This window comes from Streptomyces sp. NPDC012508 (genome assembly GCF_042902595.1).
GTDB lineage: Bacteria > Actinomycetota > Actinomycetes > Streptomycetales > Streptomycetaceae > Streptomyces.
Window position 1 is genome coordinate 574,856 of sequence record NZ_JBIBEO010000005.1, and the last position, 49,962, is coordinate 624,817.

Annotated in this window: 40 protein-coding genes, 3 tRNA genes and 1 pseudogene (1 of these 44 running past the window's edge); 25 read left to right on the top strand and 19 right to left on the bottom strand. The window is 72.2% G+C overall.

The annotated features are described in order from the left end of the window. Positions 1 to 538 carry the 5' end (the start) of an NAD(P)/FAD-dependent oxidoreductase gene (locus ACFY8U_RS20050; RefSeq protein ID WP_389571846.1) on the bottom strand. Its footprint begins 752 nt before the window's first position, so the window shows 538 of its 1,290 coding nt (coding positions 1-538); it begins with the start codon at positions 536 to 538; the stop codon falls past the left edge of the window. Positions 539 to 750: 212 nt separating this feature from the next. Between ACFY8U_RS20050 and ACFY8U_RS20055 the strand changes: the two genes are divergently transcribed. Genes ACFY8U_RS20055 through ACFY8U_RS20065 form a run of 3 tightly spaced genes read left to right on the top strand, consistent with a single transcriptional unit; the run spans position 751 to position 3,236 of the window. Next, positions 751 to 2,184, top strand: coding sequence for a ferric reductase-like transmembrane domain-containing protein (locus tag ACFY8U_RS20055; protein WP_389571849.1), 1,434 nt, complete (start codon positions 751 to 753; stop codon positions 2,182 to 2,184). Further along, positions 2,177 to 2,419 (top strand): hypothetical protein, encoded by a 243-nt coding sequence (locus tag ACFY8U_RS20060; protein ID WP_361762457.1) that lies wholly within the window; start codon positions 2,177 to 2,179, stop codon positions 2,417 to 2,419. The genes ACFY8U_RS20055 and ACFY8U_RS20060 overlap by 8 nt, the downstream gene beginning before the upstream one ends. 37 nt (positions 2,420 to 2,456) lie before the next feature. Beyond that, entirely contained in the window at positions 2,457 to 3,236 is a 780-nt protein-coding gene (locus tag ACFY8U_RS20065; RefSeq protein WP_389571852.1) for a TSUP family transporter, read from the top strand. 28 nt (positions 3,237 to 3,264) lie between these two features. Here the strand turns inward: ACFY8U_RS20065 and ACFY8U_RS20070 are convergent, their stop codons facing one another. The 5 genes from ACFY8U_RS20070 to ACFY8U_RS20090 all read right to left on the bottom strand — a co-directional run bounded on the left by ACFY8U_RS20070 (position 3,265) and on the right by ACFY8U_RS20090 (position 7,997). Next, positions 3,265 to 3,882: a class F sortase gene (locus ACFY8U_RS20070; RefSeq protein ID WP_361593966.1), complete on the bottom strand. Its 618-nt coding sequence runs from the start codon at positions 3,880 to 3,882 to the stop codon at positions 3,265 to 3,267. Positions 3,883 to 4,038: 156 nt separating this feature from the next. Further along, positions 4,039 to 4,542, bottom strand: a complete 504-nt coding sequence (locus ACFY8U_RS20075) for a hypothetical protein (RefSeq protein WP_361434925.1) — start codon at positions 4,540 to 4,542, stop codon at positions 4,039 to 4,041. A 414-nt stretch (positions 4,543 to 4,956) separates the two neighbouring features. Then, positions 4,957 to 5,355, bottom strand: a complete 399-nt coding sequence (locus ACFY8U_RS20080) for a hypothetical protein (RefSeq protein ID WP_389571855.1) — start codon at positions 5,353 to 5,355, stop codon at positions 4,957 to 4,959. Beyond that, the gene (locus ACFY8U_RS20085; protein ID WP_389571858.1) at positions 5,352 to 7,088 is read right to left on the bottom strand and encodes a right-handed parallel beta-helix repeat-containing protein; all 1,737 of its coding nucleotides are present in this window, start codon (positions 7,086 to 7,088) and stop codon (positions 5,352 to 5,354) included. Before ACFY8U_RS20085 ends, ACFY8U_RS20080 begins: the two co-directional genes overlap by 4 nt. Before the next feature lie 150 nt (positions 7,089 to 7,238). Continuing rightward, complete coding sequence (locus ACFY8U_RS20090; protein WP_389571862.1) at positions 7,239 to 7,997, bottom strand: aminotransferase class IV; 759 nt, start codon at positions 7,995 to 7,997, stop codon at positions 7,239 to 7,241. 78 nt (positions 7,998 to 8,075) lie between these two features. Here ACFY8U_RS20090 and ACFY8U_RS20095 point away from each other — a divergent pair, with 78 nt between their 5' ends. From ACFY8U_RS20095 to ACFY8U_RS20115, 5 genes are read left to right on the top strand one after another with little or no spacing between them, the layout of a single operon-like run. Continuing rightward, a complete protein-coding gene (locus ACFY8U_RS20095) occupies positions 8,076 to 8,675 on the top strand; it encodes an NADPH-dependent FMN reductase (protein WP_389571865.1) in 600 nt (199 codons plus the stop codon). 15 nt (positions 8,676 to 8,690) lie between these two features. Further along, entirely contained in the window at positions 8,691 to 10,424 is a 1,734-nt protein-coding gene (locus ACFY8U_RS20100) for an ABC transporter ATP-binding protein (RefSeq protein ID WP_389571868.1), read from the top strand. Then, positions 10,421 to 12,256, top strand: coding sequence for an ABC transporter ATP-binding protein (locus ACFY8U_RS20105; RefSeq protein ID WP_389571871.1), 1,836 nt, complete (start codon positions 10,421 to 10,423; stop codon positions 12,254 to 12,256). The genes ACFY8U_RS20100 and ACFY8U_RS20105 overlap by 4 nt, the downstream gene beginning before the upstream one ends. 13 nt (positions 12,257 to 12,269) lie before the next feature. Next, entirely contained in the window at positions 12,270 to 12,602 is a 333-nt protein-coding gene (gene cutA, locus ACFY8U_RS20110) for a divalent-cation tolerance protein CutA (RefSeq protein ID WP_389571873.1), read from the top strand. Beyond that, the gene (locus tag ACFY8U_RS20115; protein WP_389571876.1) at positions 12,599 to 12,994 is read left to right on the top strand and encodes a gamma-glutamylcyclotransferase family protein; all 396 of its coding nucleotides are present in this window, start codon (positions 12,599 to 12,601) and stop codon (positions 12,992 to 12,994) included. The genes cutA and ACFY8U_RS20115 overlap by 4 nt, the downstream gene beginning before the upstream one ends. Here the strand turns inward: ACFY8U_RS20115 and ACFY8U_RS20120 are convergent. The 3 genes from ACFY8U_RS20120 to ACFY8U_RS20130 form a co-directional block, all read right to left on the bottom strand. Continuing rightward, positions 12,948 to 15,047: a molybdopterin oxidoreductase family protein gene (locus ACFY8U_RS20120; protein WP_389571879.1), complete on the bottom strand. Its 2,100-nt coding sequence runs from the start codon at positions 15,045 to 15,047 to the stop codon at positions 12,948 to 12,950. The genes ACFY8U_RS20115 and ACFY8U_RS20120 overlap by 47 nt on opposite strands. Before the next feature lie 96 nt (positions 15,048 to 15,143). After that, positions 15,144 to 15,887, bottom strand: a complete 744-nt coding sequence (locus ACFY8U_RS20125; RefSeq protein ID WP_389571881.1) for a vancomycin high temperature exclusion protein — start codon at positions 15,885 to 15,887, stop codon at positions 15,144 to 15,146. Between the two features lie 31 nt (positions 15,888 to 15,918). After that, a complete protein-coding gene (locus ACFY8U_RS20130) occupies positions 15,919 to 16,650 on the bottom strand; it encodes an aquaporin (RefSeq protein ID WP_389571884.1) in 732 nt (243 codons plus the stop codon). A gap of 66 nt (positions 16,651 to 16,716) precedes the next feature. Here ACFY8U_RS20130 and ACFY8U_RS20135 point away from each other — a divergent pair, with 66 nt between their 5' ends. From ACFY8U_RS20135 to ACFY8U_RS20160, 6 genes are all read left to right on the top strand, one after another. Beyond that, a complete protein-coding gene (locus ACFY8U_RS20135) occupies positions 16,717 to 17,415 on the top strand; it encodes a hypothetical protein (protein WP_389571887.1) in 699 nt (232 codons plus the stop codon). A gap of 89 nt (positions 17,416 to 17,504) precedes the next feature. Then, positions 17,505 to 18,356 (top strand): sirohydrochlorin chelatase, encoded by an 852-nt coding sequence (locus tag ACFY8U_RS20140; RefSeq protein ID WP_389571890.1) that lies wholly within the window; start codon positions 17,505 to 17,507, stop codon positions 18,354 to 18,356. 154 nt (positions 18,357 to 18,510) lie between these two features. Next, positions 18,511 to 19,824, top strand: coding sequence for a deoxyguanosinetriphosphate triphosphohydrolase (locus ACFY8U_RS20145; RefSeq protein ID WP_389571893.1), 1,314 nt, complete (start codon positions 18,511 to 18,513; stop codon positions 19,822 to 19,824). Positions 19,825 to 19,946: 122 nt separating this feature from the next. After that, positions 19,947 to 21,206, top strand: a complete 1,260-nt coding sequence (locus tag ACFY8U_RS20150; RefSeq protein WP_389571895.1) for an NAD(P)/FAD-dependent oxidoreductase — start codon at positions 19,947 to 19,949, stop codon at positions 21,204 to 21,206. Positions 21,207 to 21,273: 67 nt separating this feature from the next. After that, positions 21,274 to 23,163, top strand: coding sequence for a DNA primase (gene dnaG, locus ACFY8U_RS20155; RefSeq protein WP_389571897.1), 1,890 nt, complete (start codon positions 21,274 to 21,276; stop codon positions 23,161 to 23,163). 84 nt (positions 23,164 to 23,247) lie between these two features. Further along, positions 23,248 to 24,396 carry an RNA polymerase sigma factor gene (locus ACFY8U_RS20160; RefSeq protein WP_389572107.1) on the top strand — a complete coding sequence of 383 codons (1,149 nt, stop codon included), beginning with the start codon at positions 23,248 to 23,250 and terminating at the stop codon, positions 24,394 to 24,396. Positions 24,397 to 24,453: 57 nt separating this feature from the next. Here the strand turns inward: ACFY8U_RS20160 and ACFY8U_RS20165 are convergent, their stop codons facing one another. From ACFY8U_RS20165 to ACFY8U_RS20180, 4 genes are all read right to left on the bottom strand, one after another. Continuing rightward, a complete protein-coding gene (locus ACFY8U_RS20165) occupies positions 24,454 to 26,382 on the bottom strand; it encodes an ABC transporter ATP-binding protein (RefSeq protein ID WP_389571900.1) in 1,929 nt (642 codons plus the stop codon). Next, positions 26,382 to 28,115 (bottom strand): ABC transporter ATP-binding protein, encoded by a 1,734-nt coding sequence (locus ACFY8U_RS20170; protein WP_389571903.1) that lies wholly within the window; start codon positions 28,113 to 28,115, stop codon positions 26,382 to 26,384. Before ACFY8U_RS20170 ends, ACFY8U_RS20165 begins: the two co-directional genes overlap by 1 nt. 90 nt (positions 28,116 to 28,205) lie before the next feature. Then, entirely contained in the window at positions 28,206 to 29,645 is a 1,440-nt protein-coding gene (locus tag ACFY8U_RS20175) for an FGGY family carbohydrate kinase (protein WP_361593926.1), read from the bottom strand. A 158-nt stretch (positions 29,646 to 29,803) separates the two neighbouring features. Then, entirely contained in the window at positions 29,804 to 30,106 is a 303-nt protein-coding gene (locus ACFY8U_RS20180) for a YtxH domain-containing protein (RefSeq protein ID WP_361434906.1), read from the bottom strand. Between the two features lie 168 nt (positions 30,107 to 30,274). Here ACFY8U_RS20180 and ACFY8U_RS20185 point away from each other — a divergent pair. The 3 genes from ACFY8U_RS20185 (at position 30,275) to ACFY8U_RS20195 (ending at position 30,678) form a co-directional block, all read left to right on the top strand. Further along, positions 30,275 to 30,347, top strand: a tRNA-Asn gene (locus ACFY8U_RS20185). A gap of 5 nt (positions 30,348 to 30,352) precedes the next feature. Further along, positions 30,353 to 30,425 (top strand) — tRNA-Asn (locus ACFY8U_RS20190). 176 nt (positions 30,426 to 30,601) lie between these two features. Then, positions 30,602 to 30,678 (top strand) — tRNA-Ile (locus ACFY8U_RS20195). A 300-nt stretch (positions 30,679 to 30,978) separates the two neighbouring features. Here ACFY8U_RS20195 and ACFY8U_RS20200 read toward each other — a convergent pair. Further along, positions 30,979 to 31,989: a hypothetical protein gene (locus tag ACFY8U_RS20200; protein WP_389571906.1), complete on the bottom strand. Its 1,011-nt coding sequence runs from the start codon at positions 31,987 to 31,989 to the stop codon at positions 30,979 to 30,981. Positions 31,990 to 32,079: 90 nt separating this feature from the next. Then, positions 32,080 to 32,544: pseudogene (locus ACFY8U_RS20205) on the bottom strand (IS5 family transposase); the annotation flags it as partial. A gap of 673 nt (positions 32,545 to 33,217) precedes the next feature. Between ACFY8U_RS20205 and ACFY8U_RS20210 the strand changes: the two are divergent. The 3 genes from ACFY8U_RS20210 to ACFY8U_RS20220 all read left to right on the top strand — a co-directional run bounded on the left by ACFY8U_RS20210 (position 33,218) and on the right by ACFY8U_RS20220 (position 36,621). After that, positions 33,218 to 34,540: an ice-binding family protein gene (locus tag ACFY8U_RS20210; RefSeq protein ID WP_389571909.1), complete on the top strand. Its 1,323-nt coding sequence runs from the start codon at positions 33,218 to 33,220 to the stop codon at positions 34,538 to 34,540. 1,164 nt (positions 34,541 to 35,704) lie between these two features. After that, the gene (locus ACFY8U_RS20215) at positions 35,705 to 36,118 is read left to right on the top strand and encodes a hypothetical protein (RefSeq protein WP_389571912.1); all 414 of its coding nucleotides are present in this window, start codon (positions 35,705 to 35,707) and stop codon (positions 36,116 to 36,118) included. A 125-nt stretch (positions 36,119 to 36,243) separates the two neighbouring features. After that, positions 36,244 to 36,621 (top strand): ATP-binding cassette domain-containing protein, encoded by a 378-nt coding sequence (locus ACFY8U_RS20220; protein WP_389571915.1) that lies wholly within the window; start codon positions 36,244 to 36,246, stop codon positions 36,619 to 36,621. Between the two features lie 91 nt (positions 36,622 to 36,712). On the opposite strand, the gene ACFY8U_RS20225 is transcribed toward ACFY8U_RS20220, so the two are convergent. Continuing rightward, entirely contained in the window at positions 36,713 to 37,129 is a 417-nt protein-coding gene (locus tag ACFY8U_RS20225) for an organic hydroperoxide resistance protein (protein ID WP_389571917.1), read from the bottom strand. Positions 37,130 to 37,235: 106 nt separating this feature from the next. Between ACFY8U_RS20225 and ACFY8U_RS20230 the strand changes: the two genes are divergently transcribed. Continuing rightward, on the top strand, positions 37,236 to 37,718 hold the full coding sequence (locus ACFY8U_RS20230) for a MarR family transcriptional regulator (protein WP_361593916.1): 483 nt from the start codon (positions 37,236 to 37,238) through the stop codon (positions 37,716 to 37,718). A gap of 45 nt (positions 37,719 to 37,763) precedes the next feature. Here ACFY8U_RS20230 and ACFY8U_RS20235 read toward each other — a convergent pair whose 3' ends face one another. The 3 genes from ACFY8U_RS20235 to ACFY8U_RS20245 form a co-directional block, all read right to left on the bottom strand. Then, positions 37,764 to 39,161: an MFS transporter gene (locus tag ACFY8U_RS20235; RefSeq protein WP_389572110.1), complete on the bottom strand. Its 1,398-nt coding sequence runs from the start codon at positions 39,159 to 39,161 to the stop codon at positions 37,764 to 37,766. Positions 39,162 to 39,286: 125 nt separating this feature from the next. Continuing rightward, a complete protein-coding gene (locus ACFY8U_RS20240) occupies positions 39,287 to 39,892 on the bottom strand; it encodes an NAD(P)H oxidoreductase (RefSeq protein WP_389571920.1) in 606 nt (201 codons plus the stop codon). Between the two features lie 38 nt (positions 39,893 to 39,930). Continuing rightward, positions 39,931 to 40,686 (bottom strand): SDR family oxidoreductase, encoded by a 756-nt coding sequence (locus tag ACFY8U_RS20245; protein ID WP_389571922.1) that lies wholly within the window; start codon positions 40,684 to 40,686, stop codon positions 39,931 to 39,933. A 169-nt stretch (positions 40,687 to 40,855) separates the two neighbouring features. Here ACFY8U_RS20245 and ACFY8U_RS20250 point away from each other — a divergent pair, with 169 nt between their 5' ends. The 4 genes from ACFY8U_RS20250 to ACFY8U_RS20265 all read left to right on the top strand — a co-directional run bounded on the left by ACFY8U_RS20250 (position 40,856) and on the right by ACFY8U_RS20265 (position 49,828). Beyond that, the gene (locus ACFY8U_RS20250) at positions 40,856 to 44,200 is read left to right on the top strand and encodes a BTAD domain-containing putative transcriptional regulator (RefSeq protein WP_389571925.1); all 3,345 of its coding nucleotides are present in this window, start codon (positions 40,856 to 40,858) and stop codon (positions 44,198 to 44,200) included. Positions 44,201 to 44,335: 135 nt separating this feature from the next. Then, entirely contained in the window at positions 44,336 to 44,782 is a 447-nt protein-coding gene (locus ACFY8U_RS20255; protein WP_389571928.1) for a GNAT family N-acetyltransferase, read from the top strand. Then, positions 44,746 to 46,035, top strand: a complete 1,290-nt coding sequence (locus ACFY8U_RS20260) for an MFS transporter (protein ID WP_389572113.1) — start codon at positions 44,746 to 44,748, stop codon at positions 46,033 to 46,035. Before ACFY8U_RS20255 ends, ACFY8U_RS20260 begins: the two co-directional genes overlap by 37 nt. Before the next feature lie 124 nt (positions 46,036 to 46,159). After that, a complete protein-coding gene (locus ACFY8U_RS20265) occupies positions 46,160 to 49,828 on the top strand; it encodes a S8 family serine peptidase (RefSeq protein ID WP_389571931.1) in 3,669 nt (1,222 codons plus the stop codon). Positions 49,829 to 49,962: the final 134 nt, after the last annotated feature.

Consider the following 49,962-nt stretch of genomic DNA (forward strand, 5'->3'; position numbering starts at 1 on the left):
CCGAGGCTGAGGCGTCGAGCTGGCGCTCCATGAGCCGCTCGCCCTGCTGGGTCAGCACGACCTCCGCGCCGAGCGCGGCCAGCGCGCGGGCCGCCGAGACCCCGAGCAGACCGCCGCCGATGACGACCGCGCGGACCCCGGGGCGGACGACGGCCCGTAGCTCCAGGCAGTCGTCGAGCGTGCGGAACGGGTGGACGCCCGACGGCAGCAGCGAGCCGCGCAGTCCGCGCAGCGGCGGAAGCACCGGGTTGGAGCCGGTCGCCAGGACCAGCCGGTCGTAGCCGACCTCGGTGCCGTCGTCGCACTCCACGGTCCGGGCGGCCCGGTCGATCCGCACCGCCCGCACCCCGCGCCGCACCGGCTCCAGAGGAGCGGGCAGCGCGATCACCTCCGGCGCGTACCGCCCGGCGAGGACGTCCGCGAGCAGCACCCTGTTGTAGGGCGCGTGCGGCTCTTCGCCGAGGAGGGTGACGGGCAGACGCTGGGCGAGCCGGACGCCCGCCGTTCCGCCTCCGACCACCACGATCCGTGTACTCATGTACCGAAGAGTGCGGGGCGGGTGTTACCCGTCGGCATCCCGACTGTTTCCCGCACGGAACGCTGATCTCAGCTGCCGGGGTATCGCACTGTGAGGCGCGCGGCGGTGAGGCTTAACCGGTGGTCAGGGCGTCCTCAAGGGGGCCTTAAGGATCGCGGGGGAGGGGCTGACCTGGGGTTCTCGTATACCGCCTGACCCTAGTCTGCGGTGCTGTGACCACCGAGGTTCAGGAACCGACCCATCCGGCGCTCGCCGCGTATCTGGAGCAGCGCGAGGGGCGCGTGCGGTCCGGGCCGGTGCCCCGGCGCCTCCCGCCCGTCCCGCGCGCCCCCGTGCCGCTGCGCGTCGCCCCCGGGCGGCTGCGGGACGGCATCGTCGCCGGGGCCGGGGGTGTCGCGCTCCTGTGGGGGGTCCAGGCGGAGCCCTCCGCACGGCTCGACGCGTTCTTCGCCGGTGGCGCCCACCTCACCGGCCTGCTCGCCGGCTACGGCGTGCTCGTCATGCTCTTCCTGATGGCCCGTGTCCCCGCCGTCGAGCACGGGGTCGGTGCCGACCGGCTCGCCCGGTGGCACGCCCTCGGCGGACGGTACGTCCTCGGACTCGTCGGCGCCCACGCGCTCCTCGCGCTCTGCGGGTACGCCGTGCACACCCGTACCGACCTCGTCACCGCCGCCGTCGGCCTGCTCTCGTACCCCGCGCTCGCCGCCGCCACCGCCGGCACCGCGCTCTTCGTCGCCGTCGGGGTGACCTCCGCCCGGGCCGCCCGGCGGCGGCTGCGCCACGAGACCTGGCGCGCGGTCCATCTGCTCAGCCACCTCGCCGCCGCCCTCGGCTTCGTCCACCAGCTCGCGGGCCCCGACCTCACCGGAAGCGTGCTCGCGCTCTGGGGCTGGTCGATGGCCCACGCCACCGTGGCCGTCCTCCTCGTCTGGTACCGGATCGTCGTCCCCGTCCGGCAGGCCCTCCGCCACACCCTTCGCGTGACCGAGGTCCGCGACGAGAGCGCGGACGTCGTCTCGGTGACCATCCGCGGCACCGGCCTGGAGCGGCTGTGCGCCGAACCCGGCCAGTTCTTCCGCTGGCGGTTCCTGTCCCGGCGGCTCTGGCGCACCGCGCTGCCGTTCTCCCTCTCCGCGCCCGTCCGCGACGACACCCTGCGGATCACCGTCAAGGCCCTCGGCGACCACACCCGCCGGATCCGCCGGCTGCGCCCCGGCACCCGCGTCCTGGCCACCGGACCGTTCGGCGCGCTCACCGCCCACCGCCGCACCCGCCGCAAGGTGCTGCTGCTCGCCGGGGGCGTGGGCATCACCCCGATGCGGGCGCTGTTCGAGACCCTGCCCGGCGGGCCCGGCGACGTGACGCTGCTCTACCGGGCGTCCGACGCGGAAGGGCTCGTCCTGCGCGAGGAGCTCGAACGGATCGCCCACGCACGCCAGGCCGCGCTCCACTACCTCCTCGGCCCCTCCGACGCCTCCTACGACCCGCTCGCCCCGCAGGCCCTGCTGGGCCTCGTGCCCGACCTCGCCGCCCACGACGTCTATCTGTGCGGCCCGCCCGCGATGGCCCGTGCGGCCACCGACGCACTCGTCCGGGCCGGGGTCCCCGCCCGCCGCATCCACACCGAGGACTTCAGCCATGACTAAGCACCGCGCCCCGCGCCCCCGCGTCACCGCCCGCCTCACCGGCCACTCCGCTGCCCGCGCCCAGGCCGTCCACCCCACCGACCGGGCCAGACGGCAGGTCGCGGCCGGGCTCCTCGCCGTCGGCGCCCTCGCCGCGACCTTCCTCACGGTCGCCGTCGAACCGGCCGCGCCGCCCGCGCCCGACCGGTCTCCGATCGGCACAACCTCAGACGTAGCTCAACTCTCCAGGGATTGATGGACGGCACACCCATCTCCTCCCTAGGCTCGCGATCATGCCTGACATATCCCTCACGACGATCGTCCTGCTCTGCGTCGCCGCACTCGTGGCCGGCTGGATCGACGCCGTGGTCGGCGGGGGAGGGCTCCTGCTGCTGCCCGCCCTGCTGCTCGGGCTTCCGCACGCCTCGCCGGGGCAGGTCCTCGGCACCAACAAGGCCGTGGCGATCGTCGGCACGACCGGGGCCGCCGTCGCCTACGTACGCAGGGCCCCGGTGCAGGTGAAGACGGCCGTACGGATCGGGCTGGCGGCCCTCGCGGGGTCGATGGCAGGCGCCTTCTTCGCGGCCGGGATCAGCAGCGACGTGCTGCGACCCGTGATCATGGTCGTGCTCGTGGGCGTGGCCGCGTTCGTGATGCTGCGGCCGTCCTTCGGGACGCAGACGGAGGCCAAGGGGCCCGTCGGCCGGGCCCGGGTCGTCACCGCGATCGTGCTCGTCGGCGGCGGGATCGGCTTCTACGACGGGCTGTTCGGGCCGGGGACCGGCACCTTCCTGGTCCTCGCCCTCACCGCCGTGCTCCATCTCGACATGGTGACCGCCTCCGCCACCGCCAAGATCGTCAATGTGTGCACCAACGCGGGCGCGCTCGCGATGTTCGCCTACCAGGGCACCGTGCTCTGGCAGCTGGCGGCGGTCATGGCCGTCTTCAACCTGGCCGGCGGGATGATCGGAGCGCGGATGGCGCTGAGCAAGGGCGCCGAGTTCGTCCGCCGGGTGCTGCTCGTCGTCGTCTTCTCGCTGGTCGCGAAGCTCGCCTTCGACCAGTGGTCCTGAGCGGCGTCCGCGCACGTCGAAGGCGAGCTCAGCGCACGCCGATGAGGTGGCCGAAGGCGACCACGTTGCCCTGGTAGCCGTTCTTCTTGGTGAAGCCGCCGCCGCAGGTGATCACGCGCAGCTCGGCCCGGTCTGCCTCGCCGTAGACCTTGGCGTCGGGGAACTCCTCGTTCTCGTACACCTCGACCGCGTCGATCGTGAAGACGGCGGTCCGGCCGTCCTGGCGGTCCACCTCGATCCTGTTGCCCTTCTTGAGCGCGCCGAGGGCGTAGAAGACGGCGGGGCCCCGCGCGTTGTCGACATGGCCGGCGACGATCGCGGTGCCCTTGGCGCCGGGCGCGGTGCCGCCCTCGTACCAGCCGGCCAGGTTGCCGTTCTCCGCCGGCGGTACGTCGAGAGCGCCGTCGGCGGCGAGGCCGAGCCCCATCATGGGCGTGTCCACGTCGATCTCGGGGATGCGGAGCCGGACGGGCGCGGAGGGCGGCAGCGGGTCGGCGGCGGCGGTGGTGTGCGCGTTCGGGCCGGCGGCGAAGGCCTGGGCGGCGGACGGGACCGGCGGCGTGACGTTCTCCGAGCCGTTCTGGACGAGCCAGATGCCGACGCACACGGCGACGGCTATGCCCCAGCCCTTGCTCCTGTTGCTCACGTTCTGCCCTCTCGGGGTGTGCGGGGAAGGGGTCCCGGGCGGGGGAGCGGTCCCGGTCGGTACACGGGTCCGGGCGGCACACGGGTCCCCGGGTGTGGCCCTGCCCCCGCCGGGCCTCATGCGGGCGCGCGGCGGGGGCAGGACGTGCGGTACGTCTCAGCCGTCCTGCGCGCCGCTCGCCCGGCGGCGCAGGAGCCACGTACCGCCGACGGCAGCCGCGGCCAGCACCGCCGCGCCCGCCGCGATCTGGGTGGTGTCGGGGCCGACGCTGCCCCCGACACCGGTACTCACATGGCCGCTCGGGGCCTTGTGCCTGACTTCGAGCTCGCCGCGGGCCGTCCTGCCGTTGTCGCAGGCGACGCTGATCCAGTACGTACCGGCCTTGGCGTGGTGCGGGACCTTGAACTGACCGACCACGACCTCCTTGTGCGTGCTCGGGTTCAGCTGGAAGTCGCCCGCGCCGAGGGACTGTGCGTCGCCGACGCCGTGGCCGTGCTTTCCGCAGGCGAGCGTGTTGACGGTGACGGTGGTGCCCGGGGTCGCGGAGGACGGGTAGACCTCGAGGGCCTCGGAGTCCCCGGCGTACGCGGGGGCGCCGAGGGCACCGACGGCGGCGACCGTCAACGCGGTACCGGTGAGCAGGCGGGCAGTGGTGCGCATGGGGTCCTCCGGGGCGCGCGAGCGGTCATGCCGGGGAGGCCTCCCGGGAGGGACTTCCCGGGACCTACCTCCTAGGACCGAGATAAGAGCCGCGGCGCGCCGCGCGCCTGCTGAGGGAGGGTCAGAATTACGCCGTCCGGTGCGGTGCGCCGCCTTGCCTGAGCGGTGTTTACGCAGGTCAGGGTGGGTTACGGGGAGTCAGCTGACGATCCGTGTCGAACGGGTGACACGGGCGGGCACGCGCCGGGCTGCGCGCCTGCCGAGCCGCCCCCTGCAAGCGGCCCCGAGCCGCGCGTGCAGAGCCGCGCCTCGCCCCTCCCGCCGGGGCGGCGCCAAGCCTCGCCCTCCGCCGGGCAGCGCCGCGCCTCGCCCTCCGCCGGGCAGCGCCGCGCGCCTCGCCCCTCCTCGTGACCGTCAGACGATCAGCCCTTCGATCGCCGACAGCGCCCATTCCTGCGCGCCCACCGTCGTGCCGGCCGCGACTCCGGTCGCGACGGGCGCCAGCGCTCCCCTGAGGGTGGCGAGCACCCGGCGTACCTTGCCCGGCTCGGGTTCCGGCTGGGTGATCACGTCCAGGACGTCTCCCGCGGCGGCCTCCGCGTCCTCGCGGTCCTGCTCGCCGAGGCCGGCCTCGGGCAGCTGCCGCAGCAGCTCGGTCACGCGCGCGGCGAGCTCCTCGTAGCCCGGGGCGACCGCGCTGTTGACCTGCTGGTTCTGGGTGACCGTCTCGCTGTTCCAGGCGAGCTGGTTGTTGTGGGCCGGCCCGATGAACACCGGGCCGTCGTAGCGGTTCACGTGCTGCGGATCACTCATGTGCCAGGACCGTCCTCTGTCGTGTGCCGCTGGATGACGTGGTTGACGTTGTCGTTGTTCCACAGGATGTGGCTGTTGATGACCGGCTTGTTGAAGACCGGTCCGTTGAAGATGTTGACGATCGTCGGCGGCACCTCGACCGGCTCCTCGTTCCGTACGACCGGCAGTGACGTGCTCAGTGAGACCAGGTCGACCCGGCCGTTGTGCCGCACGGCCGTATCCCCCGGCCCGCTCACGGAGCAGTCCACGAGCCGGCCGCCGCACTCGTCGTCGAAGGCCGCGCCCACGGCCGCGCAGTCCGTGAACGCGCCGCGCGTGACGTCCAGGTAGGCGGAGTCCTTGCCGTATACGCCCAGGGCTCCCGAGCCGGTGACGGCCAGGTCCGTCGCGAAGAGCCGCGCGCTGCCGAAGACGACGGCCCCGCCGCTCGTCACCGCCCGGACACCGCTGTCCGACACACGCAGCGAGGCCTCCTCGCCGACGCCGAACCCCAGCACTCCGCGTTCCGCCCTGATGCCCTTGAGGGAGACCCGGGCCTGGCCGCCGACGGCCACCGCCGCCAGGGCGAAGTCGTGGAACTCCGAGTCGGCGACCTCGGCCGTGGTGCCTCCGTTGCCCCGCACCTCCAGACCGGACGGGCAGCGGTCCACCCGGACGCGCTCGAACACGGCCGTCGAGTCGTCGTCGAAGACGCGCAGCGCCGAGCCCGTCAGATCCTCGATCCCGATGCCGGTGAAGCGGCCCCTGGCGCCTCCGGTGACGGCGATACCGACGTTGCCCCCCGACACGCGGCAGCCGTGCACCTCCGGCGCGCCGCCTTTCGTCGAGAACACCGCCACATTGCCCGCGCCGACCACCTGACAGTCCTCGAACCTGCCCCGGCCCGAGGTCTGGACGTTGATGCCGGTGTCGCGGCACGCGGTGAGCACACAGCCGCGCACCACCGGGTCCGCGCCGCTCGCCGCACCGATCCCGTGCCGTGCGTCGGTGACGCGGGTGCGGTCCACGGAGCCCCGGGACTGCTCGATGAACATGATCCCCTCCGCGTGGACGGCGGTGATCGTGCAGTCGGCCACGGTGAGTTCGGCCCGGGTGTCCGCCATCAGGGCCGCGTTACCGGTGCCGGTCAGCTCGCACCCGGTGACCACGCCGTACGCGTTGCAGACCCGCACCCCGTGGATCCGGCTGCCCTCGATCCGGCTGCCGTGGACGGAGACCCGGGCCCCCTCGATCACGGCGACGGCGTTGTCGGCGGCGTCGGTGAACCGGCACCGCTCGACCAGCCCGGAGGACCCGCTGAAGAGGGTGCGGCCGTGCCGGACCGTGCTGTCCCGCAGGGTGACGGAGGTGTGCGGCCGTGCGTGCACGGCGACGCCGCCCCGTACGCGGACCTCCGTGTGGTCGAGGGTGAGCGTTCCCCACTGGCAGGCGACGGCGTCGGCCTCCGTGTCGTTGCCGGTCAGGACGAGGCCCTCGACGTGCACCGCTCCGGAGCTCTCGAGCACGGTCCCGTGCGGCCGGCTCACCACGACGGAACCCGCCCCTTCGAGCGCGATCAGCCGGACCTCGCCCCGGACGAGCAGCATCTCGTCGTAGTGGCCGGGGGCGATCTCGATCTGCGCGGCCCGGCCCCGGGCGGCCGCGGCGCGGAGGGCGGAGGTGATGTCGGGATAGCCGCGACGGCCGCCCCGCGGCGAGACGACGTACCTCGCGACCATCTCCCGAACCCCCATGTCACCCACCTGCACCATCGATGCTACCCGGCGCCCGGCGCCGAACAACCGCTGAAGCGGGCCGTGTTCAGCACGAACGGCCCATCGCAACGGCCGTTCCGCCCGGGCCGTTCCGCCCGGGCCGTTCCGCAGGGCTCTCCCCTCAAGCCGCTACAGCCGCTCCCACGCCACCGACTCGTACGCCTCGTGCACCCGCCCCATCAGCTCCTCGTCCACCGCGAACCCGAGCGCGTCGATCCCGCCCACCGGCGAGATGCCGCGCGAGTTCGTGACGAACGCCGCCCGCATCCCGGGGAGATCGGCCATCGTCACCCGGCGCCGCACCGAGCCCAGGCGCTGTTCGAGCAGTGCCATCGTGACGCCCGTGAGGCAGGGCGCCGACGGCCAGATCACCGATGTGCCGTCCCAGAAGGCGATGTTGGTGACCGCGCCCTCCGCGATCTCGCCGTCCCGGGAGATCAGCAGCGCGTCGTCGTACCCCTCACGCCGGGCAGCCTCGCCGTAGTACGACTGGCCGAACCCGCCCAGGTGCTTGATGTGGGGAGCGGGGCGCCAGTACGTGACGGACTTCAGCCGCTGCGGGGTCCGGGGCGCGGTGGCCGGGGCGCGGACGGTGGTCACGATGCGGACACCCTCGTAGACGTACACCCGCGCGGTCGCGTCCGTCAGGCCCGCCGTCCTGAGCGCGCCGGCCAGGAGCCGCCTGACGTGCTCGCCGTCGATGCCCTGCCCGAAGAGCTCGCGGGTGGCCCGGTCGAGGCGGTCGACGTGCAGGTCGAAACCGCGCACCCGGCCGTCCCGTACCTGCATCGCGGTGAAGTGGCCGAAGCCGCTCAACAGGGTGGCGAGGAGCGCGGGATCGGCCGCCGGGGCGCCGTCGATCTCGATGTGCGGAGGGGGTGTCGTCATACCCGTCACGGTATGCCGACGAGGTCCGGAAAGTCGGCGCTTGACCTCAAGCAAACTTGAGGTATCAGGATCCTCGGCATGGACATCACCCACGCGGACTCCACGCCGCTCACGCTCGCCGTCGTCGTCGCCAGCAACCGCGAGGGCCGGTTCGCGCCCGTCGTCGCCGACTGGTTCCGCACCCGCGTCGCCGAACGCGCCGACTTCACCGTCGAGGTCGTCGACCTCGCCGACGTCGCGCTGCCCACCGCCCTCTCCCACCACCCCGACGCCACCGCGCGCGCCGAACTCGCCAAGGTCTCCCCGGTCCTCGCCGCCGCCGACGCGTTCGTCGTCCTCACCCCCGAGTACAACCACTCCTTCCCCGCCCCGCTCAAGTCCCTCATCGACTGGCACTACACCGAGTGGCAGGCCAAGCCCGTCGGCTTCGTCTCGTACGGCGGCATCTCCGGCGGCCTGCGCGCCGTCGAGCAACTGCGCCAGGTCTTCGCCGAGATGCACGCCGTGACCGTCCGCGACACGGTCTCCTTCCACAACGCCCACGGCCACTTCGACGAGGACGGACGCCACAAGGACCCCACCGGACCGGACGCCGCCGCCAAGACGATGCTCGACCAGCTCGCCTGGTGGGCGCACGCCCTGCGGGACGCCAAGTCCGTCCGCTCCTACGGCGCCTGAGGGGGAGTCCCGCCCATGCTGCTCCGACTCGTCGCCGGCCGGCTCCGGCCCTACCGGCGCACCCTGGCCCTCGTCGTCGTTCTCCAGCTCGTCCAGTCCCTCGCCTCCCTCACCCTCCCCACCCTCAACGCCGACGTCATCGACAACGGCGTGCTGCGCGGCGACACCGCCCATGTCCTCACCGGCGGCGCTCTGATGGCCGCCGTCACCCTCCTCCAGGCGGCCGCCGCGGCCGCCGCCGTCTACTACGGCGCCAAGATCGCCATGGGTGTTGCCCGTGATCTGCGCGCCACCGCCTTCCGCCGCGTCCAGGACTTCTCCGCCCGGGAGATGAGCCGCTTCGGCACCGCCTCCCTCATCACCCGCACCACCAACGACGTCCAGCAGGTGCAGACGTTCGCCGTCCTCGTCCTGACGATGCTCGTGGCGGCGCCCCTGATGTGCGTCGGCGGCATCGCCATGGCCCTGGACCAGGACGTCCCGCTCGCGCTGCTGCTCCTGCTCTTCGTCCCGCTCATGGCGGGTGCCGTCGGCACCGTCGTCCTGCGCATGCGACCGCTCTTCCGCGGGATGCAGGAACGCGTCGACGGGGTCAACCGGGTGATGCGCGAGCAGATCACCGGCATCCGGGTCGTCCGCGCCTTCGTCCGCGACCGTCACGAGCAGCGGCGGTTCGCCGCCGCCAACGGCGAACTGCGGTCGGTCGGACTGCGGGTGGGCCGGCTCCAGGCCCTGATGTTCCCGATCGTGCTGATCGTCTGGGAGCTCTCGACCGTCGCCATCATCTGGGCGGGAGCCCACCGGATCGAGTCCGGGGTCCTGCAGGCCGGTTCGCTGATCGCGTTCCTCGGCTATCTGCTCCAGATCATGATGTCGGTGATGATGGTCCTCTTCCTGCTGATGCACATGCCCCGCGCCGAGGTCAGCGCCGAACGCATCCAGGAGATCCTCACCACCGAACCCTCCGTCTCCGCCCCCGCTGCACCCGTCCACGCGCTACGAGGTCCGGGACGGCTCGACATCCACGACGCCGACTACCGCTATCCCGGCGCCGAGGAACCCGTCCTGCGCTCCGTCAGCCTCAGCGCCCGCCCCGGCACCACCACCGCCGTCATCGGCTCCACCGGCAGCGGCAAGACCACCCTCCTCGGCCTCGTCCCCCGGCTCTTCGACGCCACGGGCGGCCGGATCACCGTCGGCGGCGTCGACGTCCGCGCCATGGACCCCGCGCTGCTCGCCCGTACCGTCGGCCTCGTCCCCCAGAAGCCGTACCTCTTCTCCGGCACGGTCGCGAGCAACCTGCGGTACGGAAAACCCGGGGCGACCGACGAGGAGCTGTGGCACGCCCTGGAGGTCGCCCAGGCCGCCGACTTCGTGCGGAAGCTCCCCGAAGGCCTCGACGCGCCGGTCTCGCAGGGCGGCACCAACCTCTCCGGCGGCCAGCGCCAGCGCCTCGCCATCGCCCGGGTCCTCGTCGTCCGACCGCGGGTGTACCTCTTCGACGACTCCTTCTCCGCCCTCGACAACCGCACCGACGCGCTGCTGCGACAGGCCCTCAGGGCGGAGACCGCCGACGCGACCGTCGTCATCGTCGCCCAGCGCGTCTCCACCATCCGCGACGCCGACCGGATCGTCGTCCTCGACCAGGGCCGGGCCGTCGGCAGCGGCACCCACGAGGAGCTCATGCGGGACAACGCCACCTACCGGGAGATCGTCCTCTCCCAGCTCACCGAGGAGGAAGCAGCGTGAGTGCCCCCCAGCGCCGGGGACCTGCCGTCCAGCAGCGCGGCCCCGGCATCAGCACCCCGTCCCTCGAACGCTCCCTGAACTTCCGCTCCTCCGGCCTGCGCCTGCTGCGCACCATGGCCCCCGACCGCCCCCGGCTGCTCGGCGTGCTCGCCGCCGCCGCGGCGAGCGTCGCCCTCGCCGTCCTCAGCCCGCTGATCCTCGGCCACGCCACCGACCTCGTCGTCACCGGCGCCGCGAGCCCGGCCGGCGTCGACTTCCGCGCCGTCGGCCAGGCCCTCGCCGCCGCCTTCGCGGCCGTCGCGGGCTCCGCCGCGCTCACCTGGCTCCAGCAGCGGCTCGCCACGACCGTCGTCCAGCGCGCCGGGTACCGGCTGCGCGCCGAGGCCCAGCGCAAGCTGGCCCGGCTGCCGCTCTCGTACACCGACCGGCAGCCGCGTGGCGAGGTCCTCAGCCGCACCACCAACGACATCGACAACATCACCCAGACCCTCCAACAGGCTTTCAGCCAGATGGTCCGGGCGCTGCTCACGATCGTCGGCGTGCTGGTGATGATGTGCTGGATCTCTCCGCTGCTCGCCCTCGTCGCCCTCGCGACCGTCCCCCTCTCGCTGCTGGTCGCGGCCCGGATCGGCAAGCGGGCCCAGCCGCAGTTCGTGAAGCAGTGGGCCGTCACCGGTCGCCTCAACAGCCATGTCGAGGAGATGATCACCGGGCACGCGGAGGTCGTCGTCTTCGGGCGGCGCGACGCGGCCGTGGCCCGCTTCGACGAGCTCGGCGAGGAGCTGTACGCGGCGAGCTTCCGCGCCCAGTTCATCTCCGGCTTCATCCAGCCGGCCCTCACCTTCGTCGGCAACCTCAACTACGTCCTGATCGCGGTCGTCGGCGGGCTGCGGGTGGCGAGCGGAACGCTGAGCGTCGGCGACGTCCAGGCGTTCATCCAGTACTCGTACGAGTTCAGCGGCCCGATCAACCAGGTCGCGGCCATGGCCAACCTGCTGCAGTCCGGAGTCGCCTCCGCCGAGCGGGTCTTCGACCTGCTGGACGCCGAGGAGGAGTCTCCGGCGCCCGAGGACGCGCCGCGCCCGGAGACGGTCACCGGCCGGGTCTCGTTCGAGAAGGTCGCCTTCCGCTACGAGCCGGAGAAGCCGCTGGTCGAGGACCTGTCGCTGACGGTGGAGCCGGGGCAGACGGTCGCGATCGTCGGCCCGACAGGTGCCGGCAAGACCACGCTGGTGAATCTGCTGATGCGGTTCTACGAGGTGACGGGCGGCCGCATCACCCTCGACGGGGTGGACGTGGCGAGCATGGCACGGGAGGACCTCAGGTCGGGGATCGGGATGGTCCTCCAGGACACCTGGCTGTTCGGCGGGACGATCGCCGAGAACATCGCCTACGGAGCGAGCGGCGAGGTCACCCGGGAGCGGATCGTGGAGGCCGCCATGGCCACCCATGCCGACCGGTTCATCCGCACCCTGCCCGACGGCTACGACACGGTCCTCGACGAGGACGGCGCCGGGCTCAGCGCGGGGGAGAAGCAGCTCGTCACGATCGCCCGGGCCTTCCTGTCCGAGCCGGTGATCCTGGTCCTCGACGAGGCGACCAGCTCGGTCGACACCCGCACCGAGGTCCTCATCCAGCGGGCCATGTCCTCGCTCCGGAAGGGCCGTACGTCGTTCGTGATCGCCCACCGGCTCTCCACCATCAGGGACGCGGACGTGATCCTCGTGATGGAGAACGGCTCGATCGTCGAACAGGGCACGCACGAGGAACTCCTGGCGGCGGGCGGCGCGTACGCCCGGCTGTACGCGGCCCAGTTCGCCGCGGCGGCCTGAGTACGGTGAGGGGGTGACTCTCGCATGGACCGTCCTCACCACCACCGACAGCGCCGCCAAGGCACAGGAGCTCGCGCGCGGGGCCGTGGAGGCCCGCCTCGCCGCCTGCGCGCAGATCTCCGGGCCGGTCACCTCCGTCTACCACTGGCGGAAGGCGATCGAGACCGAGGAGGAGTGGCAGGTGCTCTTCAAGACGACGGCGGCGCGCTACGACGAGCTGGAGGCCCACCTCCTCGCCGCCCACGACTACGACACCCCGGAGATCCTCGCCACGGCGGTGGTCAGGGCCTCGGCGGCCTACCTGGCGTGGCTGGAGGCCGAGACGAGCCGGCCCGTCGCCGAATGACCGGGCTGCCCTTCTTCGTCTACGGCACGCTGCGGCCGGGCGAGTACAACCACGACCGCTTCCTCCTGGGCCGCACGGCCCGGGAGGAGCCGGCCCGGCTGCCGGGAGCGCTCCTGCACGACGGGCCCGGCTACCCCTACGTGGTGCCGGGCGAGGGCCTGGTCGCGGGCGACCTGGTGACGGCGGCGCCGGGGGAGTACGGCGAACTCCTCGCCGTACTGGACCGGGTGGAGCTCCCCGCCGGGTACGAGCGGGCGGAGCGCGAGGTGGTACGGGTCCGGGACGGGGCCGCCGTCCGGGCCTGGGTCTACTTCGCGGCCCCGGGCACCCCGTACGGACCGCTCATCAGGGGCGGGGACTGGCGGGCTCGACCCGGACCGCGCACGTCTTGAACTCGGGCATCCGGGAGACGGGGTCGAGCGCGGGATTGGTCAGGGTGTTGGCTCGGCCCTCGCCGGGCCAGTGGAACGGCATGAAGACCGTGTCCGGCCGGATGGTCGTGGTGATCCGCGCGGGCGCGACGGCCCGCCCGCGCCGCGACACGACGGCGACCCGCTCGCCCTCGACCACGCCGATCCGCTCGGCGAGCCGCGGATGCAGCTCCACGAACGCCCCGGGCGCGGCGGCGTTCAGCTCGTCGACGCGCCGCGTCTGCGCCCCTGACTGGTACTGGGCGACGACCCGCCCGGTGGTCAGCACCACAGGGTACGCGGCATCGGTCTCCTCGGCGGGCCCCCGGTGCACCACCGGCACGAACCGCGCCCGCCCGTCGGGCGTGGCGAACCGGTCGAGGAAGAGCCGCGGGCTCCCTGGGTGGGCCGCCGCCCCCTCGGCGGGCTCCGGGCAGGGCCAGAAGACGCCGTCCTCCTCCCGGATGCGGCGGTAGCTGATGCCGGAGTAGTCCGCCGGGCCGCCCGCCGACGCGCGGCGGAGCTCGTCGAAGACCTCCTCCGGGTCTGTCGGGAAGCCCTTCTCCCAGCCGAGGAGCGCGGCCAGGCCGTGCATGACCTCCAGATCCGTGCGGACCCCGTCCGGCGGGGTGATCGCCCGCTGCCGCAGCAGCACCCGGCCCTCCAGATTGGTCGTGGTCCCCGTCTCCTCCGCCCACTGGGTGACCGGCAGCACCACGTCCGCCAGCTCCGCCGTCTCCGACAGGACCACGTCCGCGACGGCCAGGAAGTCGAGCGAGCGCAGCCGCCCCTCGATGTGCGCGGCGCGCGGCGCCGAGACCACGGGGTTGGAGCCCATCAGGAGCAGCGACTTCACGTCGCCGCCCAGCGCGTCCAGGAGTTCGTAGGCGCTGCGTCCGGGCCCCGGAAGCGACGCGGGGTCCACCCCCCAGACCCCCGCCACGTGCGCCCGCGCCGCCGGGTCGTCCAGCTTCCGGTAGCCGGGCAGCTGGTCGGCCTTCTGGCCGTGCTCACGGCCGCCCTGGCCGTTGCCCTGCCCGGTGAGGCATCCGTACCCGCTCAGCGGCCGCCCGGCCCGCCCCGTCGCGAGGCAGAGGTTGATCCACGCGCCGACCGTGTCCGTGCCCTTCGACTGCTGCTCCGGGCCGCGCGCGGTGAGCACCATCCCGCTCTCCGCGTCGCAGAACATCCGCATCGCGTCCCGCAGGAGCGGCACCGGCACCCCGGTGATCCGCTCGACCAGCTCCGGCCAGTGCGCCATCGCGCCCGCGCGGGCCGCCTCCCACCCCGCCGTACGCTCCCGGACGAACTCCTCGTCCACGCGCCCTTCCGCGACCACGAGATGAAGCAGGCCGAGGGCGAGCGCGAGGTCGGTGCCGGGGCGCGGCGCGAGATGGAGGTCGGCCTGCTCGGCGGTGCGGGTGCGGCGCGGGTCGACGACGATCAGCTTCCCGCCGTTCGCCTTCAGTTCGGTGAGGTAGCGCAGCGCCGGCGGCATGGTCTCGGCCAGGTTGGAGCCGACGAGGATCACACAGCCGGTGCGCGGGACGTCCTCCAGCGGGAAGGGCAGCCCCCGGTCGAGCCCGAACGCCCGCTGGTGCGCGGCGGCCGCGGACGACATGCAGAAGCGTCCGTTGTAGTCGATCTGCGAGGTGCCGAGCACGAGCCGGGCGAACTTGCCCAGCGTGTACGCCTTCTCGTTGGTGAGGCCGCCGCCGCCGAAGACCCCCACGGCATCGGGTCCGTGGTCGGCGCGGGTCCGGCGCAGTCCGTCGGCGACGGCGGAGAGTGCCTCCTCCCAGGTGGCCGACTTCAGGGTCCCCGTGTCAGGGCATCGGACCAGGGGCCCGGTCAGCCTGACCCGGGAGGAGAGTACGGCCGGGGCGGTACGGCCCTTGCCGCACAGCGCGCCCCGGTTGACGGGGAAGTCGGGGCGGTCGACCACCTCCACGGAGCCGTCCGCGGGGCGCAGCCTCATGCCGCACTGGAGGGCGCAGTAGGGGCAGTGCGTGGGGGTGGTGACAGCCTCGGACATGCGGAAAGCGTGCGTCAGCCGTGTTACGGGAGGAGACAGCCCGCATTACGCCTCCGGTACGTCGGGCTCCGCGGTGGGCCGCGCCGGAGGTGAGGGTCAGCCCGCCGAGGCGAGCGCCTCCGTGACGCCCTCCTCGCGCTCCCCGAGGAAGTGCGGGTCCGGGCGGAGCGTCGCGTCCACGGCCGCCTTGCCCGCGGCGACGAGTTCCCGGACGCCGCCGTAGTAGAAGACGGAGTCGTGCGGTTCGACGACCTTGACGCCGTACGCGTCGATTCCGGCCGCTCCGCAGAGGGCGACGGCCCGCTTGATGTGGAAGTCCTGGGTGACGAGGACGGCCCGGTCGACCCCGAAGATCTTCTTGGCGCGGACGCAGGAGTCCCAGGTGTCGAAGCCCGCGTAGTCGCTGACGATGTGACGGTCGGGCACCCCGCGCTCGGTGAGGTACGCGCGCATCGCGTCGGGCTCGTCGTACTCGACGCGGCTGTTGTCGCCGGTGACGAGGACGACCTTGACCTTCCCCGCGCGGTAGAGCTCGGCGGCCGTGTCGAGCCGGTGCGCGAGGTACGGCGTCGGCCGCCCCTTCCAGAGCCCGGCGCCGAAGACGACGGCGACGTCCTGCGCGGGGACGTCGGCGGTGGTACGGAGCCGGCTGTCGGCGACGGCGTGCATCCAGGTGGCGGGCGCGAGGGCGAGGACGGTGCCCAGCATGACGGCCTGGACGGTACGGCGGCGGGCCCGCCGGGTGCGGGGCACCGGCGTGACCCGGCGGAGCAGCGGCAGGACCTGGCGGGGCAGCAGCGAGACCCGCTTCAGCCGGGCGGGTACGCGTACGCGTCGCATGGACGAACCTCCGTGGATCTTGCCTGCCCCGTCACCCTGTTCGACGCGGATCGGCGCTGTTCGGTTCGCCGCGGCCGTAGAGAAGGGAGGCGAGGGCGACGCCGAGCAGCGTGCCGAGAAGCTGCGCCCCGACGAAGCCGGGCAGCGAGCCCGGGGCTATCCCGGTGAAGGAGTCGGAGAGGGCGCGGCCGACGGTCGCCGCCGGGTTGGCGAAGGAGCCGGAGGAGGTGAACCAGATCGCCGCCGCGATGTACGCGGCCACGGCGAGCGGTGCGAGCGCGAGACGGCCGATGCGGCGCAGCCCGAGGACGAGCAGGACGAGCCCCGCGGTGGCGACGGTCTCGCCGAGGAGGAGGTGGTGGTCGGAGCGGACCTGGGTGGACCAGGTGCCGGGCGCCCGCCCGAACATCGTCTCGGCGAGGAGCGCGCCCGTGACCGCGCCGACGAGCTGCGCGGCGCAGTAGGCGGCGACCTCGCGTACGCCCGGGGCCTGCTCCTCGCCCCGGCGGGCCCACCACTCGCAGAGGGTGACGGCGGGGTTGAGGTGACCGCCGGAGAGGGGGCCGAGGAGTGCGATCAGGATGCCGAGGCCGATCGCGGAGGCGAGGGAGTTGGCCAGCAGGCTCACCCCCACGTCCTGGCTGAGGGTCTCGGCGCGGATACCGGAGCCGACGATGACGGTGACGAGGGCGGCGGTTCCCACGAGTTCGGCGGCGACGCGTCTGGAGAGCCCGGGGGGCGGGGCGGTCGGAGTCATTCGCATGGTGGAAAAGATATTCCGCTAGATAAAAGAATGAGAGAGGAAGGGGGAAAGCCGTACGATCCGCAGATGATCACCGAGGCGGCTCTCGACAACGCGGAGTGGTGCGACGCGATGTGCCGCGCGCACGGCCGCCCCGGAACCTTCGGACCGCGCGCCTGGACCAACGGCCGCCGCACGCCGCTCTACTACCCGGACGCCGTGACGCTGACCGCCGACGCGTCCGTACGGGACGTCCTCGACGGCGTCGACCGCAGCGCCCCCGGCGCCTCGGTCAAGGACTCCTTCGCCCGACTCGACCTGACCCCCGAGGGCTTCCGGCCGCTCTTCGAGGCGCGCTGGATCCACCGGCCCGCCGGACTCCCGGTGGCGGCGGCGACGGACGGGACACGCTGGCGTGCGGTCCGTACCCCGGCAGAGCTCGCCGACTGGGCGACGGCCTGGAGCGGCGGCGACGCCGACGAGGCCGCGCTCTTCCGCGCCGAACTGCTCGCCGACCCCGGGACGACGTTCGCCGCGGGGTACGGGGCGGACGGCCGGATCCTCGGCGGAGCGGTGCTCAGCGAGAGCGGCCGGGTGACCGGCGTCTCCAACCTCTTCACGGCCGGCGACGCGGACCCCTCGGCGACCTGGACCGGCTGCCTCGGTCTCGTACGGGACGGGCGCGCCGTCGTCGGCTACGAGTCGGGCGACGACCTGCTGCCCGCGCTCGCCACCGGCTTCGAGGAGCTCGGCCCCCTGCGGGTCTGGCTGGCCACCGACGCCTGACACCTCCGGCGGGCCGTCCGTGAGCCGGTGGAAAACACTCGTGACGCCCACGCAACGGGGAGGCAACGCGACGCCGTCAGGATCGGTGCATGACGGAGCGGGACAGTACGTTCGACAGCACGGCCGAGCTGCTCGGCACGATCACGACGCGGCTCGGGGAGCGCCTGAGCCAGGTCCGCCCGTACGACGTCCGGCGCGGCCGCCCCACCCTGGTCGCCGTGGGCCACGGCAGCCGCGACCCGCGCGCCGCCGCCACCCTCACCCAGCTGATCGACCGCGTCCGCGAACTCCGCCCCGGCCTCGACGTCCGCCTGGCCCACATCGAACTGAACCCCCCGCTTCTGCCGGACGTCCTCGCCGATATCGCGGCGCCGGCCCCGGGGGCCGTTCTCGTCCCCCTCCTCTTCGGACCCGGCCATCACGTCAAGCACGACCTGCCCGGCGCGGCCGCCGCCCTGCCCGACGGTCAGGTCCGGATCGCCGAGCCCCTCGGCGCCCACCCGCTGCTCGTCGAGGCCCTCGCCGACCGGCTCGCCGAGGCGGGCTGGACCTCCGCCGACAGCGCCTCCCGCTCCACCGGCGTCGTCCTCGCTGCGGCCGGCTCCCGTGACCCCGAGGCCCTCGCCGCCGTGCGCCGGATCGCCGCCGCGCTCTCCGAGCGGCTCGGTGGTGTGCCCGTCGCTCCCGCGTACGCCTCCGCCGCCGCTCCCACCGTCCCCGAGGCCGTGCGCCTCCTCGCCGCGCGGGGCCGCCACCGGGTCGCCGTCGCCTCCTGCTTCACCGCCCCCGGCCTCTTCGCCGGCCGCGCCGCCGCCCACGCCCCCTGGATCGCCGCGCCCCCGCTCGGCGACCACCCCGCCCTCGCCCGCCTGATCCTCCACCGCTACGACCAGTCCCTCACCACTCCTGCGGCCTCCTGGCGACAACTCGCCTCCGCCTGAAGGAACCACGCGGATCCCGCCGCGCCCGTCCGGCCCGCCCGTCCGACCCGCCCGTCCGCCCCGCCCCCGGCGGACCGGCCGTCGATGGACGTACGAGCCGGTTTCGACCGCACGTCCTCGCCCTACTGTCCGTCCCGCCCGTTACCTTCGGTGCATGGAAGGCTTCACGGACACCCCTGGCATCACGGACACCCCCGGCTACGACGACAGCGCCACCGAACGCTGGGCCGCCGAGCCCGACAAACGGCCCGGGCGGACCGCCTTCCAGCGGGACCGGGCGCGGGTCCTGCACTCCAGCGCCCTGCGCAGGCTGGCCGGCAAGACCCAGGTCGTCACCCCCGGATCGCTCAGCCACGCCTGGGACGCCAGCCCCCGCACCCGGCTCACCCACTCCCTGGAGTGCGCCCAGGTCGGGCGCGAGCTCGGCGCCGCGCTCGGCTGCGACCCCGATCTCGTCGAGGCCGCCTGCCTCGCCCACGACATGGGCCACCCGCCCTTCGGGCACAACGGAGAGGTCGCGCTCAACGACTTCGCCAAGGACTGCGGCGGTTTCGAGGGCAATGCCCAGTCCCTTCGGCTGCTCACCCGGATCGAGCCGAAGCGTTTCATCGCCGACTCCGCCACCGGCCGGCCCGTCAGCGTCGGCCTCAACCTCACCCGCGCCGCGCTCGACGCCGCCACCAAGTACCCCTGGCCGCGCGGCGGACACCCCGACGACCCCGACTCGCCGAAGTTCGGCGTGTACGAGGACGACGTGCCCGTCTTCGCCTGGGCCCGGGAGGGCGCCCCCGCGCACCGCAAGTGCTTCGAGGCGCAGGTCATGGACTGGTCCGACGACGTGGCCTACTCGGTCCACGACTTCGAGGACGGCCTGCACGCCGGCCACATCGACCCGAACATGCTCTTCGCCGAGCCCGAGCGCGCCGACATCTGGTCCGTCGCCATCGGCCGTTACGTACCGCGCGACACCGACCCGCAGGAGCTCGCCGAGGCCCTCGACCGGCTCGTCGACCAGGACTGGTGGCCGCACGGCTACGACGGATCGGCCGTCGCCCAGGCCCGTCTCAAGGACGCGACCAGCCAGCTGATCGGCCGCTTCTGCCTCGCCGCCGAGGGCGCCACGCGCCGGACCTTCGGCTCCGGCCGCCTCACCCGCTACGGAGCGGAGCTCGTCGTCCCCCGCGAGACCCGTAACGAATGCGCCGTTCTCAAGGCAGTGGCCGACCGATACGTGATGCAGCGCGCCGAGCAGGAGGCTCTCCGCGCCGACCAGCGCATCATCCTCGCCGAGCTGGCCGAGGCGCTCACCGCCCGCGCCCCCGAAGGCCTCGACCCGCAGTTCCGGGCCTTCTTCGACGCGGCGGACGACGACCGGTCACGCAAGCGGGTGATCGTCGACCAGATCGCCTCCCTCACCGACGCCTCCGCCCGCACCCTCCACGCCCGCCTCCGGCCCCACCGCCCCTGAGGCGCCCGCCCTCTTTCGTCATCACGCTCCGTGCGGGACGCTCGGCGGAGCGCCCGAGGCGGTACGGCTCGCCGAACGCCCGGAGGCGTAGCGTAGAAGCGGACGCAACGAGGAGGCATCAAGTGGTCGACGCAGATCAGACCTTCGTCATCGTCGGCGGGGGACTGGCCGGGGCCAAGGCGGCGGAGACGCTCCGCTCCGAAGGGTTCACCGGCCGCGTGATCCTCATCGGTGACGAGCGCGACCACCCCTACGAACGCCCACCCCTCTCCAAGGGCTATCTCACCGGCAAGGAGGCGCGGGAGACCGTCTTCGTCCACGAGCCCGCCTGGTACGCCCGCGCCGAGGTCGAGCTCCACCTCGGGCAGCCCGTCACCGTCGTCGACCGCGAGGCCCGCACCGTACGCCTCGGCGACGGCACCACCATCCGCTACGACCGGCTCCTGCTCGCCACCGGATCCGAGCCGCGCCGCCTCGACATCCCCGGCACCGGACTCGCCGGCGTGCACCATCTGCGCCGGCTCGCCCACGCCGACCGGCTGCGCCACGTCCTCGCCTCCCTGGGCCGGGACAACGGCCATCTGGTGATCGCGGGCGGCGGCTGGATCGGTCTGGAGGTCGCCGCCGCGGCCCGCGGCTACGGCGCCGAGGTCACCGTCGTCGAGTCCGAGCCCACCCCGCTCCACCAGGTCCTCGGCCCCGAGCTCGGCCAGCTCTTCGCCGACCTCCACACCGAGCACGGCGTCCGCTTCGTCTTCGGCGCCCGGCTCACCGAGATCGTCGGCCAGGACGGCATGGTCCTCGCCGTCCGCACCGACGACGGCGAGGAGCACCCCGCCCACGCCGTCCTCGCCGCGATCGGCGCGGCCCCGCGCACCGCCCTCGCCGAGGCCGCCGGGCTCAACCTGGTCGACCGCGCCCACGGCGGCGGTGTCGCCGTCGACGAGTCGCTGCGCACCTCCGACCCCGACATCTTCGCGGCCGGGGACGTCGCCGCCGCCGCTCACCCGCTCCTGCACACCCGGCTCCGTGTCGAGCACTGGGCCAACGCCCTCAACGGCGGCCCGGCCGCCGCCCGCGCCATGCTCGGGCAGCGGGTCTCCTACGACCGTGTCCCGTACTTCTTCTCCGACCAGTACGACCTGGGCATGGAGTACTCGGGCTGGGCCCCGCCCGGCTCGTACGACCAGGTCGTGCTGCGCGGCGACGTCGGCAAGCGGCAGTTCATCGCGTTCTGGCTCAAGGACCGCAAGGTGCTCGCCGGGATGAACGTGAATGTGTGGGACGTCACAGAGCCGATCCAGCGGCTCATCCGCGCCCAGTCCCCGGTGGACACCGACGCCCTCGGTGATCCCTCCGTCGCGCTGGAGAGCCTGATCTGACGACGTCGGCGCAGCCGGCGGCGTCCTCCTGGGGGAGGACCCGCCTGCCCGCCCGTAGAATTCATGCGTGGCAGGCAGGATCAACGATGACGACGTGAAGGCGGTACGGGACGCGGTCCCGATCGACGCCGTCGTGTCCGAGTACCTCCAGCTCCGCAACGCCGGCGGCGGCAACCTCAAGGGCCTCTGCCCCTTCCACGACGAGAAGTCGCCCTCCTTCCAGGTCAGCCCGAGCAAGGGCCTGTTCCACTGCTTCGGCTGCCAGGAGGGCGGCGACACCATCGCCTTCGTGATGAAGATCGACCATCTCTCCTTCTCGGAGACGGTCGAGCGCCTCGCCGCCAAGGCGGGCATCACCCTGCGGTACGAAGAAGGCGGCTACAATCCCGGTCACCAGCGGGGCGAGCGCATCCGCCTGGTCGAGGCGCACAAGGCCGCCGCCCAGTACTACATCGACCAACTCGACTCGCCCGAGGCCGAGATCGGCCGGAAGTTCCTCGCCGAGCGCGGCTTCGACCAGGCCGCCGCCGCGCATTTCGGCGTCGGGTACTCGCCCGCCGGCTGGGACCACCTCACCCGCTTCCTGCGCGGCAAGGGCTTCTCCGACAAGGAGCTCATCCTCTCCGGGCTCTCCCAGGACGGCCGCCGCGGCCCCATCGACCGCTTCCGCGGCCGGCTCATGTGGCCGATCCGGGACGTCGGCGGTGACGTCGTCGGCTTCGGCGCGCGCAAGCTCCGCGAGGACGACAACGGGCCCAAGTACCTCAACACGCCCGAGACCCCGATCTACAAGAAGTCCCAGGTGCTCTACGGCATCGACCTGGCGAAGAAGGACATCGCCAAGGTCAGCCGGGCCGTCGTCGTCGAGGGCTACACCGACGTCATGGCCTGCCACCTCGCCGGCGTCACCACCGCCATCGCCACCTGCGGCACCGCCTTCGGCGGCGACCACATCAAGATCCTCCGCCGGCTCCTGATGGACAACGGCTCGGCCCGAGTGATCTTCACCTTCGACGGTGACGCGGCCGGCCAGAAGGCAGCCCTGCGCGCCTTCGAGGACGACCAGAAGTTCGCCGCCGAGACCTACATCGCGATCGCGCCCGACGGCATGGACCCCTGCGAGCTGCGGCTCGCCAAGGGCGACCAGGCCGTCGCCGAGCTGGTGGAGCCGCGCACCCCGCTCTTCGAGTTCGCCCTGCGCCAGATCGTGAAGCGGTACGACCTGGAGACCCCGGCGGGCCGGGCGGCCGCCCTCGACGAGGCCGCGCCGATCGTCGCCCGGATCAAGAACATCGCCTCCCAGCACGAGGTCGCCGTCCAGCTCGCGGGCATGCTCGGCATCCTCGACACCCAGTTCGTCGTCAAGCGCGTCGGCCAGATCGCCCGCTGGCAGCGCGACCGGGGCGGCAGGGGCGCACCGGCGCCGGCGGCCCCGCAGCGTACGTACACGACCCAGGCCCCCGTCGCGACCGGCGGACCGGCGCTCAATCTCCGCAGCCCCGCGCACCGCACCGAGCGCGAACTGCTCAAGCTGGCCCTCCAGCGCCCCGAGCTGGTCTCGCCGGCCTTCGACGCGTACGGCGTCGACGAGTTCACCGCCCCGCCCTACGCGGCCGTCCGCCAGTGCGTCCAGGACGCGGGCGGTGCCACCGGCGCACCCGCCGACTATCTGTCCGCCGTCCGCGAGGCCGCCCCCGACGACACGGTCCGCGCCCTCGTCACCGAACTCGCCGTCGAGACGATCTTCGCCAAGATCGTCGACGAGGTCTACGCGGGCGCCCAGCTCGTCTCGGTCCGCCTGCGGGCCGTCGACCGCCGTATCCGCGACATCCAGGGCAGCCTCGCCCGCCTCGGCGCCCACGGCGACCCCGCCCAACTGGCCGCCGTACAGAACGAGTTGTGGGTCCTCACGCAGTACGCCCAGTCGCTGCGCACCAACGGCGCCGACGCACTCTGACGTTCGGTCACCTCGCGAACTCAAAAAGTCACCGCACGCCCCTCGTGGCGGTGATGTGTCGTACCCCACACTGGGGAGCGGTGCCTGAGCCCCCGGAGCACCGGCAGCGATCACCTGGAGGTCGCCCCCGTGCAGACCCAGACCCTGTCCCCGACGGAAGTCGTTCCCGGGCAACGCCCGGCCGTCCAGCACCCGGAGGCGTCGGCCTCCGCGGAGCCGGCCGAGGCCGCCGATCCGCCCGAGCCCGTCGAGCCCACCGAGTTCGTGGACGACACGCCCGAACCGGAGCCGGTACCGCGCCGCGTCGACCTCGGCGGGAACGGGCCCTCCTCCGACCTCTTCCGCCAGTACCTGCGCGAGATAGGCCGCATCCCGCTGCTCACCGCCGCCGAGGAGGTCGAGCTCGCCCGCCGTGTCGAGGCCGGGCTCTTCGCCGAGGCGAAGCTGGCGGGCACCCCCGATCTCGACTCGCAGCTCGCGCTCGACCTGGACCGGCTGGTCGTCCTCGGCCGGATGGCCAAGCGCCGGCTCATAGAGGCCAATCTGCGGCTCGTCGTCTCGGTCGCCAAGCGGTACGTCGGACGCGGGCTGACCATGCTCGACCTGGTCCAGGAGGGGAACCTCGGCCTGATCCGCGCCGTGGAGAAGTTCGACTACGCGCGGGGCTACAAGTTCTCGACGTACGCGACCTGGTGGATCCGCCAGGCGATGTCCCGGGCCCTCGCCGACCAGGCCCGGACCATCCGCGTCCCCGTCCATGTCGTCGAACTGATCAACCGCGTGATCCGGGTCCAGCGCCGCATGCTCCAGGAGCGCGGCTACGAACCCACCCCGGAAGAGGTCGCCGCCCAGCTCGACCTGGCCCCCGAGCGGGTCGGCGAAGTCCTGCGCCTCGCCCAGGAACCGGTCTCCCTGCACGCCCCCGTCGGCGAGGAGGACGATGTCGCCCTCGGCGACCTCATCGAGGACGGCGACGCCACGAGCCCGGTGGAATCGGCGGCGTTCCTGCTGCTGCGCGAGCACCTGGAGGCCGTCCTCTCCACCCTCGGCGAGCGCGAGCGCAAGGTGGTCCAGCTCCGCTACGGCCTGGACGACGGCCGGCCCCGCACCCTGGAGGAGATCGGCCGGCTCTTCGGCGTGACGCGCGAACGCATCCGCCAGATCGAGTCGAAGACCCTCAACAAACTGCGGGACCACGCCTTCGCGGACCAGCTCCGGGGCTACCTGGACTAGTCGGTCCGGCCGGGTGCGCCCGCGCCGCGTCCCGCGCGGCCCGGGCGCACCCGGTGATCAGTCGACCTCGGCGACCGCCTGTGCGAACTGGGCCGCGTACAGCCGCGCGTACGCGCCGCGTGCCGCCAACAGCTCCTCGTGTGTGCCCTGTTCGACGATCGAGCCGTTCTCCATCACGAGGATCACGTCCGCGTCCCTGATGGTGGAGAGCCGGTGGGCGATCACGAACGACGTACGGCCGTGGGACAGCCGGGCCATCGCCTTCTGGATGAGGACCTCGGTGCGGGTGTCGACCGAGCTGGTCGCCTCGTCGAGGACCAGGATCACCGGGTCGGACAGGAACGCCCGCGCGATGGTGATCAGTTGCTTCTCGCCCGCGCTGACGTTCCCGCCCTCGTCGTCGATGACCGTGTCGTAGCCGTCGGGCAGGGTCCGGATGAACCGGTCGGCGTGCGCGGCCCGCGCCGCCTCCTCGATCCGCTCCCGGGTGACCTCGCCGCTCGCTCCGTACGCGATGTTGTCGGCGATCGTCCCGCCGAACAGCCAGGTGTCCTGGAGGACCATGCCGATGCCCGACCTGAGGTCCTCCCGTGCCATGCTCGCCACGTCCACGCCGTCGAGGGTGATGCGGCCGCCCGTCACCTCGTAGAACCGCATCAGCAGGTTCACCAGCGTGGTCTTGCCCGCGCCCGTCGGGCCGACGATCGCGACCGTCTGCCCCGGCTCCACCGTCAGCGACAGGTCCTCGATGAGCGGCTTGTCCGGCTCGTAGCGGAACGCCACCTCCTCCAGGGCGACCTTGCCCAGCGACTCGGACGGCCTCTCGCTCTTCGGCGTGTCCGGGGCCTGCTCCTCGGAGTCGAGGAGCTCGAAGATCCGCTCGGCCGAGGCGACGCCCGACTGCACCAGGTTCGCCATCGACGCGACCTGCGTCAGCGGCATCGAGAACTGGCGGGAGTACTGGATGAACGCCTGCACGTCACCGATGGACAGCGTGCCGCTCGCAACCCGAAGCCCGCCGACCACGGCGACGAGCACATAGTTGATGTTCGAGATGAAGAACATCACCGGCTGCATGACACCGCTGTTGAACTGGGCCTTGAAGCCCGCCTCGTACAGCGCCTCGTTCTGCTCGCGGAAGTCCGCCGCCGACTCGTCCTGCCGCCCGAAGACCTTCACCAGCGCGTGGCCGGTGTACATCTCCTCCACATGGGCGTTGAGCGTGCCCGTGGACTTCCACTGCTGGACGAAGTGGGGCTGTGACCGCTTGCCGACCTTCGTCGCCACGACCACCGACACCGGCACGGTCACCAGCGCGACCAGCGCGAGGAGCGGCGAGATCCAGAACATCATCGCCAGCACACCGACGATGGTGAGCAGCGAGTTGATCAGCTGGCCCATCGACTGCTGGAGCGTCTGCGAGATGTTGTCGATGTCGTTGGTCGCCCGGCTCAGCACCTCACCGCGCTTGGCCTTGTCGAAGTACGACAGCGGCAGCCGTGCCAGCTTCGCCTGGACGTCCTCCCGCATCCGGTAGACCGTCCGGTTGATCACCTTGATCGACATCCGGGTCGACACCAGCATGAGGAGACCGGCGGCCACGTAGATCGCCAGGACCCACAGCAGCACCTCGCCGACGGCCGAGAAGTCGATGCCCTGCCCAGGGGTGAAGTCGACCCCGGACAGCATGTCGGCCATCCCGTCGTCGCCCTTGGCCCGCAGACCCTCGATCGCCTGTGCCTTCGTCGTGCCCTCGGACATCTGCCGCCCGACCACACCCGCGAAGACCAGGTCGGTCGCCTTGCCGAGGATCTTCGGCCCGACCACCGAGGCCGCCACGCTGAGCACACAGGCGATCAGCATCAGCCAGAGCGCGCCCCGCTCGGGCGCCAGCTGCTTCATCAGCCGCTTGCCGGAGCCCTTGAAGTCCATCGACCGCTGGTCGGGGCCGCCACCGGCCATCATTCGTCCGCCAGGACCGGCCATCAGGCTGCCTCCGCCTCGGTCAGCTGGGAGAGCACGATCTCCCGGTACGTCTCATTGCCCGCCATCAGCTCGTGATGGCGTCCGGTGCCCACGACCCGGCCCTCGTCGAGGACCACGATCCGGTCGGCGTCCCGGATGGTCGACACCCGCTGGGCGACGATCACGACGGTCGACTCCGCCGTCTCCGCCTTCAACGCCTCCCGCAGCTGCGCATCGGTCCGGTAGTCCAGCGCGGAGAACGAGTCGTCGAAGAGATAGATCTCCGGCCGCTGCACCAGGGTCCGCGCGATCGCGAGCCGCTGCCGCTGCCCGCCGGAGACGTTCGTGCCGCCCTGCGCGATCGGGGCGTTCAGGCCGTGCTCCAGCTTCTTCACGAAGTCGGCCGCCTGCGCGACCTCCAGCGCGTGCCACAGCTCGTCGTCGGTCGCCTCGGGATTGCCGTACCGCAGATTCGTCGCGACCGTGCCGGAGAAGAGATACGGCTTCTGCGGGACCAGCCCGACCGTGCGCGCCATCAGCCCGCGCTCCAGCTTCCGTACGTCCACCCCGTCGACGAGCACCTCGCCGCCGGTCACGTCGAACAGCCGCGGCACCAGGCCGAGCAGTGTCGACTTGCCGCTGCCCGTCGAACCGATGATCGCCGTCGTCTCGCCCGGCCGGGCCACCAGCTCCACGTCCCGCAGGACCGATTCCTCGGCGCCCGGGTACCTGAATTCCGCGCTCCGTACCTCCAGGTGACCGCGCCGCCCCAGCTCGCGCACCGGCTCGGCCGGCGGCACGACGCTGCTCTCCGTGGCGAGGACCTCCTCGATGCGCTCGGCGCACACCTCGGCCCGCGGCACCATCATGAACATGAAGGTGGCCATCATCACGGCCATCACGATCTGCATCAGATAGGCAAGGAACGCGGTCAGCGCGCCGATCTCCATCCCGCCGCTGTCGATGCGGTGTGCTCCGAACCAGACCACCGCGACGCTGGAGACGTTCACGACCGTCATCACCGTCGGGAACATCAGCGCCATCAGCCGGCCGGTCGCCATCGACACGTCGGTCAGCTCGGTGTTCGAGACCTTGAACCGCTCGCGCTCGTAGTCGTCCTTCACGAACGCGCGGATCACGCGGTTGCCGGTGATCTGCTCGCGCAGCACCCGGTTCACGGTGTCGAGCCGCTCCTGCATGGTCCGGAACAGCGGGCGCATCCGCTTCACGATCAGCGCGACCGAGACACCGAGGACCGGCACGACCGCGAGCAGCACTGCCGACAGCGGCACGTCCTGCCCGAGCGCCATGACGATGCCGCCGACGCACATGATCGGCGCGGAGACCATCAGCGTGAAAGCCATCAGGACCAGCATCTGGACCTGCTGCACGTCGTTGGTGGTACGGGTGATCAGCGACGGCGCGCCGAACTGTCCCACCTCACGGGCGGAGAAGGACTGCACCCGCTCGAAGACCGCGGCGCGGACGTCCCGGCCGAGGGCGGACGCGGTGCGCGCGCCGTAGTACACCGCGCCGATGTTGCAGACGACCTGCACCACCGAGACGGCGATCATCACGGCGCCGAACAGCAGGATGTAGCCGGTGTCACCGTTCACGACACCGTTGTCGATGATGTCCGCGTTCAGGCTCGGCAGGTAGAGGGACGCGCAGGTCTGCAGGAACTGCAGCAGGACCAGCACTCCGATGGGCTTTTTGTACGGTCGAAGGTGAGTTCGGAGAAGTCGTAGGAGCACGGGTTCTACTATCGCCCGCGCTCCCAGGACGTTACGAGCCAGTTTTGTCGAGTCTTGAACGGACTCCGCCGCCAGCCGAATCCGCCGCCGCTAGGAGCCGAACGCGCCCGGGTGCGTCTGCTCCCGCGTGGCCACGTACTGCTGCCGTACCGCCTGACCCACCGCCAGCTCCTCACCCGGCTCGAATACCTGCGCCGCGGCGCCCTGCCAGGCCGGGGGAGCGGCCGGCGAGAGCGTCCCGCGCGCCACACCGAGCGCCCACGCGGCCTGCCGGGCGGCGCCGCGCGCCGCGTAGTCCGCGGGCTGCGGGACGACGACCTGCGCGCCGAAGATCGCGGGGGCGACGGCCTGGACGGCGGGCAGCCCGGCCGCGGCGCCCAGCAGGAACACCCGGCGCACCTCGACACCGCGTCCGCGCAGGACGTCCATGGCGTCGGTGAGCGAGCAGAGCATGCCCTCGAACGCGGCCCGCGCGAGGTGCTCGGGCTTCATCGACTCGCGGCGCAGCCCGCTGAGCGTGCCGGCGGTGTGCGGCAGCTGGGGGGTGCGCTCGCCCTCCAGATACGGCAGCAGGACGAGGCCGGAGGCGCCGGGCGTCGACTTGAGCGCCAGCGCGGACAGCTCCTCCAGGTTCTCCACACCGAGCATCTCGGCGGTGCCGCGGAGCGCCCGTACCGCGTTGGAGGTGTGCACGACGGGCAGGTGCATCCCGGTCGCGTCGGCGAAGGAGGTGATCAGACCCTGGGGGTCGGCGAGCGCCTCGTGGTGCACGGCCATCACGGAGCCCGAGGCGCCGAGGGAGACGACCGCGTCGCCGGTGCCGAGGCCGAGCCCGAACGCGGCGGCCATCGTCTCGCCCGTACCGGCGGAGATCAGCAGTCCTTCGGGGGTGGTCCCGGCGGCGTCGGCCGGGCCGAGGACCTCGGGGAGCACGGCCTGGTGGCCGAGGGCCAGCTCGACCAGGTCGGGGCGGTAGGCCCCGGTGCCGGCCGACCAGTAGCCGGTGGCCGAGGCGGCGCCGCGGTCGGTGGTGCGGCGCACGGGCCGGCCGAGGAGCTGCCAGACCAGCCAGTCGTGCGGCTGGAGGAGCATCGCGACGCGCTGGGCGTTCTCCGGCTCGGAGCGGGCCAGCCAGCGGAGCTTGGCGACGGGCTGCCCGGCCTGCGGCACGGAGCCGACGGCCTCGGCCCAGGCCTGCCGCCCGCCGAACGCCTCGACCAGATCCGCGGCCGCCACCTGCGCCCGCTTGTCGTTGCCGACCATCGCGGGCCGCACGAGGGCGCCCTGCGGGTCGAGCGGTACGAGGCCGTGCTGCTGGGCGGAGACGCCGATGGCCTGCACCCCTTCGAGCAGCCCGCCGCCGGCTGCCTCGCCGAGCGAGAGCAGCCAGGCCTGCGGGTCGACATCGGTGGCCTTGGGCTCACCCGGGTGCGGGGCGTACCCCTGACGCAGTACGGCACCCGTGTCCGCGTCGCAGACGACGATGCGTGTGAACTCGGCAGAGCTGTCCAAGCCGGCGACTATCCCCATGGAGGAGATTCTGCCGCACGCGGGGGAGTACGGGGAGCGCCGACGGGGTAGGGGACGCGCTTTCGGGCCCCATGCCCGCGCCCCACCGGACGGCAGGGCGCCGGATCCGGCCACCGATCACCACCGTGCCCGGCGCCCGGGCGGGCGCCGGGCTCCGGTCAGGTGTTGCTCACACCCCAGTCGTCCTCGGTCACCTGGCCGTTGTGATGGCGCAGCGCGTGGATCCGGTCGGTGACCGAGACCGGCAGCTTGTCGCCGACCTTGTCACTCACGACGTGGAACGCCTTGCCGGCGACCTGCCGCCCGGTCTGCGCCGCGGACTCGGCGGCGTTGCGCACCGCCGGGTTCTGCGAGATCCCCCGCGCCGACTTCTTCATCTGTTCGTAGCGTTCGCGCCCGGAGCGTGTGCCGAGGACGTAACCGACGGCCAGCCCTACGACGAACGTCAGCTTGTACCGCACGGCGGCACCACCTTCCCTTGAGCTTCCCTGATGCTTCACTGGTGCCCACGAGCGCCCACGGCATACCGATTGGCGGAGCACCCCCCTGCTTGCGCTAATGTATGTGTCGCAGCGAGCGAGCGCCGCCCGGGAACGCCCGAGGTGGATCCGTTCGGTGCAACGCAGCAATCCCCTGTAGCTCAATTGGCAGAGCAGCCGGCTGTTAACCGGCAGGTTACTGGTTCGAGTCCAGTCGGGGGAGCGCGGTCCCCTGTAGCTCAATTGGCAGAGCATTCGGCTGTTAACCGGAGGGTTGCTGGTTCGAGTCCAGCCGGGGGAGCAAGCGAAAGAGGACCCTTCGGGGTCCTTTTTCTTATGTCCGGGAACCATGCGCCACGCTGCGCGGTCCTCATGGTCGAGCAGCGCGCGGCAGAGCCCGACCATCCGGAGCAGGAGATCGTATGAGCGGCTATGCTGCGGCAGACGGCGCGCACACATGTACGCGCCACACGTAAAGGGGCGGTAGCTCAGCCGGTTAGAGCAGCGGACTCATAATCCGTCGGCCGTGGGTTCGAGTCCCACCCGCCCCACCAGCTCATGGTGAAGCAGAATCGTTCTGACCAGGCACTTTCCCTGGTCGGGCGACTCTCACGGTGCTCGCGCACGGCCTTCGCTTCCGCGTTCCTCCAATGTTTGGACAGAGTGTTTGGACGTGAGTGGTCCGACACGCGCGAGTCACCCGGATGCCGCGGGGCCGCCCCCGTCCGGCCGCTTTGTGAGCCACCCCACAACATCCGGCGTCGTGCTCCGTGAGGGTACGAACCGGAGCATCGTGACGTTGTGCCGTTGATCGTCGGGGTTGGCATTGCTCAGGTTCTCGACCCGCAGGACGGTCAGTCGTTTCCCACCGCCCCGCGCCTTCCCGAGGAGCGCCAGTGTCGCGGACAGATGTCGGGTGTCGTGCAGACGGGAGGCAGGCCGGACAGCTCGACGAGCCGATTGAACCGCCGGCTGATCCAGTCGGGGTGAAGCGCCTCGCCGTTCTCGTGCGTCCAGCCCCGTCCGCTGTCGACCCACGCCTTCTCTCCGGACCACTGCTCGCGTTCCTGCTGCTGGGTCTCGCGCCAGGCGATCCACAGCGCCTTGGTCTGGGCGTCGAGCGTGACGGTGCGCACGCTGTCCTGCTTCGCCGCCTCGTTGTAGGTCCGGTAGGCAACCTCGACGGTCTGCGCGGAGATACGGAACCACGATCCGCTCAGGCTGACTTCACTCCAGGGCAGCGCGCACATCTCGCCGCGGCGGGGACCGCGGAGGATGAACCCGTGCCACATAGCGGCCAGCCTGTCGTCGGCGATGAAGTCCAGAAACTCGCCAGTCTGCTCCGGGGTCCAGAGCATCACGGGACTGGGCGCGCTCCCTTCCACGAAGACCTTCGTGCGACCGCGATGAATATCGGGGGCGAGATCCGCACCGCGGCCGATCATGCGGCGTGTGGTCGCGCGTGCGACTTCGAACGACCGCTGGCCCGCCTGCGCGGCGATCGCCTGCAAGAACGGCAGGATCGCGGCCGTCACCGTCGCCCCCGAGACCGCCGCCAGCGCGGTCATGATCTCCATGTTGCCGGTATACGTGTACACACGCAGACCGAACACTTCGTGCGCGGCGAGCTCGCGCCACGCTGGGTCCGTGTCAGTGGCCGCCAGGTGGTCCCTGAGCTCCTCCAGAAGGAGAGAGTTCCCGGTCGACCGGGGCTCGCCGCCGGTCTTCGCCCGGTCCAACCATTTGCGCACGTCAGCAGGGCTGGGCGAGCCCGTCAGCCACTCCTTGCAGATCGCAAGCACATTCCCGCGCTGAGCCCGTCTCTTCTGGCTACTCAGCGCGAGTCTCCTCCTCGCGTCCAGCATCGAGTTCCCATCCTGCCCAACGCTGATACCCAGTAGGGGGAGTTCCTCTCGCCGACGCTTTCCGGCTCCCGACACGCCTGACTGATCGTTTCAGAATGAGGTTCGAAGTCGTCTCAAGCAGATGATGCTGCATGCGAGTTGGAGGAGACCGAGGTGGAGGTCGGCGCGTATCTCGTAGCGGATGCGGAGACGTTTGAACTGGTGGAGCCAGGCGAACGTCCGCTCGACGAACCAGCGGGTCTTGCCCAGTCCTGAGCCGTGCGGAACACCTCGACGGGCGATCTTGGGTGTGATGCCGCGGGCCCGGAGGATGCGGCGGTACTTGTCGAAGTCGTAGCCGCGGTCGGCGAACACGCGTCGGGGGCGGCTACGGAGCCGGCCGACCAGCCCGCGGATGGTCGGGATCGCGTTCAGGAGTGGAATGAGCTGGGTGACGTCGTGCCGGTTTCCGCCGGTCAGCGAGACGGCGAGCGGTGTGCCGTGCCGGTCGACGATCAGATGGTGCTTGCTGCCCGGCCGTGCCCGGTCGACCGGCGAAGGTCCGGTGTGAGCCCCCTAATCCGAGCTGTAGGCGGTTCAAAGTCGTTCGTGCAAGGGCTCGAGCCGCTTCACGCCGGTGACGGATGTCTTGAATCCCCCGGGCCTGCGAGGCCTCCTCAAAGAGCGGCACCGTCACCGGCGATTTCGTGGGGTGACGCGGACCCCGGACTGATGCCTCGGTGGAGCAGGTGACGGGCCCGGGTCTGCAGGAGCGCGGCGGCGTGCGATGAGTCGCTCCTGGAGGAGGCGCCGGCGCGCTGCCGTTGGTTCGTGCGGGACGCCACGGAGGCATCGGGTAGCCGTCGGGGACCAGAGGCGGCGGGCCGTGATCGGCTACACCACGACAAGGGACGTGACCCCCACGGAGGGGCGACACGCGATGCGGATCACCTCTCCCACGGTCGGCGCTCACACCACCAGTGGGCCAGATGGGCTCGTGACACCGTTTGGACGGCGCAACAAATACGCGCAGACGTACGACGGATTCACTTCCTCACACCACGTCACCCATGCAGACGATTTATCTGATTTTCAGTCTATTGCTGTGAAACATGCGGGAATGCTCGCACGTGACGCCCCATCACTACCTCCGGCAGGGGCAGATCTGCGTCCCCTGCCCGGGGTGAGCCTGCGAGTCGACACAGGCAGCAGGCCGGCGGCCCAGACCAGCGACAAGAAAGGTTCTGCCATGGCATTGGATGTCATCCGGTGGGCTCCACACGTCTCTAGCCTGCAACGCAATCTGCTCAAACGGGGAGCCTTCGCCCTGCTCCCCGCATCGCTCCTGGCGGCCGCCCTGGTCCCGACCCCCGCCTATGCCGCAGAATCCCCCGTGTTGCTGGGGACCACCGCCAGTTACGGGGTCCTGGCCGGTTCGACGGTCACCAACACGAACCCCACCGTCATCAACGGCGACCTGGGGCTCTATCCGGGCACAGACGTGACCGGCTTCCCGCCCGGCATCATCAACGGAGTGCGACGCGTATTCCCCAACGCCGCCGCCGGTCAGGCGAAGTCCGACCTCGTCGTCGCCTACGACGACGCGGCAGGCCGGGGCCCCGGGACCATTCTCGATTCGGACGAGCTCGGCGGACGGACGCTGGCGCCCGGCGTCTACACGGCCCCGGCGGACCCGGCGTCCCTGAAACTCACCGGGACGCTCACCCTCGACGGCCAGAACGACCCCAACTCCGTCTTCATCTTCCGGACCCCCTCGACCCTGATCACGGCTTCGTCGAGTTCCGTGGAATTCATCAACGGAGCAAATGCCTGCAACGTGTTCTGGCAGGTGGGCAGCTCCGCCACCCTCGGCACGACCACCCAGTTCAAGGGCACCATCCTGGCCATGCAGTCCATCACGCTGAACAACAGCGCCGTGATCGAAGGCCGCGCCCTGGCGCGTGAGGCCGCGGTCACGATGGACAACAACACCATTACGAGGCCGACCTGCGCCGTCGGCCCGCCTGGGCCTCCCGGACCGACTGGACCTCCCGGCCCGACGGGATCGCCTGGCCCGACGGGCGCACCCGGACCCACTGGCAGCCCCGGCCCGACCGGTGCACCCGGACCTGACGGCAGCACCGGAGCGCCCGGCCCGACCGGTGCACCCGGACCTGACGGCAGCACCGGAGCGCCCGGCCCGACCGGTGCACCCGGACCTGACGGCAGCACCGGAGCACCTGGCCCGACCGGTGCACCCGGCCCCGACGGTGCACCCGGACCCACCGGCCCTGCCGGACCCGCAGGACCTGTCGGACCCACGGGGCCTGCTGGACCCGCCGGGCCCGCAAAGCCTGATCACGACCACGGCCACCACGAGGGCGACGAGGGCGAGCAGGGTCACGGTCACGACGAGGGCGAGCAGGGTCACGGTCACGACGACCACGACCAGGGCAAGCCCCCGTGGGGTGCCTACTTCCTGCCGGGCAGCCTTGAAGATGCTCTGGGCCACGCGCTTCCCCGCCATCCGGGACCGGCAGCATGGCTGCCTCCGCGGCCGCGCTGGTATTAAGTCCCCGCGTTCGCGGGTGGCGGCACATTGCACCCCAGCGTGCGTGGCGCTTCCAGATCCTCCTCATGGAATCCCGACCGAGTGGGGCGACGAGCACTCCTGGCCAATTTCAGAGATCGCCATCACCCCCGGCGGAGGGTTCATCCTCTGCACCGCGGGCCCCAAGCGACCTCGGTCGGAGAACGTGCAGCTCCTGTTGGTGCAGGAGGTCGAGCCCGATAACCTGAGGGCAGACGTAGGGCCGACGAAACGGCCATGAGGCTCCGCCCCCGGCACGGGGGCGGAGCCTCTGCGTGTTGGAATGTGAATCCGTCGCGCGCGAGTCCAAAGCCGTTTGCTGAGCTGGCGCGACGCTCGGGCGGCCCGCCGAGTAGCCCCCCGGATGGGACAGGGTTCGGACGGCGTTTGGACACAAGGACAGGAAAGGACTGACAAGGGATGGCGGGCGTCGCTCACGGTGGACATCGCTGCCGGCCAGTGTCGGAACCGGACCTCAACGCTCAGGCACGCAAAGTGGCCGAGCAGGTGCTGGCGAATCTGGAGAAGGGCGGCGCCGAGGGGGCGTGACGGCTGGTGCCCACGGTCGTCAGCGGCATGGGGTGCGACGTGTGACGGGACGGCACTCGCGACCGGTTACCGCGCACACCTGAAGCGGGCTGCCACGGTACTCGGCCATCCGGGCCGCATGCTCGGCGCGGATCATTTCCTCCGCTTCCGTAAAGCCGGCGAGGCCGAGATCTTCGCTCCGTACTGCTCGCGCGACTTCGCGGATCGTCATGAAGGCGAGCTCTGGCAGCTGCTCGTCGAGCTCATCCCGTGCGGCCCCCTTTCGCGCGGTTGGTCAGTAGCCCGTCGCGGTGCCCGTCGCGTCAAGTGGTGATGTCATGGACCGTCGCGTGCGACCGGGCCAGGAAACGGTTCGCGAAGAAGGTGATCCATGGGCTGTTTGCGGCCCGACCGCGATCGGCCGCTGTGGTTGCGGTACTTCGCTGTCGTACCGCCTCGCGCCTCGTGAAGAGCGGCCACCGGAACGACCAAGACTTGAACGCGTTCAAACACTGTGCCAGGGTACGGCGTGCGCTCGTGAGCGCACCGGTCGCGCACGCGGCTCGCGGAACCCGTTAGGGGTGGAGTGTGTTGCGTTGCTGTCGTACCGCGCTGGTCTTGCTTGCCGCGGCCCTCGCCCTGACGGCCTGCGGCAGGTTCACCGTCATGCCGCCGCCCGAGGGTGAACCGGTCGTTCTGAAACCGGCCGAACTTACGACCACGTGGACCGATGCCGACGGCGGCACCCTCACGCTGAAGCAGGACGGGACGTTCGTTGCCGACAAGGTCTGCGTCGCCGTCGGCTGGTACGACAGTCTGGCCTGGTCCGGGACAGGCACCTGGAAGCATGGCTCCAACGAGGAGTACAGCTTCGTCGGTGTGGCCTTCGACGACGATCACCCCGAAGTGCGCGGGCGAAAGCCCGACGCCTACGCCGCCTTGAGGCAAGGCGAGGTCCTGAAGCTCTGGGTCGCCGTCGGCGATCCGGACAACGATTATCCGAACTGCGTCCTGACCAGCCCGGCGAGTTGACCCCGTTGCCGCGAGCGGATGCACGAGCTGATCCCGGGAGCCGAACTCGCCGGCGAGGTCCCCTGGACGGCGACGACATCTATGCGCGCGGGCGCCGGCTCACCGAGGCCCGGCACCGTATCGGCATGGTCTTCCAGAAGTCGAACCCGTTCCCCGCGATGACGGTGTACGACAACGTCACGGCCGGTCTGAAACCCACCGGGACGCGCGTCGCCGCGAGCGAGCGGGACGCGCTGGTGGAGGAGTGCCTGACGAAGGCGGGGCTCTGGAAGGAGGTTCGCGATCGGCTGCGCCGGCCCGGCGGTGCTCTCTCCGGTGGCCGGCAGCAGCGCCTGTGCATCGCCCGCTCGCCGGCGGTCCGGCCGCGCATCCTGCAGTGCGCCTTCTTCCTCGCCGAGCAGGCCGCGCCCGGCATGATCGTCGAGCGCGGTCCCACGGAGGCCATGTTCGGCAGCCCCTGTGACCAGCGCACGGCGGACTACGTGGAGGGCCGCTTCGGCTGACGGGCGCGCCCCGCGCACATGACGAGGGCCCGTACGTGTCCCCTGACACGTACGGGCCCTCGTCGGCGTCCGGTGCGACAGGACGACAGGACTACTCGATGACGAGCTCGACCTGGATGTTGCCGCGCGTGGCCTTGGAGTACGGGCAGAACGCGTGGGTCTTCTCGAGCAGCTCGCGGCCCGGCTCGCCCTGGAGGTGGTCGGGGAACTCGGCGCGCATGACGACCGCGAGGCCGAAGCCGCCGTCCTTCTCGTCCTTGCCGATCGAGACCTCGGCGGTGATCGAGGCGTCCTTGACGTCGATCTTCTCCTGACGCGCCACGACACCCATCGCGCTGGCGAAGCAGGCCGCGTAACCGGCGGCGAAGAGCTGCTCCGGGTTGGTGCCCTGGCCGTTGCCGCCGAGGGCCTGCGGGTGGGCGAGGGGGAGGTCGATGTGGCCGTCGGAGCTGACGGCGCGGCCCTCGCGGCCGTTGGCGGTGGCGACGGCGGTGTAGATCGCGTTCATGGGTCCTCGTTTCCGTACGCGGTCGGGGTCTGCATCAGACAGTAGCGCGCAATTCAGTTGTGCACAACTGAATGGCTCGCGATGAGGTGTCCCGTACCCTGGAGCCATGGAGACGCTCGACACGAACCGGGACGAAGACTTCCTCCGGCTCGACCACCAGATCTGCTTCTCGCTGCACGCCGCGACCCGCGCCTTCAACGGCGTCTACCGCGCCGCGCTCAAGGACCTCGGGCTCACCTACCCCCAGTACCTGGTCATGCTGGTGCTCTGGGAGCACGGCGAGCTGCCGGTCAAGCGGATCGGCGAGCACCTGCGCCTGGACTCCGGGACGCTGTCGCCGCTGCTCAAGCGGCTGGAGGCGGCCGGATACGTCGAGCGGCGCCGCTCCGCGGAGGACGAGCGGTCCGTGACCGCCCGCCCCACCGAGGCCGGCACCGCCCTGCGGGAGAAGGCCCTCGCCGTGCCGAAGCGGATCGCCGCCGCGACCGGCATGGAGCTGGAGGAGATCCGCGGTATGCGGGCCCGGCTCAACGAGCTGGCCGCCCGGCTCGACAGCGTCGACCCGGACGACCTCGGCCCGTGCGAATAGGGGCCCGTCCGCCGTTGCGGCAGGACAGGCCCCGACGCGCGCCCCTCACTCCTCCGAAGTGATCCTGGGCACCTTCCGCAGGAGAGCGACCACCAGCACCGCCGTCAGCAGCGCGAACCCGGCGCTCAGCGCCGAGGCCGACTGCACGGCCGTCGTGAACGCCTCCCGGGCCGTCGCGAGCAGCCCCTCGCCGGCCACCGCGGCCGCACCGCCCAGCGACTCGCGCGCCGCCGCCGGGGCGTCGCCCGGGATGCCGCTCCGGTAGACCGCGACCGCCACACTGCCGGTCACCGCGATCCCGAGCGCCAGCCCCAGGTCGTACGCCGTCTGACCGGTCGCCGCCGCCGCGCCCGCCTTCTCCGGCGGGGCCGCGCCGACCGCGAGGGCCGTGCCGAGGACGCTGATCGGGGCCGCCCCGAACATGATCACCGTGAGGCCCACCGAGGCCACGGCCACCCCGGACGCCAGGGCCAGCGCCGCGTACCCGGTCAGCGAGACCAGCAACCCGCCCACCAGCACGTACGCCGGACGGAAGCGGCGGGCGAGCAGCGGGGTCAGCTGTGAACCGGCGATCAGACCGGCCGCGCCCGGCAGCAGCCACAGCCCGGCCTCGAGCGGCGACAGACCGGCGACCGCCTGGAGGTACTGGGGGACCAGATACTCCACCCCGTTGAGCGCGGTCATCCCGAGCAGCAGGGTGAGCAGCGCGCCCGTGAAGGACCTGTTCCGGAAGAGCCGGAGGTCGAGCAGCGGGGTCGCCAGCCGGTTCTGCCGCCGTACGAAGAGGAACGTGAAGGCGAGTCCGGCGGCGAACGCCGCGCCCGTCTGGGCCGTCGGGCCGTGGGCGGCCAGCGACTTCACTCCGTACACCAGCGGCAGGACCGCGAGCAGGAAGAGCGCGACGCTCGCGAGGTCCAGCCGGCCGGGGCGCGGATCGCGGTACTCAGGCAGCAGCACAGGGGCTGTGACCAGGGCGATCAGCATGACCGGCAGCCCGATCAGGAACACCGAGCCCCACCACCAGGACGCCAGCAGCACCCCGCCGACGATCGGTCCGATCGCGAGACCGACCGAGAGGGCCGTCACCCACATCGCGATCGCCGTGGCCCGCTGCCGGGCGTCGGTGAACATATGGCTGATCAGGGCCAGCGTGGAGGGCAGTACGGCGGCGCCCGCCACGCCGAGCAGGGCGCGCGCCGCGATGAGCGTCCCGGCGTTCGGCGCGTACGCCGCCAGGAGCGAGGCCAGCAGGAAGCCCGCCGAGCCCGCCATCAGCAGCCGCCGCCGGCCGAGCCGGTCGCCGAGCGTGCCCATGATGACCAGGGTGGAGGCGGTGAGGAAGCCGTAGATGTCGGTGATCCACAGCAACTGGGCGCCGCTCGGCCGCAGATCGGCCGCCAGGTAGGGGGTGGCGAGCCACAGCACGCCGAGGTCGGCCGTCATCAGGGTGACGGGGAGAAGGAGGACGGCGAGGCCGAGCCACTGGCGGGCGCCGGCCCCCGCCGGCGCCGGTGCGGGGGACTCGGGGGCCGCGGAGGCCGCGGAGGCCCCGGGGGTGCGGGTGGTGGTCATCGCGACAGCGCTCCGTCCACTGCCGTGCCCGCCTCGGCGAGCAGCTCCCGCACCCGCTCCGGGCGCAGATCCTTCGGTACGCCGGAGAGCTCAGTGCCGTACACGCTCCGCACCGACACGTCCCGGATCCCGCAGTACTCGGAGACGGCGACGCGCAGTTGGGTGTCCAGGACGGTGTCCAGGCCCAGCTTCTCGATCTCCTCCAGCGGGTTGCCCAGCAGGGCCAGCCACACCAGACGCTTCTCCGCCAGCCGCGGCTGGCTGCGGCCGTAGGCGAAGCCGTAGTTCCACACCCGGTCGATCCATCCCTTCAGGACGGCAGGCGGCGCCATCCACCAGACCGGGAAGACGATCACGATGTCCTCGGCGGCCAGAATGCGGTCCATATGGGCGTGGACCTCGGGGGTGTAGGTCTTCTCCCGGTCCTCCCAGTCCGGTTCGTCGGCCGGACGCAGGACCGGGTCGAACCCCTCGGCGTACAGGTCGAGTACGTCGACGGTCCCGCCCGCACCGGTCAGACGGCCGTGCACGAGGCCGGCGACCTGGGCGGTGAGCGAGTCGGAGCGGGGGTGGGCGTGGACGAGGAGGGTGTGGCGGGTCATGACGGTTTCCTTCCGGTTCCTTCGGGGGGCGAGGCGAATCAGAGACCGAGGCCGGAGCCGCCGCTCGCGTCGATGTTCTGGCCCCTCACCCAGCGGGCGTCGTCGGAGGCGAGGAAGCCGACGACGTCGGCCACGTCTCCCGGCTGCCCCACCCGGTCGAAGACGGAGAACCCGGCGGCGTGCGCCTTGGCGGCCGGGTCGGCCATCCACGGGTGGATGTCGGTCTCGATCGTTCCGGGGGAGACCGCGTTGACGGTGATGCCCCGGGAGCCCAGGGTCTGGGCGAGGGTCAGGGTCAGCACCTCGACCGCGCCCTTGGAGGCGGCGTACGAGGTCATGCCGGGGAAGGCGACCTTGGTGACACCGGAGGAGATGTTGATGATCCGGCCGCCGTCGCGGAGCCGTCCGAGACCGTGCTTGACGATGAAGAAGGGCGCCTTGGCATTGACCGCGAACACCCGGTCGTAGTCGGCCTCCTCGACCTCGTCGATCGTGCCGGGGCCGGCGATCCCGGCGTTGTTGACCAGGATGTCGACACCGTCGGCGTGTGCGTCGAAGGCCGTCCAGAGGGCCTCGGCGTCGCCGGGGACGCCCAGTTCGGTACGGAGCGCGAAGGCCGAGCCGCCGGCGTTCTCGATCGCGGCGACCGTCTCCTCCGCGGCCGCCTCGTTGCTCGCGTAGTGGACGCCGACCCGGGCGCCGTCGGCGGCCAGACGGAGGGCGATCGCGCGGCCGATCCCACGGCTGCCGCCGGTGACGAGGGCGGTCCTGCCGGTGAGCGAGGTGGTGGACATGGGCTTCTCCTCGGGTGGGGCGTTCGGCCGGTGCTGCCGTCCGCCGGTGCGTCGTTCTCTTGACGGGGACGACTCTGCGGGGCGCCTGTTCGGGTTCGGCCCGGGCCGTGTTCGGGTCCGGTTCGGACGGTGTTACGGCCCTGCTCGGACGGGGAGTTACGGTTGCCCCATGCGATTCGGGGTGCTGGGGGAGACGGCCGTACGGACCGAGGACGGGCGGCTCGTCCGGGTTCCGGAGCTCAAGGTGCGCGTCCTGCTCGCCTCCCTGCTCGTCGACCCGGGCCGGCCCGTGGCCACCCACCGGCTCGTCGACGACCTGTGGGGCGAGGAGCCGCCCGGCAACCCGGTGCGCGCCCTCCAGGCCAAGGTCTCCCAGCTCCGCCGCGTCCTGGAGGAGGCCGAGACCGGCGGCCGGGACCTCGTCCTCTCCCGCGCCCCCGGCTACCAACTGGCGCTCCCGGATGGCGCTTTGGACGCCGACCGGTTCACGGCGCTTGCCGCCCGGGCCCGGGCCGTACCCGACCCGGCCCCGCGGGCCGCGCTCTTCGCCGAGGCCCTGGAGCTGTGGCGCGGGCCCGCGTTCGCCGACGTCGCGGACGAACCCTTCGCCCGCGCCGCCGTGAACCGGTTGGAGGAGGAGCGGCTCGTCGTACGGGAGGAGGCGGCCGAGGCCCGCCTGGCCGCAGGCGAACACGCGCTGCTGGCAGGGGAGCTGGCCGCGCTCGTCGAACGGCATCCGCTGCGCGAGCGGCTGCGCGCCGTGCAGCTGCGCGCCCTGTACCGCTCGGGCCGCCAGAGCGAGGCGCTGGCGGCGTACGAGGACCTGCGTACCCGCCTCGCCGACGACCTGGGCCTCGACCCGAGCCCCGAACTGGTCGCGCTGCAACGGGCCATCCTCCGCCAGGACCCCGCCCTGGACGCGGTGGCGGTGGCAGTGGCGGCGGCGCCCGGGGCCGCGGGTTCCGTGGCGGAGGCGCCGTCCGGCACCGGGGCTCCCTCCGCGCCCGGGGGGCACGGCCCGGAGGCGGAGATCTCGGCTGCCGCACCCTTGGCGCCCGCTCCCGCGCCCACGGTCGGCGAGGTCCGGGGAAACGTTCCCGTACCGCTCTCCGGGCTCGTCGGACGGGAGGCCGCCGTCGCGGAGGTGTGCGCCCTGCTCACCACGCGACGGCTCGTCACGCTCACCGGGCCCGGCGGGGTCGGCAAGACCCGGCTCGCGGTGGAGGCGGCCCGGCGAGCCCGGGAGGACTTCCCCGACGGCGTCTGGATCGTCGAACTCGCCGGAGCGCGTGGCGATCTGGCCGAGGTCGTGGCCGCCACCCTGGAACTGCGCGACGACGGCGTCTGGGGCATCCTCCCGGACGGCCCGAGAGATGGTGCCCGGCGGATCGCCGAGGTCCTGCGCGGCAAGCGGCTGCTGCTCGTCCTCGACAACTGCGAGCACGTGATCGACGAGGCCGCCGGGCTGACCGAACTACTGCTGCGCACCGCCCCCGGAGTCGTCGTGCTGACGACGAGCCAGGAGCCCCTGTCGCTCGCCGGAGAGACCCTCTGGGCCGTTCCGCCGCTGACCCCCGACAGCGCGGCCGAGCTGTTCGCCGCCCGGGCGACGGCGACCGCACCCGGACTCGTCCTCGACGAGGCGGGCCGGGCGGCAGTGGAGGCCGTCTGCCGCCGCCTCGACGGCATCCCGCTCGCCCTCGAACTGGCCGCCACCCGCGTGCGCGCGCTCGGCGTCCACCAGCTGCTCGAACGGCTCGACGACCGGTTCCGGCTGCTCAGTGCCGGGCAGCGCGGCGCTCCCGCCCGGCAGCAGACGCTGCGGGCGGTCATCGACTGGAGCTGGGAGCTCCTGACCGAGCCCGAACGCACGGTCCTGCGCCGGCTCGCCGTGCACGCGGAGGGCTGCACGCTGGAGGCGGCGGAAGAAGTCTGCGGGGGCGAGGACATCGCGCTCGGGGACGTACTCGACCTGCTCGTACGGCTGGTGGACCGCTCGCTCGTCGTCGCTGTCGACGGCAAGGACGGGCCGCGCTACCGGCTGCTCGAATCCGTGGCGGCGTACAGCCTGGAGCGGATGGCGCAGGCCGGCGAGACCGAGGCCGTACGACATCGGCACCTCGTGTACTACACGCGCCTCGCCCGTACCGCCGAACCCGAGCTGCGCGGGACCGGGCAGCGCGCGTGGCTGGCGCGCCTGCACGCCGAGAGCGCGAACCTGCGCGCGGCTCTGGACCAGGCGGTGCGGCAGGGCGCGGCGCCGGAAGCGCTGGAGCTCGTGGACGCGCTCGGCTGGTACTGGATCCGGGGCGGGCGGCTCGGCGAGGCGATCCGCTCGGTGGACGCGGCCCTCGGGACGGACGGCGGTGACGCCCGGCTGCGCGCCAGGGTCGAGGTCTGGCGGACCGGCCTGGCGGTCATGAGCGGCGACGGGACCGACCGGCGGCAGCGGATCGAGGGGGCGCTCGCGGCGTACGACGCGGCGACGCCCGGTGAGGCGCCCGCCCCCTGGCCGCGGTGGTTCCTGGCCCACGCGCTGTGCGGCACCGGAGGGCAGAGCGAGGGCGAGGAGCTCACCGGGCAGGCACTCGAAGGGTTCCGGCAAGCCGGCGACCGGTGGGGCGAGGCCGCGGCGTTCGCGGACCGGTCCGTCCAGCGGCTCCTCCGAGGGGACCTGGCCGGCGCGGAGGCCGACGCCACCTCGGGCGCCGAGCTGTTCGCGCGGCTCGGCGACGCGTGCGGACGGCTCTGGTCCGTCTACCCGTTGGCCACGGTCGCGGAGATCCGCGGCGAGTACGAGCGGGCAGCCCGGCTCAAGCGCGCCGCCCTGGACGCGGCCCAGAGCTTCGGACTGACCACCGACGTGCCCGACCTGCTGTCGGGCCTCGGCCGGACCGCGCTGCTCAGGGGGGATCTGGCGCAGGCCCGTGCGTACCACCACGCGGGCAGGGAGAAGGCCGTCGAGGTCGGCTTCCGGGCGGGCGAGATCAACGCGGTCCTCGGCCTCGGCCTCGGCGCCCGCCGCGAGGGCCTCCTGGAGGAGGCCGAGGGGCACCTCCGGGAGGTCCTCGACTGGCACCGGCTGGTCGGGCTCGACGGAGCCAACGCGCTGATCCTCGCCGAGCTGGGCTTCGTGGCCGAGCTGCGCGGCGACGCGCAGGGGGCGCTGGCACTGCAGGAGGAGGGGTACGCCACGGCGCTGACGACGGAGGATCCGCGGGCGGTGGCGCTGGCGCTGGAGGGGTTGGCCGCCGCGCATGCCCTGGCCGGGCGTGGTGAAGGTGCGGCGGTGCTGCTGGGCGCGGCGTCGGCCCTGCGGGCCTCGACGGGTGCGCCGTTGCCTCCGGCGGAGCGGGGGGACGTGGAGCGGGTGACGTCTTCGGCCCTTGCCCTGCTGGGCGAGGCCACCTTCGGGGCGGCGCTGGCCCGGGGGGCCGGGTTGTCGGCGGAGGCGGCCGTGCGGGAGGTGCGGGTCCTGGGGGCAGCGGTCTCGTCAGGTGCCGAGGTCTCCTAGGGCGCCGAGCTTGCGGGCCGTGCCCACCGCCCTGCGGGACGACGGCTCGCAACGGGGCGGGGCGGCGGGGCGGCCGGGCGGGGCGGCGGGAAATTGTAAGGAGCCCACCCTTCCCGCGTCCCTATACTCGACGCCATGTCCTCCCTCACGCTTCGGCGCGCCACCGCCGACGACTCCCGTCGGCTCAGCCGGCTCGTGCGGAAGTCCGCCGCCTATCGCGGGGACTACGCCTCGATGGTCGACGGCTATGTCGTCGGAGGGAGCTACATCGAGCACCACCCCGTCTTCGCCGTCGTCGACGAGCACGACCGTGTCCTCGGGTTCTACGCCCTCCTCCTCGACGAGGCCGAGCTCGACCTCGCCTTCGTCGCCGACGAGGCGCAGGGGCGCGGCATAGGGCGGCTCCTGATGGAGCACATGACCGCGCAGGCCCGTGCCGCCGGGCTCACCTCCGTACGGGTCGTCGCGCATCCGCCCGCCGAGGAGTTCTATCTGCGGACGGGAGCCCGCCGCACCGGGACCGTCGAGCCCACCGGCCACATCCACTGGGCCAGGCCCGAGCTCCGGTACGACGTCGCGTGAGCGCCACCGAAAAGACCGAGCGTCCCGACCGCCGCGTCTTCGCCGACCTCACCCCGCTCCGTACCTCCGCGCACTACCGCCGCCTCTGGTTCGGCAACACCGTCTCCTGGGTCGGCCAGGGCATGACCGCACTCGCGGTCTCGCTCCAGGTCTACGAGATCACCCGCTCGCCGTTCTCCGTCGGGCTCGTCGGGCTGTTCTCCCTGGTCCCGCTGATCGTCTTCGGCCTCTACGGCGGCGCCATCGCCGACACCGTCGACCGCCGCAAGCTCGGGCTCGCCAGCGCCACCGGCTCCGCCGTGCTCTCCGTCGCCCTCGCCACGGCCGCGTTCGCCGGCTTCCACCAGGTCTGGTTCCTGTACGCGATCGTGGCACTGCAGTCCGTCTGCGCCGCGCTCAACTCGCCCGCCCGGACGTCGATGATCCCGCGCCTGCTGCCGGCCGAGCAGCTGCGCGCCGCCAACGCGCTCAACTCGATGACGATGACGTTCGGCACGCTCGTCGGCCCGAGCCTCGGCGGTCTACTCGTCGGCGTCGGAGGCTTCCAGACCGCGTACCTCATCGATGCCGTCGCCTTCTCCGCCGCCCTCTACGCGATGTGGCGCCTGCCCGCCATGCTCCCCGAACGGACCGGTGCCAAGAGGGCGTCGGTCCTCGGCGGGCTGCGCTTCCTCGCCACCCGGCCCAACCTGCGCATGACGTTCTTCTCGGACTTCTGCGCGATGATCCTCGCCCATCCCCGCGCCCTGTTCCCCGTCGTCGCCGTGCTCTGGTACGACGGCGACGCCACCACCACCGGCCTCCTCGCCGCCGCCCCGGCCGCCGGGGCACTCCTCGGCGGGGTCCTCAGCGGCTGGCAGGGGCGCATCCACCACCACGGACAGGCCATCCTGCTCGCCGTCGCCTGCTGGGGCACCGCGATCGCCGTCTTCGGCCTCACCCGCAACCTCTGGCTCGGGCTCCTCCTGCTCGCCCTCGCCGGCTACTCCGACACCGTCTCCATGATCTTCCGCAACACGATGATGCAGGTCGCGGCGCCGGACGAGATGCGGGGCCGGCTCCAGGGCGTCTTCATCGTGGTCGTCGCGGGCGGGCCCCGGCTCGGCGACTTCCTCGCCGGTTCGGTCGCCGATCTGACCTCGCCGGCCGTCGCCGTCACCGGAGGCGGAATCGCCTGTGTGCTCGCGATCGGTGTACTCGCCCTGTACGGGCGGGAATTCCGCCGTTACGACGCACGTCGTCCCACGGCCTGAGCTGGCGGTTGGCCGCCACGGCACATAGCCGCCAGGCCGTACGGTATTCAACGGCCTTCGACCGGAACAGACTCCTCGCGGCGCCCGGAACCACCCCTTCCCCCGGGTGCCGAGGAGTGCGTCGATGATCAGACCTTCCGCAGGAGGAAGGGCCGGGCTGCTCGCCGCCGGCATCTCGCTGGTGCTGCTCACGGCAGGGCAGACCGCCGCTGCCGGGGGAGCCGCCACTCCCGCCGTACCCGACACCTTCAAAGGCGCGGCCGACGCGAGCGCCACCGTCACGCTCATCACGGGAGACCGGGTCACCGTCACCGACCTGGGCGGCGGCAGGAAGACCGTCACCGTCGACCGGGCCGAGGGCGCCACCGGAGCCGTACGCAGCGAGATCGCCGACGGCCGGGTCACCGTCGTCCCCGACGAGGCCCGCCCCTACCTGGACTCGGGTGTCCTCGACCGACGGCTCTTCGACGTCAGCGGCCTCATCGAGCAGGGCGTCACCGACGAACTGCCGCTGATCGTCACCCACGGCCGGGGCGCGCGCGCCGCCGCGCCGCGCGGCACCGAGACCGTACGCGCCCTGCCGAGCATCGGCGGCGCCGCGGTGGAGGCGACCGACCCGGCCGCGTTCTGGCGGTCGTTCACCTCGCCCACCTCCCGCTCCGCGGGCGGCAAGGTCTGGCTGGACGGCAGGGTCGAGGCCGCCATGGCCGAGTCCAACGCCCAGATAGGCACCCCGAAGGCGTGGGAGGCCGGGCTCACCGGCAAGGGCGTGAAGGTCGCCGTCCTCGACACCGGGGCCGACCTCGGCCACCCCGACCTGGCCGGCCGTGTCGCCGAGTCCAAGTCCTTCATCGAGGGCCAGGAGGTCGCCGACCGCGACGGCCACGGCACCCACGTCGCCTCCACCGTCGGTGGCAGCGGCGCCGGTTCGGAGGGCGAGGAGAAGGGCGTCGCGCCGGGCGCGACCCTCGCCGTCGGCAAGGTCCTCAGCGACGAGGGCTCCGGCACCGAGTCGCAGATCATCGCAGGCATGGAGTGGGCCGCCAAGGACATCGACGCGAAGATCGTCTCGATGAGCCTCGGTTCACGCGAGGGCAGCGACGGCACCGACCCGATGGCCCAGGCCGTGAACAGCCTGAGCGCCGAGACGGGCGCCCTCTTCGTCATCGCCGCCGGAAACAGCGGCGCCCCCGGCACCATCGGCTCGCCCGGCGCCGCCGACTCCGCGCTCACCATCGGCGCCGTCGACTCCGCCGACCAGGCCGCCTACTTCACCAGCCAGGGACCGCGCTTCGGCGACCAGGCCCTCAAGCCCGACCTCTCGGCGCCCGGCGTGGACATCCTCGCCGCCCGCTCCCAGCTCGCCTCCGGCACCGGGCTCTACACGACGATGAGCGGTACGTCGATGGCGACCCCGCACGTCGCCGGTGTCGCCGCGCTGCTCGCCGAGAAGCACCCCGACTGGACCGGCGCGCAGCTCAAGAACGCCCTGATGTCCTCGTCGAAGCCGCTCACCGACTCCGCCTACGCGCTCGGCGCCGGCCGGGTCGACGTGGCCGCCGCGATCGCCGCGGACGTCAGCGCCACCGGCTCCGCCGACCTGGGCTTCTTCGCCTGGCCGTACGAGGAGAACAAGCCGGTCACGAAGACCGTCACGTACACCAACCACTCCGACTCCGCCGTGGAGCTGGACCTCGCCGTCGAGGGGATGCCCGCGGGCGTCGCGACCCTCGCCGACACCACCCTCACCGTCCCCGCCCACGGCACCGCGCAGACCACGGTCACCGGCGACGGCACGAAGGCCCCGGTCGGCAACGCCTCCGGCCGGATCGTCGCCTCGGCCGCCGGTACACCCGTCGCGCACACCGCGCTCGGCCTGGTGAAGGAGGAGGAGCGCTACAACCTCACGATCCACGTCAAGGACCGTGACGGCGCCCCCAGCCCCGCCACCGTCGTCGTCAAGCAGCTCGCCGAGGGGCGGCACGACCCGTTCCCGGTGGCCGTCGGCGACTCGGGCACCATCGAGCTCCGGCTGAAGCCCGACACGTACACCGTCGACACCTTCCTCGACGTCCGCGGCTCCAAGGGCAAGGATTCCCTCGGCCTCGGCTTCCTCACCGACCCGGAGATCGTCCTCGACCGCGACCGCGAGATCACCCTCGACGGGCGTCAGCTCCGTGAGATCCGGGCCGAGGTCGAGAAGCGGACGGAGACCCGTCAGCTGCTGATGGAGTTCGACCGGAACGCCCACGGCGCCTCCTTCGGCGGCGCGGTGCAGGTGCCGCCGAAGTACGACTCCATCTTCGCCGCGCCCACCCGCAAGCCCGCCAACGGCACCTTCGAGTACCGGACCGTGTGGCGCCTGGGCAAGCCGGTCGTCGAGGCGAGCGTCGACGGCGACCGGCTGTCCGACGCCACCGCACAGGCCGGTACCACGGTGCTCGAAGGCCGGCACAAGCTCGGTGTCGTCGACGCGGGCACCGGCACGGCCGCCGAGTACGCGGGCAAGAACGTCACGGGCAAGGCGGTCCTCGTCCGGGCCGGCGCGATCCCGAACACCGAGATCGCCCAGAACGCCCAGGACGCGGGCGCCAAGGCTCTGTTCGTCACGGACGACCAGCCCGGCCGGCTGATGTCCTGGTTCGGCACCGCCGAGTACCAGCACCGGCCGCTCGCCGTCTCCACCGTCAACTCCGCCGACGCCGCACGGCTTTCGGAGGCCGCCGAGCGCGGCAAGCGGATCGACCTGACCGGCACCCGCTTCACCCCGTACACCTACGACCTCTCCGAGGGACACCCCGGAGCGATCGGCAAGGACCTCGTCTTCCGGCCCGACCGCGACGAACTGGCCACCATCCGCTCCGTGTTCCACATGCCCACGGGCAAGAAGGAGCTGGGCGGCGAGTTCCGCTACTCGATCACCGACACCTTCCCGGTCGGCTTCGGCTTCAAGGAGTACATCGCCTTCCCGACCGAGCGCACCGAGTACGTCTCCACCGGCACCGGCCAGGGCTGGCACGAGTCGGTCGACCTCGCCGACTCCCTGGAGCAGCGCGGCGGCATCAACACCTACCGGGGCGGCAGCAGCCAGAGCCTCGACTGGTTCGAGCCCGTCTGGCACCCCTGGCTCGGCACCGGTCTCGGCTGGGGCCAGGAGCGGTCCGGCAACCAGCTGCGGTTCAACACCCCCGGCTGGGGCGACTCCGGCCCCGACCACACCGGCTTCGGCAACGTGTGGAGCGACGACTCGCAGACCCAGTTCACCGAGGTGTACGTCAACGGAACGCGGGTCGACCGGAAGATGAGCTCGGGCGCCTACGCCTGGGACGCCCCGGCGGAGGAGGCGACCTACAAGGTCGTCACCGACACCACGATGGACCCGGCTCGCTGGCGGCTCTCGACCAAGGGCCACTCCGAGTGGACCTTCCGCTCCAAGGAGCCCGCGGCCGACACCACCGTGTACCTGCCGCTGATCAACCTCGGCTTCGACGTCGACACCGACATCAAGGGCGATGTGCGCGGCGGAAGCCGGGTGCCCGTCGGGATCTTCGCCGAGTACGTGCGGGGCGCGACCGGCACCGGCAGGCTCGGTGGCGGCACGCTGGACGTCTCGTACGACGACGGCACGACCTGGCAGAAGGTCACCCTGCGTCCTTCCTCGCGCGGAGCGGCCTGGACGGCTGAGCTGCGGGTGCCGGACGACGCGCAGTACATCTCCTTCCGGGCGGGCGCGTCCGACGACCGAGGCGGCTCGGTCAAGCAGGAGATCATCCGGGCGGTCGGGGTGAAGTAGCCCCAGGAGTCCTGGAGACGGGGGAGTCCCGGGGGGGGCCGACCGCCCCCCCCGGGCCCGATAAGTCCGCCCGCCACCCCCCCCCGGGCCCCACCCCCCCCCCCAACCCCCCCGCACCCCCGCCCGGGGGCGCC

Coding starts and splice junctions, on each gene's coding strand:
- ACFY8U_RS20225 (WP_389571917.1), bottom strand. CDS start 37,129: ATGAACGCGATCTACACCGCCGTCGCCACCGCCAACGGCCGCGAGGGC.
- ACFY8U_RS20130 (WP_389571884.1), bottom strand. CDS start 16,650: ATGCGAATGACTCCGACCGCCCCGCCCCCCGGGCTCTCCAGACGCGTC.
- ACFY8U_RS20145 (WP_389571893.1), top strand. CDS start 18,511: ATGGAAGGCTTCACGGACACCCCTGGCATCACGGACACCCCCGGCTAC.
- ACFY8U_RS20140 (WP_389571890.1), top strand. CDS start 17,505: ATGACGGAGCGGGACAGTACGTTCGACAGCACGGCCGAGCTGCTCGGC.
- ACFY8U_RS20240 (WP_389571920.1), bottom strand. CDS start 39,892: ATGACCCGCCACACCCTCCTCGTCCACGCCCACCCCCGCTCCGACTCG.
- ACFY8U_RS20175 (WP_361593926.1), bottom strand. CDS start 29,645: ATGGGGATAGTCGCCGGCTTGGACAGCTCTGCCGAGTTCACACGCATC.
- ACFY8U_RS20265 (WP_389571931.1), top strand. CDS start 46,160: ATGATCAGACCTTCCGCAGGAGGAAGGGCCGGGCTGCTCGCCGCCGGC.
- ACFY8U_RS20100 (WP_389571868.1), top strand. CDS start 8,691: ATGCTGCTCCGACTCGTCGCCGGCCGGCTCCGGCCCTACCGGCGCACC.
- ACFY8U_RS20220 (WP_389571915.1), top strand. CDS start 36,244: ATGGTCTTCCAGAAGTCGAACCCGTTCCCCGCGATGACGGTGTACGAC.
- ACFY8U_RS20095 (WP_389571865.1), top strand. CDS start 8,076: ATGGACATCACCCACGCGGACTCCACGCCGCTCACGCTCGCCGTCGTC.
- ACFY8U_RS20255 (WP_389571928.1), top strand. CDS start 44,336: ATGTCCTCCCTCACGCTTCGGCGCGCCACCGCCGACGACTCCCGTCGG.
- ACFY8U_RS20135 (WP_389571887.1), top strand. CDS start 16,717: ATGATCACCGAGGCGGCTCTCGACAACGCGGAGTGGTGCGACGCGATG.
- ACFY8U_RS20120 (WP_389571879.1), bottom strand. CDS start 15,047: ATGTCCGAGGCTGTCACCACCCCCACGCACTGCCCCTACTGCGCCCTC.
- ACFY8U_RS20235 (WP_389572110.1), bottom strand. CDS start 39,161: ATGACGGCCGACCTCGGCGTGCTGTGGCTCGCCACCCCCTACCTGGCG.
- ACFY8U_RS20230 (WP_361593916.1), top strand. CDS start 37,236: ATGGAGACGCTCGACACGAACCGGGACGAAGACTTCCTCCGGCTCGAC.
- ACFY8U_RS20085 (WP_389571858.1), bottom strand. CDS start 7,088: ATGGGGGTTCGGGAGATGGTCGCGAGGTACGTCGTCTCGCCGCGGGGC.
- ACFY8U_RS20065 (WP_389571852.1), top strand. CDS start 2,457: ATGCCTGACATATCCCTCACGACGATCGTCCTGCTCTGCGTCGCCGCA.
- ACFY8U_RS20250 (WP_389571925.1), top strand. CDS start 40,856: ATGCGATTCGGGGTGCTGGGGGAGACGGCCGTACGGACCGAGGACGGG.
- ACFY8U_RS20200 (WP_389571906.1), bottom strand. CDS start 31,989: ATGCTGGACGCGAGGAGGAGACTCGCGCTGAGTAGCCAGAAGAGACGG.
- ACFY8U_RS20075 (WP_361434925.1), bottom strand. CDS start 4,542: ATGCGCACCACTGCCCGCCTGCTCACCGGTACCGCGTTGACGGTCGCC.
- ACFY8U_RS20060 (WP_361762457.1), top strand. CDS start 2,177: ATGACTAAGCACCGCGCCCCGCGCCCCCGCGTCACCGCCCGCCTCACC.
- ACFY8U_RS20125 (WP_389571881.1), bottom strand. CDS start 15,887: ATGCGACGCGTACGCGTACCCGCCCGGCTGAAGCGGGTCTCGCTGCTG.
- ACFY8U_RS20115 (WP_389571876.1), top strand. CDS start 12,599: ATGACCGGGCTGCCCTTCTTCGTCTACGGCACGCTGCGGCCGGGCGAG.
- ACFY8U_RS20165 (WP_389571900.1), bottom strand. CDS start 26,382: ATGGCCGGTCCTGGCGGACGAATGATGGCCGGTGGCGGCCCCGACCAG.
- ACFY8U_RS20245 (WP_389571922.1), bottom strand. CDS start 40,686: ATGTCCACCACCTCGCTCACCGGCAGGACCGCCCTCGTCACCGGCGGC.
- ACFY8U_RS20080 (WP_389571855.1), bottom strand. CDS start 5,355: ATGAGTGATCCGCAGCACGTGAACCGCTACGACGGCCCGGTGTTCATC.
- ACFY8U_RS20210 (WP_389571909.1), top strand. CDS start 33,218: ATGGCATTGGATGTCATCCGGTGGGCTCCACACGTCTCTAGCCTGCAA.
- ACFY8U_RS20090 (WP_389571862.1), bottom strand. CDS start 7,997: ATGACGACACCCCCTCCGCACATCGAGATCGACGGCGCCCCGGCGGCC.